The sequence below is a fragment of the Pseudomonas sp. H1_F01 genome (genome assembly GCF_054681425.1).
The window spans coordinates 3,613,112-3,667,586 of sequence record NZ_CP162823.1 but is presented as its reverse complement, the minus strand read 5'-3'; the positions used below and the strand labels follow the sequence as shown (position 1 = coordinate 3,667,586).

55 protein-coding genes and 2 pseudogenes (2 of these 57 cut by a window edge) are annotated in these 54,475 nt (G+C 62.2%); 25 read left to right on the top strand and 32 right to left on the bottom strand.

Annotation, left to right across the window (positions count from 1 at the left end; all coding sequences use genetic code 11):
* Positions 1 to 78 carry the start of a TIM barrel protein gene (locus AB4O09_RS16790; protein ID WP_003201521.1) on the bottom strand. Its footprint begins 846 nt before the window's first position, so only the first 78 of its 924 coding nucleotides appear in the window; the start codon lies at positions 76 to 78; the stop codon falls past the left edge of the window.
* Between the two features lie 128 nt (positions 79 to 206).
* Between AB4O09_RS16790 and AB4O09_RS16785 the strand changes: the two genes are divergently transcribed.
* The 4 genes from AB4O09_RS16785 (at position 207) to AB4O09_RS16770 (ending at position 2,802) form a co-directional block, all read left to right on the top strand.
* Complete coding sequence (locus AB4O09_RS16785; RefSeq protein ID WP_027911721.1) at positions 207 to 1,262, top strand: LacI family DNA-binding transcriptional regulator; 1,056 nt, start codon at positions 207 to 209, stop codon at positions 1,260 to 1,262.
* A gap of 135 nt (positions 1,263 to 1,397) precedes the next feature.
* A complete protein-coding gene (locus tag AB4O09_RS16780) occupies positions 1,398 to 1,964 on the top strand; it encodes a chalcone isomerase family protein (RefSeq protein WP_028237013.1) in 567 nt (188 codons plus the stop codon).
* An 11-nt stretch (positions 1,965 to 1,975) separates the two neighbouring features.
* Positions 1,976 to 2,500, top strand: coding sequence for a DUF3833 domain-containing protein (locus AB4O09_RS16775; RefSeq protein ID WP_013693274.1), 525 nt, complete (start codon positions 1,976 to 1,978; stop codon positions 2,498 to 2,500).
* Positions 2,497 to 2,802 carry a DUF6482 family protein gene (locus tag AB4O09_RS16770; protein WP_003201529.1) on the top strand — a complete coding sequence of 102 codons (306 nt, stop codon included), beginning with the start codon at positions 2,497 to 2,499 and terminating at the stop codon, positions 2,800 to 2,802. Before AB4O09_RS16775 ends, AB4O09_RS16770 begins: the two co-directional genes overlap by 4 nt.
* A 21-nt stretch (positions 2,803 to 2,823) precedes the next feature.
* On the opposite strand, the gene AB4O09_RS16765 is transcribed toward AB4O09_RS16770, so the two are convergent.
* The 8 genes from AB4O09_RS16765 to AB4O09_RS16730 all read right to left on the bottom strand — a co-directional run bounded on the left by AB4O09_RS16765 (position 2,824) and on the right by AB4O09_RS16730 (position 9,904).
* The gene (locus AB4O09_RS16765) at positions 2,824 to 3,312 is read right to left on the bottom strand and encodes a DUF2878 domain-containing protein (protein WP_013693275.1); all 489 of its coding nucleotides are present in this window, start codon (positions 3,310 to 3,312) and stop codon (positions 2,824 to 2,826) included.
* Complete coding sequence (locus AB4O09_RS16760; RefSeq protein ID WP_013693276.1) at positions 3,312 to 4,580, bottom strand: SAM-dependent methyltransferase; 1,269 nt, start codon at positions 4,578 to 4,580, stop codon at positions 3,312 to 3,314. The genes AB4O09_RS16765 and AB4O09_RS16760 overlap by 1 nt, the downstream gene beginning before the upstream one ends.
* On the bottom strand, positions 4,543 to 5,367 hold the full coding sequence (locus AB4O09_RS16755; RefSeq protein WP_027911763.1) for a DUF1365 domain-containing protein: 825 nt from the start codon (positions 5,365 to 5,367) through the stop codon (positions 4,543 to 4,545). The genes AB4O09_RS16760 and AB4O09_RS16755 overlap by 38 nt, the downstream gene beginning before the upstream one ends.
* Positions 5,364 to 6,611, bottom strand: a complete 1,248-nt coding sequence (locus AB4O09_RS16750; RefSeq protein WP_460107227.1) for an NAD(P)/FAD-dependent oxidoreductase — start codon at positions 6,609 to 6,611, stop codon at positions 5,364 to 5,366. Before AB4O09_RS16750 ends, AB4O09_RS16755 begins: the two co-directional genes overlap by 4 nt.
* A gap of 3 nt (positions 6,612 to 6,614) precedes the next feature.
* Positions 6,615 to 7,370 carry an SDR family NAD(P)-dependent oxidoreductase gene (locus AB4O09_RS16745; protein WP_003201538.1) on the bottom strand — a complete coding sequence of 252 codons (756 nt, stop codon included), beginning with the start codon at positions 7,368 to 7,370 and terminating at the stop codon, positions 6,615 to 6,617.
* On the bottom strand, positions 7,367 to 7,789 hold the full coding sequence (locus tag AB4O09_RS16740; protein WP_003201541.1) for a nuclear transport factor 2 family protein: 423 nt from the start codon (positions 7,787 to 7,789) through the stop codon (positions 7,367 to 7,369). Before AB4O09_RS16740 ends, AB4O09_RS16745 begins: the two co-directional genes overlap by 4 nt.
* A gap of 147 nt (positions 7,790 to 7,936) precedes the next feature.
* Complete coding sequence (locus AB4O09_RS16735) at positions 7,937 to 9,013, bottom strand: alkene reductase (protein ID WP_460107225.1); 1,077 nt, start codon at positions 9,011 to 9,013, stop codon at positions 7,937 to 7,939.
* A 51-nt stretch (positions 9,014 to 9,064) separates the two neighbouring features.
* The gene (locus AB4O09_RS16730; protein ID WP_039011885.1) at positions 9,065 to 9,904 is read right to left on the bottom strand and encodes a pirin family protein; all 840 of its coding nucleotides are present in this window, start codon (positions 9,902 to 9,904) and stop codon (positions 9,065 to 9,067) included.
* Positions 9,905 to 10,025: 121 nt separating this feature from the next.
* Here AB4O09_RS16730 and AB4O09_RS16725 point away from each other — a divergent pair, with 121 nt between their 5' ends.
* The 6 genes from AB4O09_RS16725 (at position 10,026) to AB4O09_RS16700 (ending at position 15,985) form a co-directional block, all read left to right on the top strand.
* A complete protein-coding gene (locus AB4O09_RS16725; RefSeq protein WP_003201547.1) occupies positions 10,026 to 10,940 on the top strand; it encodes a LysR family transcriptional regulator in 915 nt (304 codons plus the stop codon).
* A gap of 237 nt (positions 10,941 to 11,177) precedes the next feature.
* Entirely contained in the window at positions 11,178 to 12,503 is a 1,326-nt protein-coding gene (locus AB4O09_RS16720; protein ID WP_003201549.1) for a flavin-containing monooxygenase, read from the top strand.
* A complete protein-coding gene (locus AB4O09_RS16715) occupies positions 12,503 to 12,913 on the top strand; it encodes a RidA family protein (protein ID WP_003201555.1) in 411 nt (136 codons plus the stop codon). Before AB4O09_RS16720 ends, AB4O09_RS16715 begins: the two co-directional genes overlap by 1 nt.
* A gap of 10 nt (positions 12,914 to 12,923) precedes the next feature.
* Positions 12,924 to 13,598 (top strand): DUF1028 domain-containing protein, encoded by a 675-nt coding sequence (locus AB4O09_RS16710; protein ID WP_003201557.1) that lies wholly within the window; start codon positions 12,924 to 12,926, stop codon positions 13,596 to 13,598.
* Entirely contained in the window at positions 13,591 to 14,760 is a 1,170-nt protein-coding gene (argE, locus tag AB4O09_RS16705; RefSeq protein WP_223523528.1) for an acetylornithine deacetylase, read from the top strand. The genes AB4O09_RS16710 and argE overlap by 8 nt, the downstream gene beginning before the upstream one ends.
* A 244-nt stretch (positions 14,761 to 15,004) precedes the next feature.
* Positions 15,005 to 15,985, top strand: coding sequence for an ABC transporter substrate-binding protein (locus tag AB4O09_RS16700; protein ID WP_013693282.1), 981 nt, complete (start codon positions 15,005 to 15,007; stop codon positions 15,983 to 15,985).
* A 163-nt stretch (positions 15,986 to 16,148) separates the two neighbouring features.
* Here the strand turns inward: AB4O09_RS16700 and AB4O09_RS16695 are convergent, their stop codons facing one another.
* From AB4O09_RS16695 to AB4O09_RS16685, 3 genes are all read right to left on the bottom strand, one after another.
* Positions 16,149 to 17,060 (bottom strand): LysR substrate-binding domain-containing protein, encoded by a 912-nt coding sequence (locus tag AB4O09_RS16695; RefSeq protein WP_003201562.1) that lies wholly within the window; start codon positions 17,058 to 17,060, stop codon positions 16,149 to 16,151.
* A gap of 212 nt (positions 17,061 to 17,272) precedes the next feature.
* Positions 17,273 to 18,475 (bottom strand): NAD(P)/FAD-dependent oxidoreductase, encoded by a 1,203-nt coding sequence (locus AB4O09_RS16690; protein ID WP_013693284.1) that lies wholly within the window; start codon positions 18,473 to 18,475, stop codon positions 17,273 to 17,275.
* Positions 18,476 to 18,721: 246 nt separating this feature from the next.
* Positions 18,722 to 19,096 (bottom strand): response regulator transcription factor, encoded by a 375-nt coding sequence (locus AB4O09_RS16685; RefSeq protein ID WP_003201566.1) that lies wholly within the window; start codon positions 19,094 to 19,096, stop codon positions 18,722 to 18,724.
* Positions 19,097 to 19,414: 318 nt separating this feature from the next.
* Between AB4O09_RS16685 and AB4O09_RS16680 the strand changes: the two genes are divergently transcribed.
* The 5 genes from AB4O09_RS16680 to AB4O09_RS16660 all read left to right on the top strand — a co-directional run bounded on the left by AB4O09_RS16680 (position 19,415) and on the right by AB4O09_RS16660 (position 25,357).
* Entirely contained in the window at positions 19,415 to 20,437 is a 1,023-nt protein-coding gene (locus tag AB4O09_RS16680; protein WP_013693285.1) for a LysR family transcriptional regulator, read from the top strand.
* A 178-nt stretch (positions 20,438 to 20,615) separates the two neighbouring features.
* Positions 20,616 to 21,608, top strand: coding sequence for a helix-turn-helix domain-containing protein (locus AB4O09_RS16675; protein WP_460107222.1), 993 nt, complete (start codon positions 20,616 to 20,618; stop codon positions 21,606 to 21,608).
* A gap of 69 nt (positions 21,609 to 21,677) precedes the next feature.
* Positions 21,678 to 22,613 carry a SphA family protein gene (locus AB4O09_RS16670; protein WP_027911712.1) on the top strand — a complete coding sequence of 312 codons (936 nt, stop codon included), beginning with the start codon at positions 21,678 to 21,680 and terminating at the stop codon, positions 22,611 to 22,613.
* 12 nt (positions 22,614 to 22,625) lie between these two features.
* Positions 22,626 to 23,882, top strand: a complete 1,257-nt coding sequence (locus tag AB4O09_RS16665) for an MFS transporter (protein WP_028237008.1) — start codon at positions 22,626 to 22,628, stop codon at positions 23,880 to 23,882.
* Positions 23,883 to 23,899: 17 nt separating this feature from the next.
* A complete protein-coding gene (locus tag AB4O09_RS16660) occupies positions 23,900 to 25,357 on the top strand; it encodes an amidase (RefSeq protein WP_013693289.1) in 1,458 nt (485 codons plus the stop codon).
* Between the two features lie 145 nt (positions 25,358 to 25,502).
* On the opposite strand, the gene AB4O09_RS16655 is transcribed toward AB4O09_RS16660, so the two are convergent.
* Positions 25,503 to 26,990 (bottom strand): aldehyde dehydrogenase family protein, encoded by a 1,488-nt coding sequence (locus AB4O09_RS16655; RefSeq protein WP_305444540.1) that lies wholly within the window; start codon positions 26,988 to 26,990, stop codon positions 25,503 to 25,505.
* Between the two features lie 208 nt (positions 26,991 to 27,198).
* On the opposite strand from AB4O09_RS16655, the pseudogene AB4O09_RS16650 reads away from it, so the two are divergent.
* Positions 27,199 to 27,909: pseudogene (locus AB4O09_RS16650) on the top strand (PAS domain-containing protein); the annotation flags it as partial.
* Positions 27,889 to 28,158 (top strand): annotated as a pseudogene (locus AB4O09_RS16645) (methyl-accepting chemotaxis protein); the annotation flags it as partial. The pseudogenes AB4O09_RS16650 and AB4O09_RS16645, both read left to right, overlap by 21 nt.
* Positions 28,159 to 28,308: 150 nt before the next feature.
* Here the strand turns inward: AB4O09_RS16645 and AB4O09_RS16640 are convergent.
* Positions 28,309 to 29,637, bottom strand: coding sequence for an alginate export family protein (locus AB4O09_RS16640; protein ID WP_013693292.1), 1,329 nt, complete (start codon positions 29,635 to 29,637; stop codon positions 28,309 to 28,311).
* A gap of 292 nt (positions 29,638 to 29,929) precedes the next feature.
* On the opposite strand from AB4O09_RS16640, the gene AB4O09_RS16635 reads away from it, so the two are divergent.
* From AB4O09_RS16635 to feaR, 3 genes are all read left to right on the top strand, one after another.
* On the top strand, positions 29,930 to 31,429 hold the full coding sequence (locus AB4O09_RS16635; RefSeq protein WP_003201584.1) for an APC family permease: 1,500 nt from the start codon (positions 29,930 to 29,932) through the stop codon (positions 31,427 to 31,429).
* Positions 31,374 to 31,994, top strand: coding sequence for a DUF3156 family protein (locus AB4O09_RS16630; RefSeq protein WP_049798026.1), 621 nt, complete (start codon positions 31,374 to 31,376; stop codon positions 31,992 to 31,994). Before AB4O09_RS16635 ends, AB4O09_RS16630 begins: the two co-directional genes overlap by 56 nt.
* A gap of 123 nt (positions 31,995 to 32,117) precedes the next feature.
* Entirely contained in the window at positions 32,118 to 33,080 is a 963-nt protein-coding gene (gene feaR, locus AB4O09_RS16625; protein WP_003201588.1) for a transcriptional regulator FeaR, read from the top strand.
* Positions 33,081 to 33,252: 172 nt separating this feature from the next.
* Here feaR and AB4O09_RS16620 read toward each other — a convergent pair whose 3' ends face one another.
* From AB4O09_RS16620 to AB4O09_RS16595, 6 genes are all read right to left on the bottom strand, one after another.
* On the bottom strand, positions 33,253 to 34,020 hold the full coding sequence (locus tag AB4O09_RS16620) for an SDR family oxidoreductase (RefSeq protein ID WP_038859353.1): 768 nt from the start codon (positions 34,018 to 34,020) through the stop codon (positions 33,253 to 33,255).
* Complete coding sequence (locus tag AB4O09_RS16615; RefSeq protein ID WP_060613850.1) at positions 34,013 to 34,813, bottom strand: SDR family NAD(P)-dependent oxidoreductase; 801 nt, start codon at positions 34,811 to 34,813, stop codon at positions 34,013 to 34,015. The genes AB4O09_RS16620 and AB4O09_RS16615 overlap by 8 nt, the downstream gene beginning before the upstream one ends.
* Positions 34,806 to 35,627, bottom strand: a complete 822-nt coding sequence (locus tag AB4O09_RS16610; protein ID WP_003201593.1) for a molybdenum cofactor biosynthesis F family protein — start codon at positions 35,625 to 35,627, stop codon at positions 34,806 to 34,808. The genes AB4O09_RS16615 and AB4O09_RS16610 overlap by 8 nt, the downstream gene beginning before the upstream one ends.
* 78 nt (positions 35,628 to 35,705) lie before the next feature.
* A complete protein-coding gene (locus AB4O09_RS16605) occupies positions 35,706 to 36,365 on the bottom strand; it encodes a helix-turn-helix transcriptional regulator (RefSeq protein ID WP_003201594.1) in 660 nt (219 codons plus the stop codon).
* Between the two features lie 51 nt (positions 36,366 to 36,416).
* Positions 36,417 to 36,782, bottom strand: a complete 366-nt coding sequence (locus tag AB4O09_RS16600) for a cupin domain-containing protein (RefSeq protein WP_003201596.1) — start codon at positions 36,780 to 36,782, stop codon at positions 36,417 to 36,419.
* A gap of 108 nt (positions 36,783 to 36,890) precedes the next feature.
* Complete coding sequence (locus AB4O09_RS16595) at positions 36,891 to 38,189, bottom strand: NAD(P)/FAD-dependent oxidoreductase (RefSeq protein WP_003201598.1); 1,299 nt, start codon at positions 38,187 to 38,189, stop codon at positions 36,891 to 36,893.
* A gap of 311 nt (positions 38,190 to 38,500) precedes the next feature.
* On the opposite strand from AB4O09_RS16595, the gene AB4O09_RS16590 reads away from it, so the two are divergent.
* From AB4O09_RS16590 to hpaR (AB4O09_RS16580), 3 genes are all read left to right on the top strand, one after another.
* Positions 38,501 to 39,670, top strand: coding sequence for a p-hydroxyphenylacetate 3-hydroxylase oxygenase component (locus AB4O09_RS16590; protein WP_100264331.1), 1,170 nt, complete (start codon positions 38,501 to 38,503; stop codon positions 39,668 to 39,670).
* 65 nt (positions 39,671 to 39,735) lie between these two features.
* Positions 39,736 to 40,677, top strand: coding sequence for a p-hydroxyphenylacetate 3-hydroxylase reductase component (locus tag AB4O09_RS16585; RefSeq protein ID WP_003201603.1), 942 nt, complete (start codon positions 39,736 to 39,738; stop codon positions 40,675 to 40,677).
* 208 nt (positions 40,678 to 40,885) lie between these two features.
* A complete protein-coding gene (gene hpaR / locus AB4O09_RS16580; protein WP_003201605.1) occupies positions 40,886 to 41,308 on the top strand; it encodes a homoprotocatechuate degradation operon regulator HpaR in 423 nt (140 codons plus the stop codon).
* 139 nt (positions 41,309 to 41,447) lie between these two features.
* Here hpaR (AB4O09_RS16580) and hpaI read toward each other — a convergent pair whose 3' ends face one another.
* The 8 genes from hpaI to AB4O09_RS16540 form a co-directional block, all read right to left on the bottom strand.
* Positions 41,448 to 42,245 (bottom strand): 4-hydroxy-2-oxoheptanedioate aldolase, encoded by a 798-nt coding sequence (hpaI, locus tag AB4O09_RS16575; RefSeq protein ID WP_460107218.1) that lies wholly within the window; start codon positions 42,243 to 42,245, stop codon positions 41,448 to 41,450.
* 14 nt (positions 42,246 to 42,259) lie between these two features.
* Positions 42,260 to 43,063: a 2-oxo-hept-4-ene-1,7-dioate hydratase gene (hpaH, locus tag AB4O09_RS16570; protein ID WP_003201609.1), complete on the bottom strand. Its 804-nt coding sequence runs from the start codon at positions 43,061 to 43,063 to the stop codon at positions 42,260 to 42,262.
* Positions 43,064 to 43,075: 12 nt separating this feature from the next.
* On the bottom strand, positions 43,076 to 44,380 hold the full coding sequence (locus tag AB4O09_RS16565; RefSeq protein WP_305444548.1) for an MFS transporter: 1,305 nt from the start codon (positions 44,378 to 44,380) through the stop codon (positions 43,076 to 43,078).
* Between the two features lie 52 nt (positions 44,381 to 44,432).
* The gene (locus AB4O09_RS16560; protein ID WP_003201613.1) at positions 44,433 to 44,825 is read right to left on the bottom strand and encodes a tautomerase family protein; all 393 of its coding nucleotides are present in this window, start codon (positions 44,823 to 44,825) and stop codon (positions 44,433 to 44,435) included.
* A 44-nt stretch (positions 44,826 to 44,869) separates the two neighbouring features.
* Entirely contained in the window at positions 44,870 to 45,727 is an 858-nt protein-coding gene (hpaD, locus tag AB4O09_RS16555) for a 3,4-dihydroxyphenylacetate 2,3-dioxygenase (protein ID WP_027911702.1), read from the bottom strand.
* Between the two features lie 112 nt (positions 45,728 to 45,839).
* On the bottom strand, positions 45,840 to 47,300 hold the full coding sequence (gene hpaE, locus AB4O09_RS16550; protein WP_003201617.1) for a 5-carboxymethyl-2-hydroxymuconate semialdehyde dehydrogenase: 1,461 nt from the start codon (positions 47,298 to 47,300) through the stop codon (positions 45,840 to 45,842).
* Between the two features lie 5 nt (positions 47,301 to 47,305).
* Complete coding sequence (locus AB4O09_RS16545) at positions 47,306 to 48,076, bottom strand: fumarylacetoacetate hydrolase family protein (RefSeq protein WP_003201619.1); 771 nt, start codon at positions 48,074 to 48,076, stop codon at positions 47,306 to 47,308.
* The gene (locus tag AB4O09_RS16540) at positions 48,073 to 48,750 is read right to left on the bottom strand and encodes a fumarylacetoacetate hydrolase family protein (protein ID WP_003201621.1); all 678 of its coding nucleotides are present in this window, start codon (positions 48,748 to 48,750) and stop codon (positions 48,073 to 48,075) included. Before AB4O09_RS16540 ends, AB4O09_RS16545 begins: the two co-directional genes overlap by 4 nt.
* 187 nt (positions 48,751 to 48,937) lie before the next feature.
* On the opposite strand from AB4O09_RS16540, the gene hpaA reads away from it, so the two are divergent.
* Together hpaA and hpaR (AB4O09_RS16530) are read left to right on the top strand one after the other, a co-directional pair.
* Positions 48,938 to 49,843, top strand: coding sequence for a 4-hydroxyphenylacetate catabolism regulatory protein HpaA (gene hpaA, locus AB4O09_RS16535; protein WP_003201623.1), 906 nt, complete (start codon positions 48,938 to 48,940; stop codon positions 49,841 to 49,843).
* Between the two features lie 204 nt (positions 49,844 to 50,047).
* Positions 50,048 to 50,470 carry a homoprotocatechuate degradation operon regulator HpaR gene (gene hpaR / locus AB4O09_RS16530; protein ID WP_003201625.1) on the top strand — a complete coding sequence of 141 codons (423 nt, stop codon included), beginning with the start codon at positions 50,048 to 50,050 and terminating at the stop codon, positions 50,468 to 50,470.
* 171 nt (positions 50,471 to 50,641) lie between these two features.
* Here the strand turns inward: hpaR (AB4O09_RS16530) and AB4O09_RS16525 are convergent, their stop codons facing one another.
* The 4 genes from AB4O09_RS16525 to AB4O09_RS16510 all read right to left on the bottom strand — a co-directional run.
* Positions 50,642 to 50,899, bottom strand: a complete 258-nt coding sequence (locus AB4O09_RS16525; RefSeq protein WP_003201626.1) for a hypothetical protein — start codon at positions 50,897 to 50,899, stop codon at positions 50,642 to 50,644.
* A 200-nt stretch (positions 50,900 to 51,099) separates the two neighbouring features.
* A complete protein-coding gene (locus tag AB4O09_RS16520; protein ID WP_003201628.1) occupies positions 51,100 to 51,879 on the bottom strand; it encodes an alpha-amylase family protein in 780 nt (259 codons plus the stop codon).
* Between the two features lie 180 nt (positions 51,880 to 52,059).
* Positions 52,060 to 54,063: a bacteriophage N4 adsorption protein A gene (locus AB4O09_RS16515; protein ID WP_039011906.1), complete on the bottom strand. Its 2,004-nt coding sequence runs from the start codon at positions 54,061 to 54,063 to the stop codon at positions 52,060 to 52,062.
* On the bottom strand, positions 54,060 to 54,475 hold the final stretch of the coding sequence (locus AB4O09_RS16510; RefSeq protein WP_003201631.1) for a glycosyl transferase family protein. 1,699 nt of this gene lie beyond the right edge of the window; 416 of the gene's 2,115 nt are visible here — the last part of the coding sequence; its start codon lies beyond the right edge, outside the window; the stop codon is at positions 54,060 to 54,062. Before AB4O09_RS16510 ends, AB4O09_RS16515 begins: the two co-directional genes overlap by 4 nt.

The following is a 54,475-nucleotide window of genomic DNA, read 5'->3' as shown; positions in this document are numbered from 1 at the left end:
AGGCCAGGGTGGCAGAAAAGGATTCTTGACGTCGTCGACGCCCCAACAGCAGGGCGCTGTACAGATGTGAATGGCCATGGAAGCACTCCGGCTGTGTTTATTGTTATGGGCTGGACCTGATGCTATTGCGTTGCCGGGGAGGGGGCCATGGGGGGTTGGCTTAATCTGTCAAAACCCCTCATGATGCCTGGCGGAGGTGTCAAAACATGTCAGAAAAGCCACGCCGAATGCTTCGCCCCACCATGGCTGATGTCGCCCGGGAAGCCGGGGTCAGCCTGTCGACCGTCGACCGGGTGCTGAACCTGCGCGCCGACGTGCGCGCCGACACGGCCCAACGCATTGCCGCGGCGGCCGCGCGGTTGGGGTTCCATGCCAAGGGCGTTATCGAACAGCGGGTGCTCAACGACCGCCCGACCTTGCGGCTTGGCTTCCTGTTGCAGAAAAGTGGTGTGCCTTTTTACCAAGGGCTTGCCCACGCGTTGTCGAACGCTGCCGCGACCTGCACGCGAGCACGGATCCGCGTGGTCATCGGCTATTTGGACGACCTCGACCCGGTCATCGTGGCGCAACGCATCCTGGCCCTGCGCGATCAAGTGGACGGGCTGGGCGTGGTGGCGGTGGATCATCCCCGGGTCCGGGAGGCGGTTGCGCAATTGCGCGAGACAGGTGTTTCGGTGGTGGCGCTGCTGTCGGAGCTGTCCAGCGCCAGCGGCACGGGGTATGTCGGGTTGGACAATCGACTCACGGGCCGCACGGCAGGCTGGTTCATCAGCCGTCTGGCGAGGCAGCCCGGGGCGGCGGCCGTCATGCTCAGCAGCCAGCGTTTCCAGTGCCAGGAATTGTGTGAGCTGAGCTTTCGCAGTTATCTGGCCGAGCACTCCAGCGAATGGGAGCTGCTCGCGTCGCGCTTGACGCTGGAGGACGATGAGTTCGCGTATGGCAACACGCTGGACTTGCTCACCGCAGAGCCTGACCTGGTAGGGCTTTATGTGGCCGGTGGTGGCATCGCCGGCGTGTTGCGGGCCTTGCGCAGCCTCCAGGAACAGCAGATTCGCTTACCCGTAGTGGTGTGCCACGACCTGACGCCGTTGACACGCGAAGCGTTGAAGACGGGGCTGGTCCAGGCGGTACTTTCTCATCCCGTCGTGACCATGGCCGAACAGGCAGTCGAAGCCCTGGTGGAAGCGGCGACTGCCACGTCGCCAGGCCCGGCGCCGAGGCGGGTGGTGTCGCTTCAGATTGATGTATCGGAAAGCGTATAGCGGAACATTCGATCCGGTTTATTCATTCTGCGAAATGAGCATCGTGACCACTAAGCGATGTCTTCTCGAAAAGCTGTACAAATCTATATTCCTGTACAACTATAAAGGCTCCCTTGATAAACGGGTAACGCCTTCATGGCCCGGTCGTTCGCGCTCAGGAAAAGCCTGGTCGCCATAGCGCTTTGCATGTTTACGCTTTATTGCCCCCAAGCCTTGTCGGACTGGCGCGGCGTATTGCCAGGCGCGCGCCTGGTCGGGCAAGCCGATTTCGACTGGTATGGGTTCGACCTCTATCAGGCCAGGCTCTGGAGTGCGGCCGCTGCGCCAAGCCTGGAAACGGCGTTTGCCCTGGAACTCAATTACCGACGCGCCATCGACAAAGAGTCTTTGGTCGAAACGAGCCTGAAGGAAATGCAGCGCCTCAACGGTGCGCCCCTGGACGCCAAGCGCCGGGACGAATGGGCCGCTCAAATGCGCCGTGCCTTTATTGATGTGAAGCCTGGAAGTCGTATCACCGGTCTGTACCTGCCGGGGCAGGGCTGTCGTTTCTATGTGGGTGAAAAACTGTCTCTGGCGGTCACGGACCCACTATTCGCCCGGGCATTTTTTGCCATCTGGCTCGATCCTCGAACTCAGGAGCCTATCCTTAGAAATCAATTACTTGGAATCAAAACCTCACGTGATGGGAGAGATAATCAGTGAGACATTTTCTGATGGCATTGCTGCTGATACTGGGCCTGACCAGTTGCGGGAATGTGAATGTCGAACGTTATGCCGACCAGCAACCCCGACTGGATCTGGAGCGCTTCTTCAGCCAACCCGTCAAGGCCTGGGGGATCTATCAAAAGCGCTCGGGCGAAGTGATCAAGCGCTTTGAGGTGGACATTTCCAGCCGTCACGAGGGAGAGCACCTGATCCTCGATGAGCGCTTTCTCTATAGCGACGGCAGCCGTCAGCGACGGGTCTGGACGCTGACTCCCGAGGGACCCGGCCTGTGGCGTGGTCGCGCTGACGATGTGATCGGCCTGGCGCGAGGAGAAGTGGCCGGCAATGCGCTGCGCTGGCGTTATCGGTTGAACCTGCCGGTCGATGGCTCGACCTACGAGGTGGAGTTTGATGACTGGATGTACCTGATGGATGAGGACACGCTGATCAATCGCTCCAGCATGAGCAAGCTGGGTGTCGAATTGGGGCAGGTGACCCTGTTTTTCCGTCGTCAGGCCGTGAGCTCGCCATGAACTTGCAGGCGCTTACCGAGTTGGCTGTCGACGGGCGGATCCATGAACTGGAGTTGTTGTCGCTGGAGGGTGGCATCTACGTGTTGCGCGCCCGACTGGACGGTGGCCTGCGTACGTTGCTCGATGAGTCGGGAAAGACGTTGCATATACGTTCCACCACTCATTTGCGTGAGCTGCTGCGTTTCGTCCCGCGGCTGCCTTGCACGCTGGTGCAACAGGTTGTCCATGATGAGATGTGCGGCCAGCGCGAGGGGCCGATCGAGCCCTTGCGCATGCCGCTTTTCCTCGACGAGCCCTGGTAGCGACGGCGTTCCGGGGCCCGCTCAGTTCGGCTCGGCCAGGCGCAGCGCCAGGGGAAGCCATAACGCCCAGAGCGGTGCCAGGAACAGGGCGGTGCCAACGACTCCCAGTGGCAAGGCGACGCCCGCCAGTGGCGCCCCCACGCAATAAGCCAGCGGGCCACCGACCAAGCCCAGCAATACACCACGCCATACCGGCCGCATGGCCCAGGCCAGGCTATGACGCAGGCCTGTGGCAAACACCAGCCAGAGCAGTGCCAGCCAGAGCGGCAGCGGGGTTTGCTTGAATATGAACAAGCCCTGCGTACCCAGGCTCCAGTCCAGCAGCATGCCACTGAGCCCGACACGCATCACCGCAAACATCTCTGCCCGGGGAGCAGGACACAGCCACAGGTGGGCCAGCAATCCGATGACCACCAGCAACAGCCACCACGGATCCTGTGCCCCGAGCACACAGCCCCACCAACCCAGTTGCAACCAGAGGGCATTGACGATCAGGCCGCTGCGGCTCATCACGTATCCTGGTACTCCAGCAGGGCGGGTCGACGGGCGCCGGGCCCGGCGAAGAGCAGTTGGGCCACGCCGATGGCACGCTCGATGAATCCACCTTCGCAGTAACACAGGTAGAACTCCCACAGGCGCTGGAAGGTTTCGTCGTAGCCCAGCTGCGCCAATGCCTGGTGCGATTGGCGAAAGTTGTCGTGCCAGTGCCGTAGTGTGCGGGCGTAGTGCGCCCCGAAATCCTCGAGATGCAGGAGGTTGAGCGGCGTCTGGGTGCTGGCAGTCTTCAGCAGGATCGACAGTGACGGTAACGCGCCACCGGGAAAAACATGGCGCTGGATAAAGTCCACCGAGCGTCGGGCCTGCTCATAACGCTGGTCGCGGATCGTGATCGATTGCAGCAGCATCAGCCCGTCGTCCTTGAGCAGCGCGGCGCAGCGCCGGAAGTACTCGGGCAGATAGCGATGCCCGACGGCTTCGATCATTTCAATGGACACCAGCTTGTCGTAGCGCCCTTGCAAGTCTCGGTAGTCCTTGCGCAACACTTGAACCTGCTGTTGCAAGCCCAATTCTTCGACACGTCGACAAGTGTGGGTGTATTGCTCCAGGGACAGTGTGGTGGTGGTCACCTTGCAGCCATAATGGCTGGCTGCGTAGATGGCGAGGCTGCCCCAGCCCGTGCCGATTTCCAGCAAATGGTCGCCGGGGCGCAGGTCGAGTTTTCGGCAGATACGGGCGAGCTTGTTGAGCTGGGCCTCTTCCAGGCTCTGTTCCGGGCTTTCGAACAGGGCGGCTGAATACATCATGGTGGGATCGAGCAGGCGCTCGAACAGAGCATTGCCCAAGTCGTAATGGGCAATGATATTGCGCCGCGAGCCCCGTCGACTGTTGCGGTTGAGCCAGTGCAGCCAGCGCAACAACGGGCGACCGACGCGCGCCAGGCCGCTGTCCATGGCGTCGAGCACATCCAGGTTGGCAACGAACAGGCGCGTCACAGCCGTCAGGTCGCCGCTGCGCCAATAGCCGTGGACATAAGCCTCGCCAGCGCCGATGGAGCCGTTGCAGGCAACCATGCCCCAGACCGCGTCGTCGAGGATCTCGAGCTCGGCCATCAAGGGGCTGGCCAGGTCACCGAAGCTCAATGGCTCGCCATTGAGTAGCAGCCGCAGGTGGCCATGACGCAGGCGGCGCAACTGACCCAGCACGGCTTGCTTGAATAAGCCTCCGTTAAAGAGGTCGCAACTACCTGCCTTGGTAGCGCTCAGGGTCGGTTCGGGCATGATTGGGATCCTTGTGAGCGGTTTGACCCAGACTCAGGCCGTCTTCGCTGGCCTGATGGGCGTAGAGGGGCGTGCGTTTGAAAAGCAGGCGCAGGGCCTGCCAGTAAATGGCGCTTACGGTGCGCAGGCTCATCCAGGGGAAGGCCAGGACATGTCGGCGCAGCGAGGAGGCGTCGAGGGGGTGGCGCTTGAGCGCCAGGTCGGCCTCGAACACCTTGTGGCCTTCGCGCCAGTTCTCCATGCGTATGCGGATGTGCGTGTCCTGGACCAGGAACCCCATGTGATAGTCCATATCCCGAGGCAGGAATGGCGATACGTGAAACGCCTTGGCCACCCTGAAGGCACAGGGTTCGCCAGCAGGCACCGGCAATACATAGTGATAGCGCTCGCGCCATGGGGTGTTGCGCACTTCACATAGGATCGCCGCCAGGCGCCCGTTGGCTTCATGGCAGAAATAGAAACTAACCGGGTTGAACGACAGGCCCCAACTGCGCGGTTGAGTCAGCAGGTGAATCGCCCCTTGGGGAGCGGCACCCAGGGCTTCATCGAGGATCTGGCGCACGGCATCGACCAGAGAAACCCCAAGGCGGGTGTGCGATGGCAGGTAGTCGCGCTCGCGCCAGCACAGGGGGGCCCAGGACCAGGGCCGCAGCAGGCGCGACAACCCCAGCATGTGTTCCTGTTCGGCGAGGTCCACGTAAAGCATGCCGATCCGATAGCGGAAGGCATGGATTCGCGGCGTATGGCGCCGATGATCAATCCAGCCGCGACACACACTGCTGTTCAAAGCTGTTCTCCGAAATGCTTCGCCACGTCGAGCGCACTGACCACGCCATCCTCATGGAAGCCGTTGGCCCAGTAGGCGCCGCAGAAATAGCTGTGCTGATGCCCTTGCAGATCACCTTGTCGGCCCTGGGCGGTAATGGCGGCGAGGCTGTACTGAGGGTGCGCATAATCGAAGCGCGCAAGCACCTTGACCGGGTCGACCGCGTCGCCCTGGTTGAGGCTTACGCAGAAGGTCACCGGGGCGTCCAGGCCCTGGAGCAGGTTCATGTTGTAGGTCACCGCGGCAGGTGCCTGCGCAGGGCCACCGAGGCGATAGTTCCAGCTCGCCCAGGCCTGGGGGCGTTGGGGAAGCAGGCGGGTGTCGGTGTGCAGCAGCACTTCATTGCTGGCGTAGGTCAGGGCGCCGAGTACTTCACGCTCTGCCATGCTTGGCGCCTCGAGCAGGGCGAGGGCCTGGTCGCTGTGGCAGGCGAACACCACCTTATCGAAATGCTCGGTGCCGGCGCTGCTGGTCACGCTTACCCCGGCAACGTTGCGACTGACACACTGCACTGGGCAATTGAGCCGGATATGTTCGCGAAAGGCTGCACACAAAGGCTCGATGTAGCCACGTGAGCCGCCCGCGATCACGCGCCATTGAGGGCGCTGATTGACCGACATGAGGCCGTGGTTGTGGCAAAAGCGCACAAAGAACTCGAGCGGGAACTCCAGCATCCCGGCGGGCGACATCGACCAGATTGCTGCGCCCATGGGGACGATGTAGTGATCGATGAAACGTTGGCTATACCCTTGGCTGTGCAGGTAGTCGCCGAGCCGGGCGCTGCTATCGATGCGCTGCGCCTGCAGGTCGGCGGTGGCCTGCCGATTGAACCTGAGTATGTCCCACAGCATGCCCCAGAACCCGGGTGAAAACAGATTGCCACGGCGGGCGAACAGGCTGCGCAGGGTGTGGCCCTTATACTCCTGGCCGGTGGCCGGATCATGCACGGAGAAGCTCATTTCAGTAGGGCGAGACGCGACGCCCAACTGGTCCAGCAGACGGATGAAATTCGGGTAGGTCCAGTCGTTGTACACAATGAAGCCTGTGTCTACGCCATAGCGCTGCCCCTGCCAATCGACATCCACGGTGTGGGTGTGGCCACCTATCCTGTCGTCGGCCTCGAACAGGGTAATCTGGTGCCTGCGGGCCAACAGGTAAGCACATGTCAGCCCGGAAATGCCGCTGCCGATGATCGCGATGCGCATGCTTCATGACTCCTTGGAAGGGCGTGCCAGGCGTTGGCCAAGGGCCAGACGCCAGCGGGCAGGCAAATGCCCGAGCAGGCGCAGGACCAGCGTGAAGGACCACGGAAACGCAATGTCTAGCGGGCGCGCCGGCAGGCGTCGCGCGATATGGCGGGCCGCTCGTTGCGCCGACCAGCGCATGGGCATGGGGAAGTCGTTGCGTCGGGTCAGTGGCGTGTCGACGAAGCCGGGACTGACCAGGGTGACATCGATACCCTCGGCGGCCAGGTCGATGCGCAAGGATTCGATCAGATAACGCAACGCGGCTTTGGACGCACCGTAGGCGCCGGCGCGAGGCAGGGCCAGCCAGGTGACCGCACTGCTCACCGCCACCAGATGTGGACGCTGGCCCCGGCGCAGCAAGGGCAGGGCGGCCTCCAGGCAATGGCAAGTACCCAGCAGGTTGGTGTTGATGAGTCGTTCGACCAGGCGGGTGTCGAAGTGGTCCGGCTCCAGGTATTCGCAGGTGCCGGCATTGAGGATTACCAGGTCGAGCGCCCCCCAATGAAGGTCAATCTGCTGGCAGATCGTGGCGACCTGGTGCGGGTCGGTCAGGTCGCCCGGTAGCACCAATATCTGGTCTTGATAGCGTGTGGCCAACGTCTCCAGGGGGTGGGTCCGGCGCGCACTCACAGCCAGGTGATGCCCCTGTTCCAGAAGGACTGCCGCCAATGCCGCGCCAATGCCGCTGCTGGCGCCGGTCAGCCAGACACGGCTCATGCCAACCTCCGCTTGAGCCAGCGAATCACCGATCCAAACAGCGGCAGATGTTCGTAGAGCAGGGCGCCTGCGTCGAAAAAGTCTTGGTGCAGGTAGACTCGATCATTCCAACGCAGATAGCTGCAGCCTTGCAGCGCGATGGGTGCTCCTTGCGCCAGGCGAGGATGACTGAAATGCAGGGTCCAGCGCAGATAGCCCTCTCCGGCACCGACTTCATCGAAGGCGTGGAAGTCATAGCGCAGGTTGCTGACGTTGGCGTACAACTGGGCAAAGTAAGTGCGCAGGGCCGACAGGCCTTCGATCCGGTGCAGAGGGTCTTGGAACTGTATGTCGGCGCTGTAGAGCTCATCGAGCTCAGCCAGGCGACTGGCGTCCAGCTCGGCGAAAGCGTGGGCGAAACGCTGGAGGTAGACGGACATGCATAGGCTCCGATTGTTGTACAGGAAATAATTCCTGTACAAGTTTTCAGAAGCCTACTGCACGCCTTGTACAAATTAAAGTGTTTTGTACAAGTAATTTCGCTGTTTTGTATAATGCATAGCGAGACGCGCGCTGGACGCTGGGCCTCAGGCCTCGGTCAGGGTCGGATAGTCGGTATAACCGCGCTCGTCGCCCTGGTAGAACGTCGATGCATCAGGGGTGTTCAGCGCCTGGCCTCGTTTGAAACGTTCCACCAGGTCCGGGTTTGCCAAAAACGGCGTGCCGAATGCCACCAGGTCAGCTTCTCTACGGCTGATAGCAGTGGCGGCGCGTTCGGCGCTGTAGCCGCCATTGGCAATGTACGTCCCACCGAAGCGACGCTTGAGTTCCAGGAAGTCGAACGGGCCTTCGCCCAATTCCACGATGTGCAGGTAAGCCAGGCCGTAGCGGCTGAGCATTCTGGCCGTGTAGTCGAAAGTCGCCTGCGGGTTGCTGTCGCTCATCGAGAAGTAGCTGAAGATCGGCGACAGGCGAACGCCGACACGGCTGGCGCCGAAGACTTCGATCACCGACTCGACCACTTCCTTGAGGAAGCGCGCGCGGTTCTCGATCGAGCCGCCGTAGGCATCGGTACGTTGGTTGGTGCCGTCACGCAGGAACTGGTCGATCAAGTAGCCGTTGGCGCCATGAATCTCCACACCGTCAAAGCCGGCCAGCTTCGCGTTGGCCGCGGCCTGGCGGAAGTCGGCGACCACGCCGGGGATTTCATCGAGCGCCAGGGCCCGTGGCAGTTCATAGGGCTTGAGCCCTTCGGGGGTGTAGATCTCGCCATCGGCCTTGATTGCCGAGGGGGCTACGGGTTGGGCGCCGTTGACCTGCACCAATGGATGGGAAAGACGGCCCACGTGCCAGAGCTGCAAGAAGATCTGCCCGCCCTCGGCATGGACCGCGTCGGTCACCTGTTTCCAGCCGGTGATCTGCTCAGGAGTAAAGATCCCTGGCGTTCTCAGGTAACCCTTGCCCTGGGCCGACACCTGGGAGCCTTCGCTGATGATCAGGCCGGCGCTGGCCCGTTGGCTGTAGTACTCGGCCATCAGGGGCGTGGCTGCATCGCCAGCGCCCGCGCGGCTGCGGGTCATCGGTGCCATTATCATGCGGTTGTTCAGGGACAGCTTGCCGACTTGAGTGCGGGACAACAGAAGATCGAGACCGATGTCAGTCATGATTCACCTCTAAGGGATCGGGTAGGAATTAGGGGTTGAGTCGAGGGTCGGTCAGGCCAACCGACCCTCTTGTTGCAAAAGGGCGCCGATGCGCTGGATTTCTTTCTCGCCTTTTTCCAGGGCGGCCTCGCTGGTGTGCACCGAGTAGTAGCCCATCACCAGGTCGTGGGGATGCTTGACCGCCGAACCGAGTACGAAGGAGGTCGCGCCTCGGGCAACGATGTCGATGGCCTCTCCGGACGCTTCGAATACCACCATTTCTCCAGCATTGACGTGGCCGCCAGCATCGAGACTGCCGTCGTTGACCGCCAGCCAGGCGACGGTGTGCCCGGCCGGTGGCGTGTAGCGCCAGTGCTCGTTGTCCTGCAACTGCACGGCGAGGTAATTCATGCCCGCTGGCGCCGCGACGCTGCTGCGGGCCGCGCCGTATTGGCCGAGCAATACCAGCGCCGGACCTTCACGGGGGATCTCGGAGGGGGCCAGGTAGACGCTGCTGGCCGGGGCATTTTCTTCCGCCGCCGGCAGCGCAACCCAGAGCTGGAAGCCTTGGATCGGCGAACCTGCGACCGGCCAGGCGGTGTGCCACACGCCGTTACCGGCTTGCATCCACTCCATGCCGCCGCTGGGCAGCGTGCCTGACTGGCCCGTGGTGTCTTCGTAGATCACTTGTCCCTCGATCATGTAGGTCAGCGTGGCGATCCCGGAATGAGGGTGCATGCCGAAACCTCTTTGCATGGCATCGGCGTTGAAGGCGAAGTGATCGAGAAACACGAATGGCTTGCAGAGCTGGCCCAGGTCGCCGGGGCTCATGAGCCGGGTGATCGGCCCATGGCTGCTGCCGGAGGTGCGGTGGACGATGGCGCGCGGCGGTGCTGCGACGGTGCTGTTCATGGGTTGCCTCCAAGTCTTGGGCGTTGGGCCTCGATGCGAGAAGGATAAGTGCCTGCCAATGGATTGATTAGCCGATACAATCGGATTGAACTCATCCATGAAACGAAGGAATGTGCGCGCCATGCTCGATCTCAACGATGTTGCGCTGTTCGTCCAGGTGGTCCGCAGCGGCAGCTTCGCCGAAGCTGCCAGGCGCCTGGGGATGCCTTCCAATACCGTCAGCCGACGGGTCCAGCAGTTGGAGGCGCAACTGGAATCGCGTCTTTTGCAGCGCTCGACCCGCAAACTCACGCTGACCCATGCGGGCCAGGGATTTTATGAACGCTGCGTGGATGCGGTGGACGGCCTGATGGATGCCGGACAGGAACTGATGATGGGCAGCGAGGAGCCCAGCGGCCTGGTGCGCATCGCGGCGATGGCGGATTTTTTCGATTTCTTCCCGATGGAATGGGTGGCCGACTTTTTAGCCGCACATCCGCGAGTGCAACTTGATTTCGTGCTCAGCGATGCCCGGGTCGATCTGATTGCCGACCGCATCGACGTTGCCTTTCGCGGCGGTCCCTTGCAGGACTCGGGGTATGTCGGTCGTCAATTGCTCAAGAACGACGGCGACGGCATGGTTGCCAGTCCCGCGTACATTGCCGCGCGCGGCACGCCGCTTTCGTTGCAGGACCTGGCTCACCACGACGGCGTGAGTTTCGGCCAACCCGGCGGCATGGCCCATTGGCGATTCGTTGGCCCGGACGGCATCGAGGAACAGGTGCAGATCGCCAGCCGATTCCACGCCAACACCGCCCAGGCGTTGCGCAGGGCGACCGTCGCGGGCCTGGGCATCGCCGTGTTGCCGGGGGCGCTGAGCAGCCTCGATCTGGAAGCCGGAAGGCTGGTGCGTGTGCTGCCGCAATACCGGCGCATCGGCTTCGGCCTGAATGTGCTCTATCCGAGCCGGCGGCAGTTGCCGCTGGCGGTTTCGGCGTTCATCGGGTTGGTGATGGAGAAACTGGAACTCAAAGCGTTTCCGGCGCGGATGCAGTGAACTAGTTAACGCGATCGATCGTTCTCACGCAGAACCAATGTGGGAACGATCATCACGCAATAGCCCATTTTTTTCCTTCCCAGCAACGATAAAAACCCTCGTTTCGCAAATCTCCCCCCGCCAACACAATCGCCTCGACATCTGACCTCGATAGCTGCAAGCGCAGAACAAAAAAATCAGAACCCGAGGCGGCGCTATGCCGGCCTGAACCAAACCTACTGCCGGAAGTGCACAGACATGCCCGTTGAAACCCTACGCATCGATACGCTTGTTATAGGCGCCGGCCAGGCCGGCATAGCCATGAGTGAGCACTTGAGCCGGCAAGGCGTGCCGCATCTGGTGGTGGAGCGAAGCCGCATTGCCGAAGCCTGGCGCACATCACGCTGGGATTCGCTGGTGGCCAACGGGCCGGCCTGGCATGACCGCTTTCCGGGGTTGGAATTCGACGGGCTCGGTCCAGATGACTTCGCGACAAAGGACCAGGTGGCCGATTATTTCGAAGCCTATGCCAGCAAGTTCAACGCGCCGATCCGTACCGGCGTGGACGTCAGGAAAGTCGAGCGCAATGTCGGTCGCCCAGGCTTCACCATTGAAACCTCCGAAGGCTTGATCGAGGCGATCCATGTCGTCGTCGCCACTGGGCCCTTTCAGCAGCCGGTGATTCCACCAATTGCGCCGGATATGGCGACGGTTACCCAGCTGCACTCGGCCCAGTACCGCAATCCCCGGCAATTGCCCGAGGGGGCGGTGTTGGTGGTGGGCGCCGGGTCGTCGGGGGTGCAGATCGCCGATGAGCTGCAGCGCGCCGGCAAGCAGGTCTATCTCTCGGTGGGTGCCCACGATCGTCCGCCGAGGGCCTATCGCAACCGCGATTTCTGCTGGTGGCTAGGTGTGTTGGGCGAGTGGGATGCGGAAGCGGTCAAGCCCGGCAAGGAGCACGTCACCATTGCGGTGAGCGGTGCCCGTGGCGGTCATACCGTGGATTTTCGCCGGCTGGCCCACGAGGGCATCACCCTGGTGGGGCTGACGAAATCGTTCAACGGCAGCGTGGTGTGCTTTGAGCCGAATCTTGCCGAAAACATCGCCCGTGGCGACGAGAACTATCTGGCGCTGCTGGATGCCGCTGACGCCTACATTGCCCGCAATGGCTTGGACCTGCCGCTCGAACCTCAAGCCCGCGACCAGTTGCCCGACCCGCAATGCCTGACCCAGCCGATCCTGGAGCTGGACCTGGTCGCCGCCGGGGTGGCCAGCGTCATCTGGGCCACCGGCTATTCGGTGGACTACAGCTGGCTGAAGGTCGACGCCCTCGGGGCCAACGGCAAGCCTCGGCATCAGCGCGGCGTTTCCAGCGAACCGGGCCTGTATTTCGTCGGCTTGCCCTGGTTGTCGCGACGAGGCTCGGCGTTCATCTGGGGCGTCTGGCATGACGCCCGGCACATTGCCGATCACATCGTGAAGCAACGCATTTACCTCGCCTATCAAGATGCTGCCCAGCGCCAGGCCCCTGCGCGCGACAGCGATTCGTATCGTTCGAAAACCAGTCTCACGGGAGTCCGTTGATGCCTACTCATACACGTATTCGCATGTTCAACACCAAGGACACCTACCCGAACCAGACGCTGGACAACGACCTGTGCCAGGCCGTGCGCGCCGGCAACACCGTCTATGTGCGCGGCCAGGTTGGCACTGATTTCAACGGTCAACTGGTGGGCCTGGGCGATCCTCGCGCCCAGGCCGAGCAGGCCATGCGCAACGTCAAGCAACTGTTGGAAGAGGCCGGCAGCGACCTGAGCCACATCGTCAAGACCACCACTTACCTGATCGACCCGCGTTACCGCGAGCCGGTGTACCAAGAGGTCGGCAAGTGGCTCAAGGGCGTGTTTCCGATCTCCACCGGGTTGGTGGTCAGTGCCCTGGGCCAGCCGCAGTGGCTGATGGAAATCGACGTGATCGCGGTGATCCCTGAATAAGGAGCGGAGCATGACTTTTTCCATCGCTGGACGCTGTGCCGAAACCGGCCAGTTGGGCATCGCCATCAGTTCCTCAAGCATTGCCGTCGGCGCCCGTTGCCCCTGGTTGCGCGCGGGCGTCGGCGCGGTGTCGAGCCAGAACATTACCCTGCCGGCCCTGGGGCCGCAGATTCTTGACGAACTGGCCGGCGGCCTGGTGGCCCAAGCGGCGCTGGAGCGGACCCTGGCACGCAATGGCTACAGCCAGTATCGCCAGGTGGCGGTGATCGATGCCGAGGGGCGCACGGCGATTTTCAGTGGCGAGCATACCTTGGGCACCCACAACGCCGTGGCCGGTGAGCAATGCGTGGCGGCTGGGAATCTGTTGGCCAACGGTGCGGTGATCGAGGCCATGGTCGCGGCCTTCGAGCATAGCGCCGGCTGTCTTGCAGCACGTTTGGTGAGCGCGTTGCAGGCTGGACAGGCGGCAGGCGGGGAGGCCGGGGCGGTGCATTCGGCGGCGCTGTCGGTGGTCGATGACCTGACCTGGCCCATCGTCGATCTGCGGGTGGACTGGGCTGAGGAAAACCCCATCGGCGAACTGGAAAAGCTTTGGCTCGCCTATCAGCCGCAATTGCAGGATTACCTGACCCGCGCGCTCAACCCGACGCTGGCGCCCAGTTATGGAGTGCCGGGCGATGAGTGAGCTGCGCAGTCGCGCCCTGCTTGCCGAACTGGTGGGCTTTGCCACGGTCAGTCGCGAGTCGAACCTGGCCATGATCGAGTTCGTGCGCGATTACTTGCAAGGGCTGGGCGTGGATAGCGAGCTGATCTACAACGCCGAGCGAACCAAGGCCAACTTGCTGGCGAGCATTGGCCCAGCGGTGCCCGGTGGCGTGGTGTTGTCCGGGCATACCGACGTGGTGCCGGTGGATGGGCAGGCCTGGACGGTCGATCCGTTCTGCCTGACCGAGCGGGACGGCAAATGGTTCGGGCGTGGTACGGCGGACATGAAGGGGTATCTGGCATCGGTGCTGGCAGCGGTGCCGATGTTCCTCGCCAGCGCGCTTCGTCGACCGCTGCACCTGGCGTTTTCCTATGACGAAGAGGTGGGTTGCCTGGGCGTTCACAGCCTGTTGGACGTGTTGGTTCGGCGAATTCCCCAACCAGCGCTGTGCCTGATTGGCGAACCCACCCGACTGCAACCGGTGCTGGGGCACAAAGGCAAGCTGGCGATGCGTTGTCATGTCCGAGGGGCGGCCTGTCATTCGGCCTATGCACCTTACGGGGTCAACGCCATCGAGCAGGCGGCGCGCCTGATGGGGCGCTTGGGCGAGATCGGTGCACAGCTGGCCGAACCATCACGGCATGACCCGCGCTTCGATCCACCGTTTTCCACGGTGCAGGTCGGGGTGATCCACGGCGGCACGGCGCTGAACATTGTCCCGGCCGATTGCCGTTTCGATTTCGAAGTGCGCGCCTTGCCGGATTTCAATCCCCAGGTGGTGGCCGAGCAATTGCAGGACTTTGCCGAACAGGAACTGCTGCCAGCGATGCAGGCGGTGGCGGGCGATACGGCGATTGGTTTTGAACCACTGTCCGCCTATCCGGGCCTGGCGACCTCGCCTGACAGCGCTGCTGCACAACTGGTTGCGCGACTGTGCGGCAGCGACGCTTTCAGCACCGTTGCTTTCGGCACCGAAGGCGGCCTGTTTCACCAGGCTGGCGTGCCAACGGTGGTCTGTGGCCCCGGCAGCATGGACCAGGGGCACAAGCCCGACGAATACGTGAGCGTTGAACAAATGGCCGCCTGCGATCGCTTGATGGATCGGTTGGCGAGCTATCTCGCTGAACCCGATGGTCCGTGACCACGAGGCGGCCAAAGTGAACGATTTCAACATCAGGAAAATCCTGGCGGCCAGTTGTGCCGACCTCAACGAATGGGCCGACAAGAGCCTTATTGCTGTAGACCACTCCGCCCGCGCTTACGGCCACCCTTGAGTCCCGTCGCCGGCTCGTGCGGGCGAGCCGGCATTTTCGAGGAACCGCTTCATGTCCAGATCCTTGCGTTGCAATATTGCGTGTGCGTTGGCGTTGTTGAGTTCCAGCGTCATGGCCGCGCCCCAGAGCTTGACCGTGATTTCCTTTGGCGGCGCCACCAAGCAGGCCCAGGACAAGGCCTACTTCCAACCCTTCAACGCCAGCGGTGCAGGAAGCATCGTGGCCGGCGAATACAACGGTGAGCTGTCGAAGATCAAAGCCATGGTCGCGGCCGGTCACACCAGTTGGGACGTGGTCGAAGTGGAAAGCCCCGAGTTGCTGCGAGGCTGTGAGGAAGGCTTGTTCGAGAAGCTTGACCTGGCCGGCCTGGGCGACCCGGCCAACTATGTGCCCGGCGCACTCAATGAGTGTGGCGTCGCCACCTACGTCTGGTCGATGGTCCTGGCCTATGATCAGAGCAAGCTCGCCAAGGCGCCCAGCTCCTGGGCGGACTTCTGGAACGTTGCCCAGTACCCGGGCAAGCGCGGGCTGCGCAAAGGGGCCAAGTACACCTTGGAGATCGCCTTGCTGGCCGATGGGGTCAAGTCGCAGGACTTGTACAAGGTGTTGAACACGCCGGAGGGCGTGTCCCGGGCCTTCGCCAAGCTGGATCAGATCAAGCCGAATATCCAATGGTGGGAAGCCGGTGCCCAACCGGCGCAATGGTTGGTGGCGGGAGACGTGGCGATGAGCGCCGCCTATAACGGGCGCATCGCGTCGGCGCAAAAGGAAGGCATGAAACTGAGCATTGTCTGGCCGCAGAGCCTGTACGACCCGGAGTATTGGGCGGTGGTCAAGGGCACGCCGAACAAGGCCCTGGCCGAGCAGTTCATTGCCTTTGCCAGCCAGCCGCAGACCCAGAAGGTGTTTTCGGAAAACATCCCTTATGGGCCGGTGCACCGCAAGACGCTGGCGCTGTTGCCGACGGCGGTACAGGAGCAGTTGCCAACCGCCGAGGCCAACCTGGCTGAAGCGCAAGCCGTGGATGCGGAGTTCTGGGTCGACCACGGCGAGGAGCTGGAACAACGCTTCAACGCCTGGGCGGCTCGCTAGGCACCGAACCGCCTCCTCACCATGGACCGATCGTTCCCACGCTCCTGCGTGGGAACGTCGCCAGGGACGCTCCGCGTTCCGCTTCTGGAGGGTGACGCAGAGCGTCACGGGATGCATTCCCACGCAGAGCATGGGGACGATCAACGCTTCCTCGCCACAGGGTTCAGGCCAGCCATTGCCTGAACTGTTCCTTGCAGTAATCCACGAACAACTGGGCCGGTTTGGTCAGGTGGGTGCGTTTGAGCCAACCCGCCACCAAGGCCGAACCGGTCACGTCCTCGGCGATGTCGACGCACACCAGGTGTTGCCCATCGTAGGTGCAGGTGGAGTGCGGGCGGGTCACCAGCACGGCAAAACCGAAAGACTGGCCGACCATGCCACGGACCATCTCGATGGACGGCGAGCTGAAGACAATGTTGGGCGTCAGGCCCAGCTCCTCGAAGATGCTCACGAAATAGGTCCGGCTGGGCTGTACGTCCAGCAGGATCATCGGTTCCAGCGCCAGGTCCCGCAGCGAGACCTGGGCCTGATCGGCGAAGCGATGCCCAGCCGGCAATAACGCATAGGGCCGTTGCGGTGCCGTCAACGCCTCGGTCTCGATGGTGCTGTCGAGGTCGTGCTCATAGAAAATCGCCAGGTCGAAACGTCCACCCGTCAAGCCTTGCACCAGCTCCTGTTGTTCGCCGTCCTGCACGCGAATCTCCACCCCCGGGAAGCGCTGGCGAAAGCCCGCGATCAGGCGCGGCAAGTAGAGCGGGGCGACGGTTTCGAAGCAGCCGATGTCGATTTGCCCGCTGACCACATCGTTATCGGCCAGGGCGTTCTGCTCGAACTCCCGTGCCATGCGCAACAGCTCCTGGGCCTTGCGATAGAAGCGCGCGCCGCCGGGCGTCAACGATACGCCTTGGGCGTGATGACGGATGAGCAATTGCACGCCGAAGCTGTCCTCCAGCCCCTTGATGGCGGTGGCAATCGATGGTTGGGCGATGTACAGCTTGCGGGATGCCTCAGCGACGCTGCCACATTCAACGGTGGTGACAAAATACTTCAGCTGACGCAAGGAATAGGACGCCACGGCACACCTCGATCCGGATGGTTTCTGCCTACCTTACCTTGTGCTCAGAGGACCGGGAGTGGGCATTGATACGGATTTTGCTGGGCAGTGACGATATTCAGACTGGCTTGGGGAGAAGCCAGCCCAAAAAAACGCCCGCCGAAGAATCATTGGCAGGCGTCTGGGAAAGACCGGCGCAGAAAGGAGAGACTGGCCGGGGTAGGGCGCAAGGGTCAGGCCACCGGAATCAACGGGTCAGCCGCCGCCAGGGCCGCCGCGCGGTCGGCGGCGGGCGGGTAGATCCACACACTGTTGATCTGGGCCTTGAGATCCTTGGCTTCCTGCCCGACCAGCTTGAGTTGGCGATCCCAACCTTCGGTATACACCGCACCCCAGGCGCCCAGGTCCAGGCAGGTCACGTACTTGGGTTGGCTGTAGGGCATCGGCGCCACACCCAGCAGGTCGGCCGCGACGTTGTTGCCGGCGTAGCGCCCCAGGGATATGGCGTGCTGGCAAGACATCGCCGCGTAATTGCCCAGTGTGTCGGTGGCGGCATAGGCCACGTCACCGGTGGCGAATATGTCGTTTTGTCCCAACACTTTCAGATGGCCGTCGACGTGCAGGCGGCCTTGGTGATCGCGGGTGCCTGGCACTTGCTGGGTCAGCGGGTGGGCGCGGAAACCCACGGTCCAGATCACGGTATTGGACTCGATACGCTGGCCGTTCGACAGGGTGACACCGCCGGCATCCACCGAATCGACCGAAGCATTGAGGATCCACTCGATGCCCAGGTGATCGGACGCTTCGATCACGGAGGGGCGAATGCCGTCGCCCAACGACGCGCCGATCTGCGGCGCGCGATCCACCACGATGACCCGGATGTTCGCGTCCTCACCCAGGACGGCCCGCAGGCGGGTCGGCATTTCGGTGGCGGTTTCGATGCCGGTGAAGCCGCCGCCGGCCACCACCACGGTGTTGCGGGCTGGACTGTCCGGCAGGTTTTTGAGGGACTTGATGTGGGCTTCGAGGCGCGTTGCCTGTTCGATCTCATCGACGTCGAAGGCATGTTCGAGCATGCCTTTGAGATCGGGGCGAAACAGCTTGCTGCCCGCCGCCAGGACCAATCGGTCGTAACCCAGGCTGCCCTGGGTACCGAACACGTCCACGTAGCCGACCCGTTTGCCCTCGACATCGATACTGCTCGCCGAGCCCTGTACGAACTTCACGCCCACTGCATCGAACAGTCCGTCCAGCGGAGCCATCATGGTGTGGACGTCCGGCTCATAGAAACGAGGCCGGATGCGCAATTCCGCCTGGGGCGCCAGGACAGTAATCTGCACGTCATTTCGATCATGCTGGTCCAGCAGGCGGGCCGCGCTCAGTGCGCTCCATACTCCGCCGAAACCAGCACCAATAACCAGAATTTGCTGTTTCATGATTTGCTCCCGAAGACAAAATCGATACGTTGAATGAATTAAACTGTTCAGCGTGACCGTGGCGCGAAGTACCCAAAAGTGTGTGGCTCAATGATTGAACATCAAGCACGTTCAACTTTGGTTCGCTGTAGAAGATCGTATGCGTCAGCGCAATATTCGACACTTCTACGTAAGGTCAGTGGTGATATGTCTGGGTATGACGGATCTATACGAAGGTATTAAGGCCAGGAGATCGGCATTGAGGCATCACGTCGGCCGATTGAGGACCGATTCAAGACAAGCGATCAGTTCGGCACAGTTGAACGGCTTTGGAAAAAACGCCACCGGCTCCACCGCGTACGCCCTTGTTTTTGGCGGCGCGCTGGGGTGGCCGGTAATAAAAATGACCGGGATATGAATGCCCCGGGCAGACAGTTCATCGTACATCTGAATGCCGGTCATTCCCGGCATCTGGATATCCGATATCAGGCAGGCTGTGTTTTCAGATCCGGGTGACGCCAGAAAGTCGATGGCACTGGCATAAGTTTTAACGTGATGGCCGTGGGAACGTAACAAACCATCCAATGCAACTCGAACCGATTCATCATCATCAATAATTGAAATAATCGCAGTGTGGGACATTTCGATACCTGGTGGTGATAGCAGGTTGCCGTAAAGGCGCCGCTATCACTGTAAGATACGCCGTCCAATAACCCCGCCAAGTATACCTGGGTATGAACTTTTACCGAGGGCCGCAGACGATTCTGCAGGATCGTCCGGCATACCGAAGTATCAGTGAGCCTGCCTAAGGCATGAGTCGGGTGTCCCTACGTACGACAGACATCGGCCTGTCACGGGAATAGTCTTTCAACCATCCCATCGCTGCTGCGCCTTGATGAGGGCTCAAGCGATGATCCTGTCCTCTCCTGATTCAATGGCCTGGCGCCTGGGACGGCTATCATGATGAACAGAAATGACCTGCGTCGTGCTGACATCAATCTGCTGGTTGTCTTCGAAACCATGATGCACGAGCGAAATGTCACTCGCGTGAGCGAAAAACTTTTTCTCGGTCAGCCAACGATCAGCAGTGCCCTGGCGCGCTTGCGGCTGATGTTCGATGACCCGTTGTTCATTCGTGCAGGCCGGTTGATGGAACCGACCTCCCGGGCGCAGGAGATATTTTCCAATCTGTCTCCAGCGCTGGACGGCATTGCCGCGGCCTTGAGTCGCTGTCAGGCATTCGACCCGGGCACCAGCGAGGCGACCTTTCATATCGGGCTCTCTGACGACGTCGAGTACGCATTGTTGCCGGATCTGTTGCGGCGCCTGCGAGTCGAGGCACCGGGCACGACCTTGGTGGTGCGTCGGGTCGATCAATGGCAGATGTCCCAGTTGCTGGCCTGTGGGGACATTTCACTGGGGATCAGCCACACCTTGGAGTTGCCGGCCAATGCCCGACGCAAGGCCCTGCGTTCGATTCGACCGATGCTGTTGCGGGCCGATGCGCAGCCCGGCGAATTGACCTTGGACGAATTCTGCCGCCGACCCCATGCGGTGGTCTCATCCATGGGTAATGTCATCGATGACTCGGACCGCGCCTTATGCCTGATGAACCGGCAACGCCGGGTGGTGCTGACAGTGCCTCAGTTCAGCGCCTTGCCCGTGTTGCTGGCCCAGAGCGACATGATCGCCATCGTGCCGGATTACGTGGCGCGGGCGATGGCGGTAGGGACAGGTTTGCGGGCCGAGCCGGCGCCGATATGCTTGCCCGAGCAGGAACTGTCCATGGTATGGCGTGGCGCCTCGCACAATGACCCGGGAGAACGCTGGTTGCGCGACCGTTGCAGCACGTTCGTGGCCGAGCAGGCCGACTCGCAGATAGAGCCCAGGAAGGCTCCGCTGCACACCAATGCGGTGCGCCAGGCCTTGACGGCGGCCTCACGCAACCCTTCCAACAGATCGACACGATCGATCAGCGCCTGACGGATGTTCGGCGCGCCACTGGAAGGACTATTTCTTTGAAGAGACCCATGCCGGCGCAGGCAGCTGAACCCTGGTCGATTATCCGTTTTCGGCACAATTGCCCGACCGGCCCACGTGGCGGAATGGAACTTGCCTGACCTTTGACCTGTAAGCCCTGGAATCCTCAAAGGTCGGGTCAATGAACAACTCCAACATGGCGCAGCCAGCGATCTCGTCGGACCTGTTGCCGACGCTGCCGATCAATCGGTTCCGTACCGCAGACATCGATGAGCACGCCCGTAACATGGGCGGCTGGCAGGTTTGCTATGACCAGTTGACCCCCGGACGCTTCGAAGGCGAGTTGGTCGAGTTCCGCTCGGACTGGATGCAACTGGTGCGCGACCGCTCTAATCAGGCACTGGCCAAGCAAGGCATAGCCTGGGAGGGGGCCATCACCTTCAGCGTGCCACTGAGTGCCGATGGACCGGTCTTTTGCTCCGGGCACCCGATCATCGAGCCCAGCCTGATGGTCGCCCGTGGCCAGAACCTGCCCGAGCTGCGCACGCCCCAGCATCTCGATCTGCTCAGTGTCGCCATCGAAGAGCAGGCGTTGGAGCATGTGCTGGAACGACAGGGCAGTCGCTTTCGAATTACTGATCTTCCCAAGTGTTACCGTCTCGGCAACTCGACGCTGCCCGCCGAGCTTGCGGCGTTGTTCGATGAACTTGAAGGCGGCGGGCAGGGGCGTGATTCATTGCTGGGTTACGAATCGATTCGCCGTGGCCTGCGTGACACGGTGATGCTGCACATACTGGAACTGGTGGCACCGGATGAGGCACCGCCGCTCACCCCCACGGCACGCAAGCGCATGGTCGACCGCGCCCGGGAGTACGCCTTGACCCATGTCGATGAGCCGCTGTCGATCCTCGACCTGTGCAACCACATTGGTGCCAGCCGACGAAAACTGCAGTATTGCTTCCAGGAGACGCTGGGTATCAACCCCGTGGCCTATTTGCGGGCGTTGCGCCTCAATGCCGTGCGTCGTGAATTGCGCAGCGGCGGCCATGCCCGGGGTGTACAGGAGGTGGCGGCACGCTGGGGCTTCTGGCATTTGAGCCGGTTTTCCAGCGACTATCGGGTGCTGTTCGGCGAGACCCCTTCACAAACCCTGCGTCGCACGCATCTGTGCTGAAAACGGATAACGGCTGACCGGCCGGCTCCCTAGGATGACCCCAACACCACTTGGTTGGAGGGGCATTCGATGTATCAGAAAAATTATAAAACCAACGTCTTGCGCGGTACCTGGTTAAGCCTGGGGCTGATTGCTGTTTGTGGCGCTGCCCATGGCACCGAAAACGGCGCGCCGACCACGGCGGTAGGGGTCTACGATTTCGGTGCGGGCATGATGCCGCCGGCCACGCCCTTTGGCACCGTCGGCCTGCGCACCGCGTTCTATTCGGCCAACGTGCAGAAAGATCGCCACGGCAAGTCCGTGGACAACAATTTATCCCTGGATGTGTTGTCCATCGCCGTCGCCTACATGCGCATGACCGATTACACCGTGCTGGGCGCCAAGTATGGCTTCGGCGCCGTCGTGCCGTTTTTCCAGATGGATGCCTCGGTACAGGTGCAGACGCCTGTCGGCCCGCTGGACCTTGCGGCCGATCCGTTTCGCCTGGCTGATATCCAGGTGTTGCCGGTGATCCTGCAATGGACCCTGTCGCCGAACCTGTTCGTCAACGCCCAGCTCCAGATCCAGACCCCCACAGGCGACTACGACAAGAATCGCTTGATCTCGCCGGGCGTCAACCACTGGACCTTCTCGCCGATCCTCAACGCTACCTACATCTCCGACAGCGGTTTCGAGGTGTCTTCCAGTTTCGAAGCCGACATCAACACCCGCAACCACGCCACCGACTACAAGAATGGCGTCGAGTACCGCCACGAATTCGCCGTGGGCCAACACGTTGGCCCGTGGACCGTGGGTGTGGGCGGCTATTACTACCGGCAATTCACCGATGACGATGCGCCGGGCCTGGAAGCGGGCAATCGCGCCCGGGTGTTGGCGGTCGGACCGGCAGTGAGCTACTTCAAGCCCGGCATACCTCCGGTGTGGCTGCACGTCTACAAGGAGCTCGATGCGCGGAACCGCGCCGAGGGCTACACCGCGGCGCTGCGTATTTCTCAAAGTTTCTAAAAGGGGCTCGCCATGAACCAATCAAGTTCCGTTTCAACGGCGGCCAGCCCGTCCCGCCAGGCCAGTTGGCGTGAAGGGCTGGTGCTGATGCTGGGCAGCAGCCTGACGATCATGGGGGCGGTGATGGTCACGCCCATCCTGCCCAGGTTGGGCGCCGAATTTGGGCCCATGGAACCGCGCGCCGATCTATTGGTGCCGTTGGCGATTACCGGCCCGGCCTTGGCGATTGCCGTGTGCGCACCGTTGGCTGGCTGGTTGGCCGACCGCGTCGGGCGCAAGGCCTTGCTGGTGATTGCCACGGTGCTCTACGCCTTGCTCGGCGCGCTGCCGGCGCTGCTCGATAGCCTGCCGTCGATTGTCGGTGCGCGGCTGTTGTTCGGTTGCACGGAGGCGGCGGTGATGACCTGCTGCGCAACCTTGATCGCGGACTATTGGCAGGGCGAGGAGCGGTTGCGCTACGTCAACCGGCAGGTGGTGACCATCGGCCTGGTGGGGGCACTGTTTTTCGTGGTGGGAGGGGTGCTCGGCGAGCATTCGTGGCGCACGCCGTTCCTCCTGTATTTGCTGCCATTGCTGCTGGTGCCAGCGATGATGAAAGTGCTCTGGGAACCGCCGGTGGCGACGCTACAGAGGGTCGAGCAGCGCATCGATGAGCCGGGACCGGCCAAGGTCGCCGTGCTGCAGCTGTTGGTTGGCTACCTGATGATCCTGGGCGGCATGGTCCTGACGTTCATCATGCCGATCCAGGCGCCGATGCTATTGGTCAGCCTGGGTATCACCTCCAGCACGATGATCGGCCTGGCTGCGGGATTGAGCCTGTTGGCGACCTTGGGCGGTTCGCTGATGTGGCCGTTGCTGCGTCGTCGCTTCGGCATCGCTGGTTGCAACGCGCTGTTGCTCGGCCTGATGGGCCTGGGACTGTGGCTGCTGATGCGCGGGCAGAGCTACAACGCCGTGCTGGTGGCGGTGTTCATCCAGGGCCTGGGGGCCGGGCTACTGGTACCCAATGTGATGGCGCCAGTGATGAATGCCTTGACCGCAAGCACCCGTGGCCGCGGTTTGGGCGGGTTTACCTCGTGCCTGTATATCGGCCAGTTCGTCAGTCCGCTGGTGGTGGCCTCGGTGGTTGTCTTCGCCGGTGACCTGCGTCACGCCATCCAGTGGCTGGCCCTGGCCAGTCTCGCCTTGGCGCTGCTCTGGGTCGTTGCCGGCCTGCGAGCACGGGGCCAGGGGCAGGCAAGCACTCTCCGATCACATCAATCGTCATGACATAAGGAACCTGAGACATGGGTATGCAAGACATCCACCACTTGATGGACACTGAAGACGCCACGGCGCTGGCCGAGTGGGTCAGGCGTGGCGAGGTTCAGCCCGGCGAACTGCTGGAGACGGCCATCGAGCGCCTGGAGCGGGTCGAGCCGCAGCTCAATGCGGTGGCCGAGCGCTTGTACGATTCGGCCCGGGAGGCGGCGCGCAAGCCTCAAGCCGGACAAGGCCTGCTGGCCGGCGTGCCGACCTTGATCAAAGACCTGTTTTCACCGGTCGATGGCGCGGCGATGACTAACGGTTCGCGGGCGCTGGGCGACTGTCGTGCGGATTTTGAATCGGAAGTCGTGGCGCGGTTGCGGCGTGCCGGGTGCCAGGTGATGGGCGCCAGTACTTCTCCGGAGTTCGGCACCTCGTACACCACCGAATCCGTGCGCTTCGGCGCCACCCGCAACCCCTGGAGCACCGACCACAGCGCCGGTGGCTCCAGCGGTGGTGCGGCGGCACTGGTGGCGGCCCGCGTCGTGCCGTTTGCCCACGGCAACGACGGTGGCGGTTCATTGCGCGTGCCGGCGTCTTGCTGTGGCGTGTTCGGGTTCAAGCCCAGCCGTGGCCTGATGCCGTCGGGGCCGATAATGGGCGAGGGCTGGGCCGGGATGGGTACGCCTCATGCGATCACCTTGTCGGTGCGCGACAGTGCGGCGCTGCTGGATGCCACCGCCGGAATGGACCTGGGCGCGCCGTACGCCGCGCCGATCCAGGCGTTGCCGTATGTGATGGCGGTGCAGGCTGATCCCAAGCCGCTGCGCATTGCCCTGGTCGAGCAACTCGAGCCCTGGCCTACGTCACCCCAGAGCCTTCAGGCGGTGGGCGAGGCCGCGCGGCTGTGCGAGTCCTTGGGGCACCGTGTCGAACCGGTGAGCCTGCCGGTGGGGTTGCTGGAGTTTCTCGACCACGTGTTCAGTATTATTGGTGCAAGCACCCGTCGCTATGTCGATTTGCTGGGCCAGATGCGTGGGTCCGCCGTGCAGGCCGAAGAACTGGAGGTGCGTACCCGGATCATCTTGCGGGACAAGGGCAACGTCAGCGGCGCCCAATATGTCGCGGCGGTGGAATGGATTCATGCCCTCGGCCGGCAGTTGGCGGTGTTCATGCAGGATTACGACGTGATCCTGACCCCGGTCCTGACCCGTGAACCGGTGCCGATTGGCGAACTGGATCTGCAGGATGTGTGCATGAGCCTGGATCAACTGCTTGAGCGCTACCACAGCTATGCGCCGTTCACTGCGTTGTTCAATGCCAGCGGTCAGCCGGCGATGTCGGTGCCGTTGTCCTGGAGCGCCAATGGCCTGCCGATGGGGGCGCATTTTGCCGGTCGCTTTGGCGAGGAAAGCACCTTGCTGGCCTTGGCCGCTCAACTTGAACGCGCCCAACCCTGGCGCGGCCGAGTCCCACCGGTCAACGCCTGCCGGCGGTGAAACCGTGGGAGCGAGCTTGCTCGCGATGGCGGTGCCAGCTCCAGCATCATGGTTGGCTGATAGTCCGTTATCGCGAGCAAGCTCGCTCCCACAAGGGGATTTTTTGCTGGATAGGGCTCTGGGGTTGTCCCTGAGCCCTTGAAGGTCAGTAGCGGATCATCACCGATTTCAGCTCGGTGTAGTCATCAATGAATGCACTGCCGAATTCACGGCCTATCCCTGAAGATTTGCTGCCGCCAAAAGGCACCGCCGGGTCGAGCAGGGTGTGCATGTTCACCCAGACCGTACCTGCTTCGATGGCGGGGACCATGCGCAGGGCTTTGCCCAGGTCGTTGGTCCAGAGGCTGGCGCTCAGGCCGTAGGGGGTGTCGTTCATCAGCTCCAGCAGTTCCTCTTCACTGTCGTAAGGAAAGAACGTGGCGATCGGGCCGAAGGTTTCTTCGTTGAGCAGGCTGTCGTCGCGGCGATTGGCGAGGATGATGGTCGGCTCCACATAGCAACCCGGTCCATCGATCAGCTTGCCGCCGTGGACGATGGTGTTGTTCTGTGCGCGGGCCTTGGCGAAGAATTCTGCGAGTTTGTGCTGGTGCTGGCGGTTGGTCACGGGGCCGAACTCGGTGCGTTCGTCCAGAGGCGAGCCGATGCTGAGTTTGCTCAGGCGCTGGGCCAGTTTGTCCATGATCGACTCGATCTGCGAGCGATGGACAAAGAACCGTTCCGCTGCAGCGCAGATCTGTCCCGAATGCAGAAAGCCCGCCTCGATGATGCCGTTGACCGCTACCTCGGGATCGATATCACGCAGGAACCCCGCCGCATTCTTCCCGCCCAGTTCCAAGGTTGCACGGGTCAACCCGGCGCCCATGGCCGCTTGGCCCACCGCCAGGCCGGTGGGCACGGAACCTGTGAACGAGACCTTGTTAGTGCCCGGATGTTCGATCAGCCCTTTGCCCACCTGTCCGCCGCCGGTCAACACATTCAGGGCACCGGCTGGAAGGCCGGCCTCGATGGCCAGTTCAGCGATGCGCAGGATGGTCAGCGGGGTGAACTCGCTGGGCTTGATGATGATGCTGCAACCGGTCACCAGGGCTGAGGCCAGTTTCCAGATGGCGATCATGGTGGAAAAATTCCACGGCACGATACCGACCACTACTCCGACCGGTTCGCGCAAGGTGAATGCGGTGTAGCGTTCGCCAGCGAAGGAGGGCAGTGATGGGGTGATCGTCTCGCCGTTGATCTTGGTCGCCCAGCCAGCGTAGTAACGCAGGAAATGGGCGGCCTGGTCGACTTCGAAGGCCCGGGAGATGTGGATGATCTTCCCCGACTGGCAGGTCTCGATCTGCGCCAGCTCTTCGCGGTTGCGTTCCAGCAGGTCTGCCAACTTGAGCAGCACATGGCCGCGGACTGCGGGTGCCGTTTGGGACCACTGCTTGAAGCCGCGGCGGGACGACTCCACCGCCGCATCAATGTCGCCGGGAGTGGCGTCGCTGACCTGGGCGATGACTTGGCCGGTGGCGGGGTTGACGACGTCCAGTGTCTGGTTGCTCTGGCTTTCGACGTAGCCACCGTCGATGAACAGGGCGTGATGTCTACCGAGGAAGGCTTGGACCTGAGGCAGCAGGGCAATATCGCTCATGAGGGTTTCCTGATCACGAATAGGGAAAGCCCCGAGGGTAATCCCGGCAGGACCGTCCAGCTTGACTGTGCCTGCCGCGCCGTATGTCTGTGGCTGCCAGCCTGGGTGGTTGGCAGCCAGGAGCAAGGCCCCGTGCAGGCAGGGACAAGCCAGCCTGGCCGGTTTGCGATCAGATCCGGGTTTCGACTTGATGGCATAGGGGCGGGCGATGTTTCTCCAGACCAACAAACAGAAACTGGCGTTGACTGCACAAGTGCAACGCGTGCTGACCGGCGAAACGGAGGACACGCCGCAGCTCGACGCGTATCCGCAACTGCGCACCGTCCTTGATCAGCATGCACGACAGATGGCGAGCGCGACTGCACATCTGCATCAGGTCGATGCACAAGTACAGGCGCAAACCCTGCAATGGCAGCACAGCGAGCGTGAGTTGCACAGGGTTCGCCAGCAATTGGAGCAAACCCTTGAGCGCGAGCAGGTGCTTGAAATTCGCTTGGATGAACTGAGCCAGCAGCTGCAGCAACAACGCCAGGATGCACAGATCTGGGAGTTGCTGCAGTCGACCCTGACAGAGGGCTGCTGGGATATCACGGTCGTCAACGGTGACCTCCAGCACCCGGCCAGTGGCATGCGCTTTTCCAGTCAGTTCCGTTCGCTGCTGGGGTATGGGCCGGATGATTTGCCCGACGGCTGGGATGCCCAGGTCGGCATCACCCACCCGGACGACTTACCCAAGATCATGGCCATTTTCGACCGGGAAATCCTTGGCTCCCAGGGCAGCGGTGAATACGTCTTCGAATACCGGATGCGCCACAAGACCCGGGATTACATCTGGTGCCGCGAACGCGGTCGGGCGGTACGTGACTCGCATGGGCAACTGGTGCGGGTCATTGGTGCGGTGCGGGATATCAGCGATGAGCGCTCGGCCCAGTCCACCCATCAGCGCATGCTCGAACAGAACCAGATGACCTACGCCCAGATTGCCACGGTGGTGGGGGTGATCAAGGGCATTGCCGACCAGACCAATCTGCTCGCCTTGAACGCCGCGATTGAGGCGGCCAGGGCCGGAGATGTCGGGCGCGGTTTCTCGGTGGTGGCCGATGAAGTGCGCAAGCTGGCACAGAGCACCCGGCAGGCGACTCATCAGATCCAGACCATGTTGCATCAGCACAAATAAGCAAGGCAATCGCAATCCCGTAGAGCTGCGTAGGAGCTGTCGAGTGCAACGAGGCTGCGATCTTTCCCCGGACACTTGAGTCCCAAGCGAAAGATCGTCCGAACGCGGCCCGAGCCTTCGGCAGCTCCTATGGTCGGTCGTCTAGAACGGAACCGCCACCACCAACTGGCTGTAGACGTTGGTGCCGTTGCCGCCGACCTGATTGCCGCCGCTGTCCGCATCCTTCTCGGGCTTGTACAGGCCCACCAGCGGCGTGACGATCAGGTGTTCATTCACCGCCCATTCCACGTACAGGTCCAGCTCCTGCGCATCGAGGTTCAGCGCTTCACGGGTATGCAGGGTCTGGTAGTCGAAGAACAGTGCACCAATGGTCACGGTCTCTGCCGGCTTGAGCTTGAGGCCTACGTGCTGGATGGCGGTATTGCTGTTGAACGGGCCGGCATAGTTGCCCGCCACTTCACCCTGGAACCAGGTGCCATAGCCGCGGTTCTGCCCGTTGAACATCGAGTCCCAGTCTTTGGAATAGCGGCTGTAGCGATAGGTCAGGTCCGGCGTCCAGGGCAGGTCGGTGAAGGTGTAGCCGGCTTCGGTGTACCAGGCTTTCTCCGGGCCTGCGTCCTTGTCCTGCCAGGCATACTCGAAGGAGAAGTGGGCATTCTCGATGCCAGCATTCCCGGCGCCGCGCAGGCTGTAGATATCCATGCCTTCGCGCTGTTTCTGGAAGTCGCTGGCGTAGCGGTCATCGACATTGATGCCGTGGATGTAGGTCAGCCCCAGGGTGCCAGGCGCGGCGGTGTATTCCAGGGTGCTGGCGGCCATCTCGGTGTTGGCCTGGGCGCGGTTGTCGGACTTGATCCACATCAGGCTGCCATGCACGCCTTCCTTGCCGCCCAGGCGAACTACAGCGGTTTTGTCGAAGGCATGCCGGGCCGCCAGGTAATAGGCGCCGCCACGGTTGAGCTCGCCATCGGCCACGCCTTTGCCCAGGTTCAGGCCATCGTCGTTGATGATGAAACCGTCGCCCAGGGTGATCACCTGGCGGCCGTAGGACAGGTCGACACCGTCCTTGCCCAATGCCGGGAACAGATCCCCCGAACGCCAGCCGGCAAAGGCTTCATCGAACTTGGTGGTGCGTTCGGAGCCGTCGCTCAAGCCGGCTGCGTCGCCATCGCCCCAAGTGCCGGAGCTGACCAGGTTGGCCGTCCCGTAGACACTGCCCAGGCCGCCGAGTGTCTGGTCGATACTCAGGCCATACTTGATGAAACCTTCGCGCCAGCTCGAACCGCCGGCGGTGCCGTCGTAGTTCTTGCGGCTGTTGAACAGCCCGTAGACCGCCAGGAAGTTGCCGGTGACGGTGGTGTCTTCGTCGGTGTAAAGCTCATAGGCCTGGGCCGATGAATCGGCAACCAGCAGGGCAATGCCCAGGCCGATGGCGTTGCGCAGCAAAGGTGTACGGCGTGTGTGCTCCATGGTGGATTCCCCAGTGTTATAGGACAGTAGAGCGCGCATTAAGGGGAGTGGTACCCGGGGAAGTCTTTCACCTGCCTGCCATGGAGTTGACTCAGGCCGCCAGCGCGGCGGTGTTGGCAGGCAGCAACAAAACCGGCGGCAGACATGGGCAAGACGCCTGGGGCGGGGCGGCGCAGAGTAATGCTGCACGCAACGCCGTTTCGATCAGGGATTGGTTGGGGAAGGCATGATCGCCGGTTCCTGGACGGCTGTGGCATCCATACTAAAAATACGCTTTCGAGGACCTTGCACCATGTCGATCAATGACAGGCTCACCGAGCACTTGAACCGGGGTTCGGTGGGCTTTCCCACCGCGTTGGCCAGCACCATTGGCCTGATCATGGCAAGCCCGGTGATTCTCACCGCGACCATGGGCTTTGGCATTGGCGGCAGCGCCTTTGCCGTGGCGATGCTGATCGCCGTGGTAATGATGCTGGCCCAGGCGACGACGTTTGCCGAGGCGGCGTCAATTCTCCCGACCACCGGCTCGGTCTATGACTACATCAACTGTGGCATGGGCCGTTTCTTCGCCATTACCGGGACGTTGTCGGCCTATCTGATTGTCCATGTGTTCGCCGGCACCGCCGAGACAATCCTGGCCGGGGTCATGGCCCTGGTGAACTTCGAACACCTCAACACCCTGGCCGAATCGGCAGGCGGCTCCTGGTTGCTGGGCGTGGGGTTCGTAGTGGTGTTTGGTGTACTCAATGCGTTCGGTGTCAGTGCCTTTGGCCGGGCCGAAATCATCCTGACGTTTGGCATGTGGACCACCCTGATGGTGTTCGGCGTGCTGGGCCTGATCGCCGCACCGGCGGTGGAGCTGGAGGGCTGGTTTGGCGCGTCCGTGGTGGGCACCGATATGGTCACGGTGCTGTCGCTGGTGGGCATGGCCATGTTCATGTTTGTCGGCTGCGAATTCGTCACGCCGCTGGCACCGGACCTGCGCCAGTCCGCCCGGACCATGCCCCGGGCCATGATGCTGGGCTTGTTCAGCGTCGCCACCTGCATGTTCATCTACGGTGCCGCGATGAAGCGCCAGGTGGAAAACGTGCTGCTCGATGCCGCCAGCGGGGTGCATCTGCTGGACACCCCCATGGCGATTCCACGCTTCGCCGAACAGGTCATGGGTGATATCGGCCCGATGTGGCTGGGCATCGGCTTTCTGTTTGCCGGTGCGGCGACCATCAACACCCTGATGGCCGGCGTGCCGCGGATTCTCTACGGCATGGCGGTGGACGGTGCGTTGCCGAAAGTCTTCACCTATCTGCATCCGCGCTTCAAGACGCCGTTGCTGTGCATCCTGGTGGCGATGCTGATTCCGTGCCTGCATGCGTTGTGGCTGGGCGGCAATACCGACAACATCATGCACCTGGTGCTGGCGGCGGTGTGCGCCTGGAGTTTTGCCTACCTGCTGGTGACCGTGTCGGTGGTCAGCCTGCGGATTCGTCGCCCCGATCTGCCGCGGGCCTATCGCTCGCCGTGGTTCCCGTTGCCCCAGATCCTGTCCAGTGTCGGCATTGTGCTGGGCATGTGGTTCATCACACCGCCCGGCATGAATCCGGCAGACATCTACGTGCCCTTCGCGGTGATGCTCGGTTGCACCGCGGCGTATGCCTTGTTCTGGACCCTGGTGGTACAGAAGGTCAATCCATTCAAGCCAGCGTCGGTAGAAGACGTGTTGGCCAAGGAGTTCTCCCATGAGCCAGGGCAACCTGCGGGCGAGTTTATCGACCCTGCTGCAAAAACTGTCTGAATTGTTCAGCGCCCAGCGCGCCCCGGCCGGTTATCGGCCTGGGGTGACCCTGGAACACCTGCGGCGCAACCTGGCGTTGGCGCGATTCGAGATGGCGGGCCCGGCTACGGCGACGGCAGCCACCGAAGACGGCAGCTTGCAGTTGGAGATTGTCGAACGCACCGAGTCGCAGCTGTTGATGCACATGGTGATGACCGAGTTCGTCCTGCGCGTGCCTGCCTCCCGAGAGGGCACGGCGCGCCTGGAACTGCACCACGGAGGGGCCGTTCGGCGTAGCGGCATTCGTTGCCGGCAGCGGGACGGGCACAGTGACCTGGCGGCCCGGTTGCAGGCGGCCGTTGAGCAGGATCCTGTGCTGTACCAGGCGCTCATGCCGCTGGATTTCAAACGGCTGCGCATCGATCTGCAGGGACGCCAGTGGTGCGTGCGCCTGGAGCACATGGGCGGTAGCGAAGTGGTGAATCGCATGCCGGCCTTTCGTCGCTATATCCCGTTGATCCGGGAGCAGCGCACCGTCTTGCTGGCGACCTTGAGCGGCCTGCAGCGGGTGTTGGCAACGCTCTGATTCCTTTGTTCCACCCTGGCATCATTCCTGCTACTGCTCTGGCGATAAGGTACTTGTTGCGCGCATATAGATAACATGTTAACTATTGCCGTACAAAAACAATAAGCCACTGCGGAGAATGCCATGAGCATGCAACAGGTTGGGCAGGACGGTCTGGACACCTGGAACCGGGATCTGCGGGCGACTTGCGGTCATTTCGATACCGAGCTGGCCTTCAATCGTTCGCTGTTTATCGGTGAAGTGTCGAACTTCCATCGTGGTGGCCTTGCCCTCGCGAACCTGCGCACCAACGCCGGTAACATCAAACGTCACTCGCCCAACGCCGATCACGATGATGACCAGGATTGCCTTCTGGTCAGCCAGCGCAGTGGCTACTGCCGCATTACCCAGAACGGTCGGAGCATCCAGTTGGCGCCCGGTGAATTGTTGTTGATGGATTCCGTTGGGGCGCTTGAAATCACCCCGTTCGGCCTGATCGAGCACGCGGTGCTGTCCTTGTCTCGTCAGGATGTGTCGCGGCAACTGGGCGGGGAAACCAAGACCTTCGGCAAGGTGTCGTCCAGCAAGGCGTGTGGGCGGATGCTGCATGTGTTGATGGACCAGCTATGCAGGGACACACCGGACGGCGAGGGCGCGACGGGAGAGGGTGAAGCCTTGCAGAGTGCCTTCGTTTCGCTGTTGGGCTCGGCACTGGAACAGGGTAGCGATGGCCGTGACGAAGGGGTGGCGTTGCAGGGTAGTCACTTGCGCAGCTACGTGCAGAAAGTCATCGACGAATCACTGACCCAGCCTGGCCTTAGCCCGGTGGGCCTGGCCAATCGGCTGAATATTTCGGTGCGGCATCTGTATCGGTTGTTCGAAGAGCAGGATGACAGCGTTTGCCGCTACATCCAGCGGGCCCGGCTCAAGCGCAGCGCTGATGACCTGACCAATCCGTTCCTGCGGGACGAGTCCATCACCTCGATTGCCTACAAATGGGGCTTTACCGATTCGGCGCATTTCAGCCGTTCGTTCAAGAAGCAGTTCGAGCTGTCGCCCAAGGAGTTTCGTTCCAGCCGTTTGCAGGTGGGGCAGGGGGTGGCTTGAACAAGGTCGTCTCTGGCGGGACGACCGCTATCGCGAGCAAGCTCGCTCCCACAGGGGATCTGTGGTGGTCGCGGATGCCTTGAACGACTCGGAAAAACTGTGGGAGCGAGCTTGCTCGCGATGACGGTGGTACATCCACCCTCACCGCAAGCTGACTCACCCCCACACAGGTTCAAACCTCCGGCAAAGTCGAACCCCCATCGACCACCAAGGTCTGCCCGGTCACATAACTGGCCAGGCTCGACGCCAGGAACAGCATGGCGCCAGCGATGTCGCTCGGTTGGCCCAATCGACCCAGCGGTACCCGGCGGGCGATGTCCTGGTTGACCTCCTCGTCGCCAAGATTCGCCATGGCCGGTGTTGCAATCATGCCCGGCTCGACGCCATTGACGCGGATATTTTCGGCCGCCAGTTCCAGCGCGGCGTTGCGAATGAAACCATTGACCCCGGCCTTGGAGGCCGCGTAGTGGCTGAGCCCCGGATACGCCACCCGCGGGCCGGTGACCGAGGAGGTCACCAGCACGCAGCCATGGCCCTGGCGCCGGAACATCGGCAACGCCGCCTGGGTCAGCCAGAACAGCGCCGACAGGTTCACCGCCAGCGTTCGTTCAAGTATCGCCGGGGTGATCTCGGCGAACGGTGTCAGCGGAAAATAGCCGGCGTTGTGCACCAGGATATCCAGCCTTCCCAAGCGCTGTTCCAGCTCGACCATGATCCCGAAGACCGCCGTTGCGTCGGCCAGGTCAACCCCCACCGCTTGCACCTGACAGCCTCCGGCGGTCAATTCTTTGGCCACCGCCTCGGCGCGCGCCAGGCCCAGGTCGGCGATGACCACGTGGGCCCCGCGCAGGGCAAACGCTTCAACGATGGCCCGGCCAATGCCCTGGGCGCCGCCCGTGACCAGCACGGTCTGGCCGCTGAAATCCAGATCCTCAGGCATCGCTGGCCTCCATCCGGCTGAAGGCCAGTGTCGGTACGTCGACAATGCTGGAGCCGCCATCGGCCACCAGCGTCGCTCCGGTGATGATCGACGCCTCGGGCGAGGCCAGGAAACGGCAGACGTTAGCGATTTCCTCGGCGCTGGCAGCCCTGCGCAACGGCACGTCGGCGCAGACCCGGTCATACGCCTGCTGCAACGTTTCGCCGTGGAACTGCATCAATGCCTGCATTTCTTCATCGGCCATGGGCGTGCGGACCCAGCCAGGGCAGATCGCGTTGACCCGTACGCCGTGAGGCCCGTAATCCCTTGCCAGGGAGCGGTTGAGGCCCAGCAGCGCATGTTTGGCGGTGGTGTAGCCGCACACGTGCGGGCCTGCCGCCAAGGAAGCAATGGAGGCGATCAGCACAATGTTGCCGGCACTTTCCTGCAGCATGGGCAGGCACGCCCGGGCGCTGTAGAAGGCGCTGTCGAGATTGCTGCGCAGGGCCGCTTCCCAGGCCGATGGCGGGGTCTCGGTGGCGCTGCCCATGCCCAAGCCGCCGGCACAGGCCAGCAGCACGTCGAGTCGGCCATAGCGCGTGCGAATCTGCTCGACGAAGCCGTCCCAGGTGTTCGGACAGGCCGCGTCGCCCACCAGCACCAGGCCGCCGATGTCCTCGGCGAGTGCTTCCAGGGGCTCGCGGCGTCGACCGATCAGCACCAGGTTGGCGCCTTCGGCGGCATACAGGCGGGCGCAGGCTGCGCCAATACCGGTGCCGGCACCTGTGATCACGACGGTGCGTAATTCAGGCATCGGGATACTCCGTCTGGTTGAGCACCTGGCAGTACGAACTGACCGGGAAATTGGAGAACTCATCGAACGAAGCCCCGGCGTAGCCGAAGATCTTGCCGTCGCTGCGATGCTGCTGCAGGTCGATCAGCACCAGCCCGAGGGTCGGGATGATCTTTTCTCGCCAGACGAACAGGTACAGCTGATCGGCGATCTTGTAGGTGTCGCAGCGGTCGGTGTCGCACAGGCCTTGTTCAACGCCCTTGAGGCACTGCCACGAGTAGAACTGGTCGTTGAGGTAAATGTGTTCGTAGACTTCGCTCGGGCTGTAGCGATACAGGTTGCGCAGCCCCACCAGTTCGGTGGTCGGTGCATGCGGGCACAGGCCAGGCTGCCAGGGACGATCGAGGCTGCCGTGCATGAACTGGGCTTGTACCGAGGTCAGTGGCTTGCCGGCCAGCGCCCGGCTGTAGAGGCCTTCGCCGGTTTCTTGCTGGCTTGGCATGCGGCCGATCACGGCGGTGAAGGACGCGCTGGCGGTATCGAGCACCAGGCTTATCGACGACGTCAGTTCGCCTTCGCGCTTGATGAAGTCCACCAGGTACAGGCCCGGGCGTACGGATGTGGCCCGGTAGGTCGCCGTGCCGCTGGAGTGACCATCGGCGGCGTTCCAGGTCAGGGTGTCCTGCTCGAAGCGATGCTCGATCTGCCAGCCATTGGCGAAATTCAGGGTGAAGGTCTTGCCGTCCAGGTCGGCCAGGTTTGGCAGGATGAAGGCTTCGGGGGCAAAGCCATCGGCCAGGGCGCCGACGGTGATCCAGTCTGAAGATGTGCTCATTGCAAGGCTCCGGTGGTTGAATTAGCCACTCGGATCATGCGGTGCCAGTCAACGGCGGCCTATCAACCAAATGGTTGATCAGAGGAACAGTGCGCTGACCAACTCGGTACGGCTGCTCACGCCAACCTTGCGAAACAGGTGGATCAGGTGAGTCTTGATGGTCGGCAAGCCCACTTCCAGCTCCCGGGCCAATTGCTTGTTGCTGACGCCTTGGCGCAGTAGCCAGGCAATCTGGCGCTCCTTGGGCGTCAAGTCGCCCAGTGGGTCCCCATGGGCTGGTAAATGGGCCACGGCCAGTTGCAGCAAGGCCTGCAACGCGCTGAGTTGACTCAACTGCTGGCTGGTGAAGACACCTTGCTCGGCAGTGCGCAGCAACGAAATCGCGGCTTGGGGCTGACCGTCCCGATGGGCGAAGACTTCCACCACGTCGACCACGCCGTAGCGCTGCAGGAAGTCGTGATAACGATGGTTGTCACGTCGCGGTTGGCGGGCCATCGCCAAGCCCAACGGCACCACGGCCAACTCGCTGGACATGCAGTGTCGCGGGTGCAGCGGGTCGAACTGACGATAGTTGTCCAGGTAGTCGCGGTGCATCTCGCCGCTCATCTTATGCAGGCTGAAGTCATGGACCTGCAGTTGCCGATCAACGCAGTAGAACGCCGCCCGACTGACGGGAACCAGCTGGGTAAAGGCGTGCAGGCACTGGCCGGCGATGTCCTGGGTGGGGATGACGTTCATGGTCGCACCTTCGCCGAGAGGGCTGCCGGTGGGGCCGGCAGCCAAGTCCGATCAGGCTACCGCGAAGTAGTGTTTGACGAAACTCTCGCTGACCACTTCCCACAGCACTGGCGTGCCCTTGGTCACGAACCAGCCGTCGCCGGCCTTGTAGCGGGTGCTCTGGCCGGTGGCCTCGTCGGTGAGCACTACTTCACCGGTGACCACGGTGGCTTGTTCGGCGAAGGGGTAGACCATCCGGAACTTGCCTTGGGTGGTACCGAAGTAGGCGCTGCTGATGGGGTCGGTGGGGGCGCCGAAGGTCATCTTGCCGAAGGCTTTGACTTCGCCTTCGAGAATCTGCGAACCAAGATCGGCGACGGTCCCCCAGGCGTCCAGGTCGGACAGCTGGATGTCTTTTTCGAGGGTGATAAGGGGCATGGCAGTGACTCCTGATGAGTGAAAAAAACAAAGGTGGGGTGTGTCCAGTGCCAGTCAGTTAAACCTCGCTCCCACAGGGTTTTGCTTAACTGATTGGCATCGTGATCGTCAGCGACGGCCATTCCAGTAGCCCGACAGCTGATGCCAGGACTTGCCGGCGGTCAGCAGCAATGGGCGAATGGCGTCTTTGCCGATGATGGTCGGGCGATGGATCGAGCTGACCAGGTCGTAGCGCGCCGAGCCTTCGCTCATGCCTTCGGCTAGCACCTTGCAGATGATGTGGCTCGGCGTGACGCCAAAGCCTGAGTAACCCTGGACGAAAAACGCATTGCTGCGGCCGGGCAGGGTGCCGATCTGCGGGAACAGGTTCGGACTGCACGCCATCGGGCCACCCCAGGCCAGGTCGATCTTCACGTCCTTGAGGTACGGGAAGATCTTCAGCATCAGGCGCCGGTTCCAGGCCTTCAGATCCTGGGGGATGTGCTCCACCAACGGCGTCGCGGCGCCGAACAGCAGGCGGTTTTCGTTGGTGACGCGGTAGTAGTCGATCACCGGGCGAATGTCACTGTAGGCACCGCGAATCGGGCTGATGCGCTGGATCAGTTCGTCCGACAACGGCTCGGTCATCATCTGGAAGGCGTAGGTGTTGATGGTCGAGCGGTGCAGTTCCGGCTCCAGCTTGTTGAGGAAACTGTCACAGGCCCAGAGCAGCTTGCTGGCTCTGACCGAACCGCGTCCGGTACGCACGGTGATGCGTTCGCCATAGCTGACTTCCAGGGCCGGGCTGTTCTCGAAAATCCGCACGCCGTGGCTGACCAGGGCCTTGGCCTCACCCAGTAACAGGTTCAGTGAGTGCACATGCCCGCCGCCCATGTGCAGCAAGGCGCTGCCGTAGGCCTTGGAACCGATGATCTGCTGCACGTCGGAGCCGCCGAGAAAGCGGATCTCATGTTTGCTGTTGACTGACTTGAAGTCTTTTTCCCAGGCCCGCAGGGTTTTCTCCTGGCGCGCGTTGAAGCCCATGTAGCCGTAGCCGTGGCAGAAGTCGGCATCGATTGCGTACTTGGCGATACGGTCCTTGATGATGTCGGCGCCCAGGTCGCTGATCTCGAAGATCTGGCGCAGGCCGTCTTCACCCACGTCCTTCTTGATCTTCTCCAGGTCATGACCGATGCCGGCCATGATCTGCCCGCCATTGCGCCCAGTGCCGCCGAACCCCAGGTAACGCGCCTCGAGCACCACGATGTTGGTGATGCCTTTTTCGGCGAGCTCCAGCGCGGTATTGATGCCGGAGAAACCGCCGCCAATGACCACAACATCGGCTTCCACGTCCTGTTCCAGCGTGGGGAAGCTGAGGTTGTATTTCTTGGTGGCCGTGTAATAGGTGGGCGTTTCGATATTGATCATGACGCAGCCTGACAAAGTGAAAGGAAACTCCGTTGCAACGCCTACGCAAGGCATTGCAGGGGATGGCCCTATTAAGAGCCCGGATGGGGGCGCCTGTCTTGATCATCCGTGCCGGGGTATTTGACCGAGCGCGCCATGGAGCCGAAACCTGCCCATGAAAAGTACAATCTTGGATCTGGAAGGTGCATTTTTCACCTGCCTGTGATTGCCCATACTGGACCGGCCTTAATCACTGATCCCGCTGTCTGTGCAACCTCAGGTTGCCGGGCAAAGGCGGGATTGGCAGATGCCAATAATAAAAGAGCCTGTCCATGAAAAAGCCAAACCCGCTGCTCGAAGACCTCAAGCCGATCCTGCCGGTCATTGCCGCCAATGCCTTCCAGGCGGAGAAAGACCGTAGCGTGCCTGCCGAGAATATAGCCTTGCTCAAAAGCATCGGCATGCACCGGGCCTTCCAACCGAAACCGTACGGTGGCATGGAGATTTCCCTGCCGCAGTTCGCCGATTGCATCGCGCTGCTGGCCGGTGCCTGTGCCAGCACGGCCTGGGCCATGAGCCTGTTGTGCACCCACAGCCATCAGTTGGCAATGTTCCCGGCCAAGGCCCAGCAGGAAATCTGGGGCGATGATCCCGATGCCACCGCCAGCAGCAGCATCGCGCCGTTTGGCCGCACCGAGGAAGTCGAGGGCGGTGTGATGTTCAGCGGTGAAATGGGCTGGAGCAGCGGCTGCGATCATGCCGAATGGGCGATCGTGGGGTTTCGCCGTAAAAACGCCGAAGGCGCCCAGGACTATTGCTTTGCGGTGCTGCCACGCAGCGACTATGAGATTCGCGATGACTGGTTCGCGGTGGGCATGCGCGGCAGTGGCAGCAAGACGTTGATCATTGGCAACGCTTTCGTGCCGGAACACCGGATCCAGAAAGCCAAGGACATGATGGAGGGCAGCTCCGGCGGATTCGGCCTGTACCCCGACAGCAAGATTTTCTACTCGCCATACCGACCCTACTTCGCCAGTGGTTTCTCCACGGTCAGCCTGGGCGTGGCTGAACGCATGCTGGAGGTCTTTCGCGAGAAAACCCGCAACCGCGTGCGGGCCTACACCGGTGCGGCAGTCGGTGCCGCTACCCCGGCGTTGATGCGCCTGGCCGAGTCGACCCATCAGGTGGCCGCGGCCCGTGCCTTTCTGGAGAAAACCTGGCAGGAACACGCCGAATACGGCGAGCGCCACGAATACCCCAGCCGGGAAACCCTGGCGTTCTGGCGGACCAACCAGGGCTACGCCACCAAGATGTGCATCCAGGCCGTCGATCGCTTGATGGAGGCGGCCGGCGGTGGCGCCTGGTTCGAAAGCAATGAGTTGCAACGGCTGTTCCGCGACGCCCACCTGACCGGCGCCCATGCCTATACCGACTATGACGTCTGCGCGCAGATTCTCGGTCGTGAGCTGATGGGCCTTGAGCCTGATCCTTCCATGGTTTGACCGCCTGTTCGCTGAAACCTAGAACAATAATCGAGGCCGCCGCTCGAGGCGGCCGGGAGTCTTGCATGTCCAGTCTTTGTGATACCGCTTTCGATACCCGTGCGTTCCGCCGGGCCCTGGGTAACTTCGCCACCGGCGTGACCGTGGTCACCGCTGCCACTGAAGATGGCCGCAAGGTCGGTGTGACGGCCAACAGTTTCAACTCGGTGTCCCTGGACCCGCCATTGATCCTGTGGAGCATCGACAAGCGTTCGAGCAGCCATGGCGTGTTCGAAGCCGCCAGCCACTTTGCGGTGAATGTGCTGGCCGCCGACCAGATCGACCTGTCGAACAACTTCGCACGACCCAAGGAGGACCGCTTCGCTGAAATCGAATTCGAGGCCGGCGAAGGCGGCGCCCCGGTGTTTGTCGATTGCTCGGCGCGTTTTCACTGTGAAAAATTCCAGCAGGTCGATGGCGGCGATCACTGGATCATGATCGGCAAGGTCGTGGCGTTTGATGATTTCGGCCGCTCTCCATTGCTCTATCACCAGGGCGCCTACTCGATGGTGCTGCCCCACACTCGCATGACCAAACGGGAAGAGGGTCAGTCCCCGAGCAGTCACTTCCAGGGGCGCTTGAGCCACAACCTGTATTACCTGATGACCCAGGCACTGCGGGCCTATCAGGCCAGCTATCAGCCGCGTCAGTTGTCCACCGGCTTGCGCACCAGTGAGGCGCGGATGTTGATGGTGCTGGAGAACGACGCCGGGCTGAACCTGTGCGACCTGCAGCGGGAAGTGGCGATGCCGGCGCGCGAGATCGAAGAAGCCGTGGCCAACCTCAAGCGCAAGGGCCTGGTGAGCGATGAAGGCGAGCGGGTACGCCTGACTGCCAAGGGTATCGATGAGACCGAAGGGCTCTGGACGATTGCCAAGGAGCAGCAGGACAAGGTGTTCGACCAGTTCAGCGAGGAACAGGTCGAGCACTTCAAGCAGGTGCTCAAGGGAGTGATCAAGGGCGCTTGAGTGCCCTGTGGGAGCGAGCTTGCTCGCGATGGCGGTGGACCCGCCGATATTGATGTCGACTGGATGGGCCCTATCGCGAGCAAGCTCGCTCCCACAGGGTTATGTGTGTGGCCCAGCTACAGATTCTGTGAACGGATAGTCCGGCATGGGTTGGAAGCTGTTAAGATTTAGTTAACTCATTAACTAAATATTTCTCGCGAACATACTCATGCCCAAGTTGCGCCAATCCTTGACCCTGACCCTGCTCCAGGCCCGTGAATCGGCCATGGGGTTTTTCCGGCCTTCCCTCAATCAACATGGCTTGACCGAGCAGCAATGGCGAGTCATCCGTATTCTCAGCCAGCACGATGAGCTGGAGATCAATCGCCTGGCCGAACTGGCCTGCATCCTCAAGCCCAGCATGACCGGCGTGTTGGTGCGCATGGAAGCGGCGGGCATGGTGGTGCGGCGCAAGGCCGAACAGGATCAGCGACGAGTGCTGGTGCGCCTGGCGCCGCAAGGGCAGGCGAGTTTCGATTCGATGAGCCAGAGCATGGAAGAGAATTACCAGCGTCTGCAGGACAAGTTGGGGGAGGAAAAATTGCAGACGTTGCTGGGCTTGCTCAATGACCTGAAGGCGATCAGGCGCTGAGACCCCGGGCTGGTTGTTTTCTGTGGGAGCAAGGCTTGCCCGCGATGAAGACGCTGCGGTCTTTCAGAGACCGAGGTGCCTGTTTCGCGAGCAAGCTTTGCTCCCACAGATCCCCTTGCCACAAGGTATTTGATACCGATCAGTACACGCCGCCAGCCGCAGGTTTTGGCGTGTCTTTGAACGTCGCCGCCAGCGTCTGCAAGCCCCGCATCAACACCGTCGTATCCACGCCCACCGCGACAAACGCCGCGCCGAGTTCGATATAGCGCCGGGCCAGTTTTTCATCGGCGCTGAGAATCCCGGCTGCCTTGCCGGCCTGGCGGATGCGGGCGATGGCGTCTTCGATGGCCGCTTGCACCTCCGGGTGACCGGGGTTGCCGCGAAAACCCATGGACGCGCTCAGGTCCGCCGGGCCGATAAAGACCCCATCCACACCTTCCACTGCCGCAATGGCATCCAGGTTGGCCAGGCCTTCGCGGCTCTCGATCTGGACCAACAGGCACATCTGTTCATCGGCCTTGTCGAGGTAACCGGGGATGCTGTTCCAGCGTGACGCCCGGGCCAGTGCGCTGCCGACGCCGCGTACGCCATGGGGCGGGTAGTGGATGGCGCGCACCAGTTCGCGCGCCTGGTCGGCGCTTTCCACCATCGGCACCAGCAGGGTCTGCACGCCAATATCGAGCACTTGCTTGATCAGCGCCGTGTCACCGATCACCGGGCGTATCACCGGCTGGCTGGGGTAGGGGGCCACGGCCTGGAGCTGGCCGAGCAAGGTGCGCAAGTCGTTGGGCGCGTGTTCACCGTCGATCAGCAGCCAGTCGAAGCCGGCGTTGGCCGCCAGTTCCGCACAGTAGGCATCGGCAAACCCCAGCCACAGGCCGATCTGCGCCTCGCCGCTGCGCAGGCGTTGCTTGAAGGTATTGATGGGCATGTCCATGAAACGGTCTCCGATCAGACGAAACGGCAGGCGATGGAACCGAGCATGTCGTAGTCGACATGGAAGGTGTCGCCGGGGTTGGCTGCCACGGGGCGGGTGAAGGAACCACCGAGGATGATCTGTCCCGGTTGCAGTGTGACGTCATAGGCCGCCAGTTTGTTCGCCAGCCAGGCCACGCCTTTGGCCGGGTGATTGAGCACCGCCGCCGAGACGCCGGACTCTTCGATCACGCCGTTGCGGTAGAGCACCGCCGGCACCTTGCGCAGGTCGATCTCGGTCGGGCGTACGGCGCGACCGCCCATGACCACGCCGGCATTGGCGGCGTTGTCGGAGATGGTGTCGAACACTTTGCGGGTCGCCTTGGTCTGCGGGTCGATCTGCTGGATGCGCGCATCGATGATTTCCAGCGCCGGGATCACCCATTCGGTGGCGTCGAGCACGTCGAACACCGTCACGTTCGGGCCCTTCAACGGCTTGCCGAGAATGAACGCCAGCTCCACTTCCACCCGTGGCACGATGAAACGCTCGAACGGGATGTCGGTGCCTTCGTCAAAGAACATGTCGTCCAGCAGCGCGCCGTAGTCCGGCTCAGTGATGTTCGACGACACCTGCATGGCCCGGGAGGTCAGGCCGATCTTGTGGCCGACCAGCTTGCGGCCGTCCTTGATTTTCTGCGCGACCCAGGCTCGCTGGATGGCGTAGGCATCCTCGATCGTGATGTCCGGGTGATCGAGGGAAAACTGCCGCACCTGCTCGCGGGAGCGTTCGGCATGGTCGAGGCGGGCGGCGGCTTGTTGGATGAGGTTCTGGTCAAGCATGGCAAGGGTCTCTTATTGAGGGTTGACGATGGCGGCCCGGGTGCGCAGCACCAGCAAGCCGCCAAGGGCGATGAGCAGGGCCAGCACATACAAGGCGAGGCTGGCGCTCTGGGTGGTGTCGCGCATCCAGCCGATCAGGTAGGGCGCGAAGAATGAGGCGATGCTGCCGAAGGAGCTGATCAGCGCGATGCCGGCGGCCTGGGTGCCGTTGGACAGGAAGGCTGACGGTAGCTGCCAGAACATCGGCAACGCCGCACTGGCGCCCATGCCGGCGACAATCAGGCCGCTGAGCACCAGGATCGGATTGCCGGGTGAGAGCCCGGTGACCGCAATGCCCAGCGCGGCCATCAACAGCGGCACGCACAGGTGCCAGCGGCGTTCGCGATGGCGGTCGGAGGAGCGCCCGCAGCCGATCATGAAGAAACAGCCGGCCAGGTAGGGCACCGCGCTGAGCAGCCCGACCTTGCCGTCGCTGCCGATGCCGGCGCCATGGATCAGGGTGGGCATCCAGAAGGCCAGGGTGTTCACCGCCAGCATCACGGCGAAGTACACCGCCACCAACAACCAGACCTGCGGATTGTTGAGGATCGCCGAAAACGAGGTGATGGATTTGCGCTGTTCTTCAAGGCTCAGTTGTTCGCGCAACTGCTGCTTGGCGTGCGGCGTGAGCCAACTGACCGTCTCGAAATTGTCCGGCAGGCACTTGAGCACAACAAGGCCGAGCAGGATCACCGGCAGCCCTTCGATGACGAACATCCACTGCCAGCCGCGCAAACCGCCAACATCATGAAAGTGCTCGAGAATACCGCCGGACAAAGGCCCGCCAATCACCCCGGCCATCGGTACGGCGATGGCAAACAACGCGGTTATCTGGGCCCGACGCCGGGCTGGATACCAGCGGTTGAGAAAGACCAGGATGCCAGGAAAGAAACCGGCCTCGGCCACGCCCAGCAGAAAGCGCAACACGTAGAAACCGGCGGCGCTGTCGATAAGGAACATGCCGGTGGACAAGGCGCCCCAAACCACCATCAGCGTGGCGATCCAGCGCCGCGGACCGACCCGGTCCAGGGCCATGTTGCTGGGCACCCCAAACAGCGCGTAGGCGATGAAGAACAGCCCTGCGCCGAAGCCGTAGACCGTGTCGCTGAACTGCAGGTCGGCGCTCATCTGCATCTTCGCGAAGCCGATGTTGATGCGATCCAGGTGGGCAAAGAGGTAACAGACCAGCAGCAGCGGCATCAGCCGCCAGGTGATGGTGGCATGGGTGCGGTCGTGCGCGACGGTGCCGGCAGTGTCGGCGGTATTGGCTGTGCTCATGATCTTGTACTTTTTGTCAGAGGGGCCGATGGGGAACGCCAGGCAGATGGATTCAGGTGGCCTGGCCCTTGAGGAAGGCGTGGACGTTGTTGGCCTTGAAGTTGAGCTGTTCGTGCAGCTCGATCATCTCGAATGACAGGGCCAGCAGGCGTTGGGCCTGGAGCTCGGCGAAGTGCGCGGTGATCACCTCGAAGAGTTTTTCCGCGACTTTCTGGCGGGTGGCCAGGTCACGGCCGTGGCCGACTTTCAAGGTCATGTGCACGAAGGCGTAGTCGTGCTTGCCGTCGGCCATGCGCCAGGTGTCCAGGCGCAGGCCGCGGCTGCGGATGCCGCCCAGGGGGAACACGCCGCTGTCGCCCAGCAAGGCGTGGACCTTTTCAAACAGGCCGGGCAGGTCGGCTTGTTGTTCGATGTTGTCGGTGTATTCAGCGATGAAATGCGGCATGACGGCTCCTTCAGGCCGCACGGGGATGCCGTACGGCCGCAGTGTCAAACAGGGAAGACAGCGTTGATCTGGCCGGTGCCGGAGCTGCCGAAAGGCTCGGTGATGATTTCGGCAGGCTTGTCGTAGTCCGGCCCGCCGAGCAACCCCAGCAGCATCGCCGTGTCATGCATCTTGCCTTCGCCGAAGCAGTGTTCGGCGTAGTCCGGGAGCATGGCGCAGAACTCTTTCCAGCGGCCTTGGCGCCACATTTCGACGACGTGCAGGTCGACCTGCTTGTCGAACTCCCGCGTCCAGTTGTGGATGTTGGCTTCAGCGTTGCGATCGTCGGAGAAACGGTGCGACAGCGAGCCGGACGCGAGCACCAGCACCTTGCGGTCGCTTTTTTCGATGGCCCGGCGCACGGCGGCGCCGAAGGTGAAGCTGTCTTGCAGGCGGTGCCAGGCGCACCAGGCGGCAATCGACACGACGTTGAATTTCTGTTCCTGAGGGACGTCCATGTGCATGTAGCGCATGGGCACCAGGGTGCCGTATTCCAGCTCAAGACTCGGGATGTTGTGGGCCAGGGTGCGCACGTCGGCGGCATTGGCCTCGGCGGCAATCAGCTCGCCCAGTTCCGGGGCGCCTGAGTATTCGTACTCCATGTTCTTGATGAAGTGCGGCAGCTCGTTGCTGGTGTAGATGCCCTTGAAGTGCGCGCCGCTGTTGACGTGATAGGCGCTGTTGACCAGCCAGTGCACATCGAACACCACGGCGGTATCGGCCCCCAGTTCCCGGGCGCGGCGACCGATTTCCTTGTGGCCGGCAATCGCGGCGGCGCGGCAACCATGGTGCTTGCCGGGCAGCTCCGACAGGTACATCGAGGGAACGTGGCAGATTTTCGCAGCCAGGACGACTTCGCCCATGATGATTCTCCTGAAAAATTGTTCTTGTTGAATCTTGGTTGTGGGAGCAAATCTTGCTCCCACAGGAACAGGGATAAATCCCCTCGCCACAGGGTTCATCACTTACCTGGGGTCATACACCCCAGCGCGGTATGTGATGACTGCCCATGGAGATGCAAACGTTCTTGATCTCGGCAAACACTTCAAAACTGTACTGTCCGCCTTCGCGGCCGGTTCCGGAACCCTTCACGCCGCCGAAAGGCTGGCGCAGGTCGCGCACGTTCTGGCTGTTGATGAACACCATGCCGGCCTCGATGCCATGGGCCAGGCGATGGGCCTTGCCGATGTCCTGGGTCCAGATATACGAGGCCAGGCCGTATTCGGTGTCGTTGGCCAATTGCAGGGCTTGGGCCTCGTCCTTGAACGGGATCAGGCACACCACCGGGCCGAAGATTTCTTCCTGGGCGATGCGCATGTTGTTGTTCACATCGGCGAACACCGTCGGCTGGATGAACTGGCCGCGGCTCAAGTGGGCAGGCAAATTGGTCGGGCGCTCCAGGCCGCCGGCCAGGAGGGTGGCGCCTTCTTCGAGGCCGATCTTGATGTAGCCGGTGACCTTGTCGTAGTGGGCCTGGGTGATCATCGAGCCGACCTGGGTCTTCGGGTCCTGCGGATCACCGACGATCAGGCGCTTGGCGCGGGCGGCGAACTCGGCCACGAACTGCGGATAGACACTTTCCTGGATGAAGATCCGGCTGCCGGCGGTGCAGCGTTCGCCATTAAGGGAAAAAATCGTGAACAGCGCGGCGTCGAGGGCCCGTTCCAGGTCGGCGTCTTCGAAAATCAGCACCGGCGACTTGCCGCCCAGTTCCATCGAATACTTCTTCAACCCGGCGGTCTGCATGATTTTCTTGCCGGTGGCGGTGCCGCCGGTGAAGGAGATCGCCCGCACATCCGGATGGCGCACCAGCGCATCGCCGGCGGTTGCGCCGTAACCCTGGATCACGTTCAGCACGCCATTGGGCAGGCCAGCCTCGACCGCCAGGCGACCCAGCTCGTTGGCGGTCAGCGGCGACAGCTCGGACATCTTCAGCACGGCCGTGTTGCCCAGCGCCAGGCACGGCGCGGTCTTCCAGGTCGCGGTCATGAACGGTACGTTCCAGGGCGATACCAGCGCGCAGACACCCACCGGTTGGTACAGGGTGTAGTTGAGCATCTGGTCGTCGACCGGATACGTATGACCGTCCATGCGCGTGCAGACTTCGGCAAAGAAATCGAAGTTGTGGGATGCACGCGGAATCAGCACATTCTTGGTCTGGTGGATCGGCAAGCCCGTGTCGAGGGTTTCCAGTTCGGCCAGTTTCGGCACGTTCTGCTCGATCAGTTCACCGAGCTTGCGCATCAGCCGGGCGCGTTCCTTGGCGGGGGTATTGGCCCACTTCGGGAAGGCCTCCTTGGCGGCGGCCACAGCCTGGGCGACTTCCTCGGCACCGCCGCTGGCGACTTCACCGATGGCCTCGCCGGTGGCCGGGTTGTAGTTGACGAACACGTCTTTGCTTTCGACCTCACGGCCGTTGATCCAGTGTTTGATCATGCTGCTCAAGCCTCTTTACGGGATGCGAAGAACTCGGCTTCGCTGACAATTCGATTGACCAGACGGCCGACGCCTTCCACTTCCACCACCACTTCATCACCGGGCACAACGTCCGCCAGGCCTTCCGGCGTGCCGGTGGCAATCATGTCGCCGGGTTGCAAGGTCATGAAGCTGGACAGGTATTCGATCAGGTACGGGATATCGAAAATCATGTCCTTGGTGCTGCCTTCCTGGCGCAGTTCGCCATTGATCCAGGTGCGCAGCGTCAGGTTGCTCGGGTCCGGTACATCAGCCACATCGACGATCCATGGGCCGACGGGGGTGGTGGCATCGCGGTTCTTCACTCGCAGGTTGGGGCGGTAGTAGTTTTCCAGGTAATCGCGGATCGCGTAGTCGTTGCACACGGTGTAGCCGGCCAGGTATTGCAACGCATCCTGGCGCTTGACGTTGCGCGCCGCTTTGCCGATGACCGCCACGAGCTCGCACTCGTAGTGCATGTAGGCGACGTTGTCGGGACGCCAGCTCACCTGGTTGTGGCCGGTGTAGGTGCCGGGGGACTTGATGAATGCCAGGGGTTCGGTCGGCGGCTTGAACGCCAACTCGGCGGCGTGATCGGCATAGTTCAGGCCCAGGGCGAACATGCTGCCGGTGGCCGGTGGCAGCCACTGGACCTGGTCCTCGGCCACCAGGCGACCGTCGGCCAGGCGTACAGCGTTGTGAGCTTCAACGGTGACGGCTTGATCCTGGCCTTCAAAACGAATGCGTGCGTGTTTCATGAACCTGCTCCTGTTTCCTCGGCCACGATGGTATTGACCAGACGGCCCAGGCCGGCGATGTCCACTTCGACACGGTCACCGGGCAGTACGTCGACCCGGCCTTCAGGCGTACCCGTGATCAGCACGTCGCCGGCATGCAGGGTCATGAATTCGCTGATCTCGGCAATCAGTTGGGGAATGTTGCGAACGAGGTTGGCCGTGCTGTTCTGCTGGCGAACCTCGCCGTTGACGTACAGCGTGATCGCCAGGCTGTGAGGGTCGGCCACCTGAGTGGTAGGCACCAGTTCTGGGCCGATGGCGCAGAAGCCGTCCCGGCACTTGGCCTTGACGGCGGGGCGGTAATAGCTGTCTTCCGGGAGGCTGAATTCATTGACGATGGTGTAGCCGGCCACGTAGTCCAGGGCTTCGGCGGCGCTGACGCGACTGGCCGACTTGCCCATGACCACGCCCAGCGCCGGCCCTGGTTGCAGTGTTTCGCCGCGACCGGGGTGAAACACCTCGGCACCGTGCCAGTTGCGGGTGTTAGGGGTCTTGATGAACAGCACGGGCTTGAGCGGCGGTTTCTGGTAGGGCGGTTGCTCGAACTCGGCGAGGCGCTGTTTCAGCAGCCCCTGGTAGTTCAGCGCGACCCCGAACAGGGTGCCGGTCGCGACGTCATGCAGGGCACGGCTCATGCTTGTCTCCTGGCGATGCAGAGTGGTGAGGGCTCTGCGGTTATTGTTAATGTGTTAACAGTTATAATTAAGATGTTAACTATCGTCAAGCGTGACAGAATGAACGGGCACTGGTTGCCTTGCCGGATTCGGTGCAGGATGGCTGCGGCAGGTGCCTGGACCAGAATAAGAAAACGAGTACTGCGTGATGACTGACCGTCAGCCGATCCCCAACATCAACATTGGTCAGGTGTACGACCAGCGCTATAGCGACGCGGAAGTGCATTACGACCGACTCGCCAACCTGGCGGATTTTTTCGGTCGCAACATGCCGGTTCATCGCCACGACCGGTTCTTCCAGGTGCATTACGTCAAGAGCGGCACCGTGCGCGTGTATCTCGATGACCAGCAGTACGTCGAATCCGGCCCGATGTTCTTCCTCACACCGCCGACCATTCCCCATTCCTTCGTGACCGAGGCCGACAGTGACGGGCATGTGCTGACGGTGCGCCAGCAATTGGTGTGGCAGTTGATCGACGCCGACCCGAGCCTGGCGCCGGCGGGCGTGCAGATGCCGGCAGCCTGCGTAGCGCTGGCGCAACTGGGGCCCGGGCAGGCGGGGGAGGTGCGGCGCCTGGAGTACCTGTTCGAGGAGTTGAGCGAGGAGGTGACGGCCGGGCGCCCGGGGCGCAGCGCAGCACTGGACGCTTTGACGCGGCTGATCATGATCAGCCTGCTACGGTTGTGTTCCAACTCCCTGGAGGCCAGGCCGGCCCGGCATGAAGACCTGAAGATCTTTCACCGCTTCAACGAGTTGATCGAGGCCCACTACCTGCAGCATTGGCCGTTGTCGCGCTACGCCGAAGGCATCGGCGTGACCGAGGCGCGCCTCAATGATGTGTGCCGACGCATCGCCGACCTGCCTTCCAAACGCCTGATCATGGAGCGGCTGATGCAGGAGGCCAAGCGCCTGTTGTTGTTCACCGGCAGCTCGGCCAATGAAATCTGCTACCAGCTCGGGTTCAAGGACCCGGCGTATTTCAGTCGGTTTTTCCAGCGTTACGCCCAGCTCACGCCGGGGGAGTATCGCCAGCGGCAATCGGGGTTGCGCTGAATAGTGGCGAGAGGGATTTCTGTGGGAGCAAAGCTTGCTCGCGATGGAGGCGCCTCAATTTCTGAAAGACCGCATCGCCAGTATTCGCGAGCAAGCTTTGCTCCCACACAATCCCCTTCCACAGTGACATAGCGCGGTCATGCTTCTTGCAGCAGCCTGGCGGCCCAACTAAGCTGCCGACTCGCCCATCCACACAGTTCGAACATGGCCAACCCCAGACCCTCATTGACCCTGACGCTGTTGCAAGCCCGCGAAGCGGCGATGGCTTTTTTTCGACCGGCGCTGAACCAGCATGACCTCACGGAACAGCAATGGCGGGTGATCCGTATCCTGCATCAGCAAGGGGAGCTGGAAAGCCATCAGCTCGCTCACCAGGCGTGCATCCTCAAGCCGAGCATGACCGGTGTGCTCAGTCGCCTGGAGCGTGACGGCTTGGTGCGGCGGCAGAAGTCCAGCCAGGATCAGCGACGGGTCTTTGTCGGGCTGACCGAGCGCGGCCAGCAGTGCTTCGTGTCCATGAGCGAGGGCATGGAAAGCAACTATCGACGGATCGAAGAACAGTTCGGCGAGGAAAAGATGCAGCAACTGCTCGCGTTGCTCAATGAGCTGAAGAACATCAAGCCCTGAGCCGCCCTGTCAGGCACTCGCAGCGAGGATGCACTGTCGGAGCTGACGAGCGAAGCGAGGCTGCGATCTTTCCATTGCTCATTGAGTCGAAAGCTCAAGATCAAAAGATCGCAGGCTTCGCCAGCTCCTACAGAATCGAGCGAGAGTAAGCGCCATTGCCACAAAAGCGCTTCACACCGCGCTGCGTTCACGCAACTCCTGCAGCCGATCAGCGCCACCTTCAGCCACACGGTTCTCGAGCAAGCGATCGGAGCCGCCTTCGGCCACGCGATTTTCCAGCAAGCGATCAGACCCGCCTTCAGCCAGCTGTTGCGCCTGGTTGTGAATCGATGCACTGGCTGCGGTGGCCGAGGCGACATTGGCCAGGCCGACACCGCCAACCAATGTCAGGGCGATAGCCAGGGACGATACTTTCGAGAAATTGAACATGGTGATTCTCCTTGCGCTTGATTGAGTGGGTCCGTGGCAGCGAATGTGTTGCTGTCCGGTGATCACAGTTAAACGCGCGGATGTATCGACGATGTGTGCCAGGAGAGGGCGAGATGCATTGTTTTGTATCGGTCCGCATTTCAGATACAGACCGATACAAACTCAGTTAGCGGGGGCAAGCGGATGGCTTTAAGTCCTGATCAAGGCAGGGCCAGGGCTTGTTTCAACTGGTCCACCAAGGTTGGTGTCATGTAGTGCGGCCCGTCGAACAGGTAGAGCGGATAGCCTGCATAGGCCGCCAATTGTGGCTTGAGCTCGTCAACCGTGGCGGAGCGGAAACCACCGCCGTATTTGGGGCGAAAGGCTTCGACGATGATCCGCACGCGATCCTTGCCAAGCCGGTCACGCAGGGCATCGGCGTAGCTTCGGGCAACCGGGGCGGTGCGGGCATAGACGCCAACGCCGTCCTGGAAGAACACACCGATGTCGTTCGGCAACCATTGCTTGAGCCAGTCTGCGGTAGCGGCGGGGCCGATGTTGGCGCCGTCGTAGACGCTGATCCACAGCGGGCGCGGCAGCTTGGCCAGCAACGCCGGCAGCTCCGTGGCGCCCGACCAGCTGGGGTCGACCTCAGCCGGAAAGTACCAACCGGTGACATGCAATGGCGTTGGCAACCCGGCAATGCGCTCCGACAGCGCGGCCAGTTGCTCGATGTTTTCTCGTGAGCGGTTCTCGCTGAAATAGCCGGCCAGCCCGAGGATGACATCCTGGGCCCAGGGCGTCCTGGCGATGCGCGCCCAGTCCGGCAGTACCGGTACGCTGGGCAGGCCGGTGCCGGGCACGAAGGCCTGGTCGTCCACCACCGTCCATTGCACGAGCAACTCGTGCACCCCCAGTTTTTCCCAATTGCCGCTGATGCCGACGGTCTGGTTGTCCGGCTGCCAGACGATGCCGACGATGTTCGGTGTCGTGGTGGTCATTATGTAGTACGTCCCTGTACCTGCGCCGAGGAGCGCGGCCAGTAACAGCGCCGCGACGGTCTTGCGATTGACGAACTTTGCGAAGCTATTCAAACAAGTCCCTTCTGGATGCAGTGTAGTCGCGGCTCGGCAAGGCGAGCCGCTTTTCGTACCGACGAACCGAATATCCCACCAGCGTCCTCAATAGGAGTAGGTCAGGCGCGCGAACACGCCTTTGGCGCGATCCTCGCCAAACACCCTGGCCCGGTATTGCAGGGACAGGTCCACATAGGAGCGTGGCGCGTTGTAGGCGTCTTCCCGGAACCAGTAACGTACGTTGTTTCCTATCCCGATCCCCCCGGCGTCGCCGGAAGAAAAGCCGCCGCCGGCTTCGCTCTTCATCTTGGAATCGTAGTCGATCGCCGCGACGACATGGGGGAAGGTCACCCAGCGCGAGCCGGTTCCGCCGATGGCATAGCTGCGGCCCACTTGCCATTCGCTGTTGAAGTAGTCTCGCGAGTCGTTGATGTAGTGGCCGACCTCGGCGTACAGCTGTGAGGTCCACCAGCTCGGCACATCGACCCGCAGATCGGTGCCGATGCTCGAACCGTAGCCCAGTCGCACCAGCCAGTCGCCGTCGACATTGGAAGAACCCAGAGGGAAGGTCCGTTCAAGGGCCGCCATGATGTTGACCGAACTGAAGGGCTTGACCCGCACGCCGAGAGCGCCTTGCAAGGCATCCGCGCCCGTGTCCGATTCGCTGTTCTTGCTCCACAGGGTGTCAGTGATGCGCCCGTAGAGTTCGACAAAGCGGCCATTGCGATAGCCCAGCGGACGCCACGACAGTTCGGTGCTGTTTTGCAGCAGGTCATTGCTTTCGCTGCCGCTGCTGCTGGTGCCCGGGGCGGCGCTCAGGCCACTGGAACTGCTGCCGCGATAGCTGGTGGTGCTGGTCAGGCCGAGTCTGCGTGATACATCGCCCACGGTGCGACGGGTATCGAAAAGCTGTTGCGGGGACAAGGGCGTCTCAGCGGTTTTTTGCCCATCGATGACGCGCTTGAAGTACGCCACGGCTTCGTCGTCTTCATGGACTCGCATGGCGTTGTAGGCAGCGTCCTGGGCGGGTGCCGGTGCCAATCGCGCGGTGGCGTCCGCCTTGCGGAACGCGGCATGGGCTGATTCGTCGTCGCCGGCTCGAACCCAGTTATAAGCTAGCTGCAGATCGCTCACCGGAGCCTGCCCGCCGGTGTTGCCCGGCGAGATGGAGCAGGTCAGACCGTAGGTGCTCTCCTGGCATAGCAGCACTGGTGGTGAGGATTGGGCCTGGGCGAAGCGGATGTCACGAGCTTCCCCGGCCGACAGGCCCGCAAGGCTCTGCGCTTGGTGAAGATCGTCCTGGGCCGCCTGCGTCTTGCCCTGGCGGTTACGGGCAAAGCTGCGCAGGATCCACGGCGCGGCTTGGTGATCGTCCAGCGCCAGTGCGGCAGAAGCGGCCTGTTCGGCACTCACGTCAGCCTTCGCCGCGAGCAGGGCACTGATGAGCAGTTGCTGGTTGGCGGCGATCTCTGGTGCCCAGGCCACGGCTTTGCGCGCCTGGTCCACGGCCAGGACTGTGTTGCCTTGCTCCAGGGCGCGATAGCCCTGGGTCGCCAGCGGTACCGCGAGTTGGCGGCGAATGGCTTTGCGGCGCATCAACAACGTGTTGTCGTTGGCAAAGACACCAAGGGCATCGGTGGTGGCTAGGTCGGCTTCTTCCAAGTGTTGCTGGCGCTGCAAGGCGTCGATCAGCAACAGGCGATATTCACGGCGCCGGGGTGCCTGGGTGACGGCCTTGCGGGCCGATTGCGCGGCCAGGCCGAATTGTTCGCGGTCATAGGCCTTGAACCCCTGGGACGCGGCGACGAAACCCGGTGCTGCGCTGGCGGGGCGAGACGCTGCCAGGGGCTGGGGTTGGTCGCGCAGTTTCTTGTCCCGCTCGGCCAACTCGATCAGGGTGTTCAGGCGCGTCACGTCGGCACGCTGGCGCAGGGCTTCGCGTGCCTTGGTAATGGCCAGGTCGTAGTCCTTGCGTTCGTAGGCGCTGTAGGCTTCGTTGGCGGCGGTATAGGCCGGCCCGGACAGTGGCAGCGGCAACGTTTCGGCAAGCGCAAACGCTGGTATCAGGCTCAGCCCCGTGGCCAAAAGGGTCAGGAAGGGGCGGTTCATGCCGGGAGCTCCGTTGGGTAGAGATTGTGCTGACGGGCCACGACCTGTTCGATCGTCGAACGTGGCAGCACGCCGCTGTCGACCAGGTAATCGCCGATGCGGCCGTGGTGTTGCGGGCGGTACTGGAGCATGACGCGACTGAATTCGTCGCGATCGAGCAGGCCCATTTCGATCAGCAGGTCGCCCAACAGCGGCGCCCGGGCATTGGGTACGGCATGACCGTTGCGCGCAGGCAGCTTGCGCAACAGCGCGAGAATTTCGCTTTCCCGGGCAATCAGTTGCACCGGCTCGCTACCCAGCGCGGCGCTGACCTGTTGCAGGCCTTCATCGGGCAAGGGGTTGGCGACGGCGATCTGTTCGCGGCCTTCGCTGTTGGGGCCCAGAGGCACGACCCGCCAGCGCAAGGCAAACT

Excerpts from the sequence above, each read along its gene's own strand:
- AB4O09_RS16780 (WP_028237013.1), top strand. The coding sequence starts at position 1,398 with ATGGCCCGGTCGTTCGCGCTCAGGAAAAGCCTGGTCGCCATAGCGCTT.
- AB4O09_RS16655 (WP_305444540.1), bottom strand. The coding sequence starts at position 26,990 with ATGAGCGATATTGCCCTGCTGCCTCAGGTCCAAGCCTTCCTCGGTAGA.
- AB4O09_RS16520 (WP_003201628.1), bottom strand. The coding sequence starts at position 51,879 with ATGACCACCACGACACCGAACATCGTCGGCATCGTCTGGCAGCCGGAC.
- AB4O09_RS16785 (WP_027911721.1), top strand. The coding sequence starts at position 207 with ATGTCAGAAAAGCCACGCCGAATGCTTCGCCCCACCATGGCTGATGTC.
- AB4O09_RS16730 (WP_039011885.1), bottom strand. The coding sequence starts at position 9,904 with ATGAACAGCACCGTCGCAGCACCGCCGCGCGCCATCGTCCACCGCACC.
- AB4O09_RS16760 (WP_013693276.1), bottom strand. The coding sequence starts at position 4,580 with ATGCCCGAACCGACCCTGAGCGCTACCAAGGCAGGTAGTTGCGACCTC.
- AB4O09_RS16690 (WP_013693284.1), bottom strand. The coding sequence starts at position 18,475 with ATGAAACAGCAAATTCTGGTTATTGGTGCTGGTTTCGGCGGAGTATGG.
- hpaR (WP_003201605.1), top strand. The coding sequence starts at position 40,886 with ATGCCCAAGTTGCGCCAATCCTTGACCCTGACCCTGCTCCAGGCCCGT.
- AB4O09_RS16605 (WP_003201594.1), bottom strand. The coding sequence starts at position 36,365 with ATGAACGTCATCCCCACCCAGGACATCGCCGGCCAGTGCCTGCACGCC.
- AB4O09_RS16710 (WP_003201557.1), top strand. The coding sequence starts at position 12,924 with ATGACTTTTTCCATCGCTGGACGCTGTGCCGAAACCGGCCAGTTGGGC.
- AB4O09_RS16590 (WP_100264331.1), top strand. The coding sequence starts at position 38,501 with ATGAAAAAGCCAAACCCGCTGCTCGAAGACCTCAAGCCGATCCTGCCG.
- AB4O09_RS16540 (WP_003201621.1), bottom strand. The coding sequence starts at position 48,750 with ATGAGCCGTGCCCTGCATGACGTCGCGACCGGCACCCTGTTCGGGGTC.
- hpaH (WP_003201609.1), bottom strand. The coding sequence starts at position 43,063 with ATGCTTGACCAGAACCTCATCCAACAAGCCGCCGCCCGCCTCGACCAT.
- AB4O09_RS16670 (WP_027911712.1), top strand. The coding sequence starts at position 21,678 with ATGTATCAGAAAAATTATAAAACCAACGTCTTGCGCGGTACCTGGTTA.
- AB4O09_RS16545 (WP_003201619.1), bottom strand. The coding sequence starts at position 48,076 with ATGAAACACGCACGCATTCGTTTTGAAGGCCAGGATCAAGCCGTCACC.
- AB4O09_RS16750 (WP_460107227.1), bottom strand. The coding sequence starts at position 6,611 with ATGCGCATCGCGATCATCGGCAGCGGCATTTCCGGGCTGACATGTGCT.
- AB4O09_RS16600 (WP_003201596.1), bottom strand. The coding sequence starts at position 36,782 with ATGCCCCTTATCACCCTCGAAAAAGACATCCAGCTGTCCGACCTGGAC.
- AB4O09_RS16720 (WP_003201549.1), top strand. The coding sequence starts at position 11,178 with ATGCCCGTTGAAACCCTACGCATCGATACGCTTGTTATAGGCGCCGGC.
- AB4O09_RS16680 (WP_013693285.1), top strand. The coding sequence starts at position 19,415 with ATGATGAACAGAAATGACCTGCGTCGTGCTGACATCAATCTGCTGGTT.
- AB4O09_RS16765 (WP_013693275.1), bottom strand. The coding sequence starts at position 3,312 with ATGAGCCGCAGCGGCCTGATCGTCAATGCCCTCTGGTTGCAACTGGGT.
- AB4O09_RS16560 (WP_003201613.1), bottom strand. The coding sequence starts at position 44,825 with ATGCCGCATTTCATCGCTGAATACACCGACAACATCGAACAACAAGCC.
- AB4O09_RS16725 (WP_003201547.1), top strand. The coding sequence starts at position 10,026 with ATGCTCGATCTCAACGATGTTGCGCTGTTCGTCCAGGTGGTCCGCAGC.
- AB4O09_RS16685 (WP_003201566.1), bottom strand. The coding sequence starts at position 19,096 with ATGTCCCACACTGCGATTATTTCAATTATTGATGATGATGAATCGGTT.
- AB4O09_RS16610 (WP_003201593.1), bottom strand. The coding sequence starts at position 35,627 with ATGAGCACATCTTCAGACTGGATCACCGTCGGCGCCCTGGCCGATGGC.
- feaR (WP_003201588.1), top strand. The coding sequence starts at position 32,118 with ATGAGCATGCAACAGGTTGGGCAGGACGGTCTGGACACCTGGAACCGG.
- AB4O09_RS16640 (WP_013693292.1), bottom strand. The coding sequence starts at position 29,637 with ATGGAGCACACACGCCGTACACCTTTGCTGCGCAACGCCATCGGCCTG.
- hpaD (WP_027911702.1), bottom strand. The coding sequence starts at position 45,727 with ATGGGCGAAGTCGTCCTGGCTGCGAAAATCTGCCACGTTCCCTCGATG.
- AB4O09_RS16585 (WP_003201603.1), top strand. The coding sequence starts at position 39,736 with ATGTCCAGTCTTTGTGATACCGCTTTCGATACCCGTGCGTTCCGCCGG.
- AB4O09_RS16620 (WP_038859353.1), bottom strand. The coding sequence starts at position 34,020 with ATGCCTGAGGATCTGGATTTCAGCGGCCAGACCGTGCTGGTCACGGGC.
- argE (WP_223523528.1), top strand. The coding sequence starts at position 13,591 with ATGAGTGAGCTGCGCAGTCGCGCCCTGCTTGCCGAACTGGTGGGCTTT.
- hpaI (WP_460107218.1), bottom strand. The coding sequence starts at position 42,245 with ATGGACATGCCCATCAATACCTTCAAGCAACGCCTGCGCAGCGGCGAG.
- hpaE (WP_003201617.1), bottom strand. The coding sequence starts at position 47,300 with ATGATCAAACACTGGATCAACGGCCGTGAGGTCGAAAGCAAAGACGTG.
- AB4O09_RS16740 (WP_003201541.1), bottom strand. The coding sequence starts at position 7,789 with ATGTCCGTCTACCTCCAGCGTTTCGCCCACGCTTTCGCCGAGCTGGAC.
- AB4O09_RS16525 (WP_003201626.1), bottom strand. The coding sequence starts at position 50,899 with ATGTTCAATTTCTCGAAAGTATCGTCCCTGGCTATCGCCCTGACATTG.
- AB4O09_RS16635 (WP_003201584.1), top strand. The coding sequence starts at position 29,930 with ATGTCGATCAATGACAGGCTCACCGAGCACTTGAACCGGGGTTCGGTG.
- AB4O09_RS16660 (WP_013693289.1), top strand. The coding sequence starts at position 23,900 with ATGGGTATGCAAGACATCCACCACTTGATGGACACTGAAGACGCCACG.
- AB4O09_RS16665 (WP_028237008.1), top strand. The coding sequence starts at position 22,626 with ATGAACCAATCAAGTTCCGTTTCAACGGCGGCCAGCCCGTCCCGCCAG.
- AB4O09_RS16715 (WP_003201555.1), top strand. The coding sequence starts at position 12,503 with ATGCCTACTCATACACGTATTCGCATGTTCAACACCAAGGACACCTAC.
- AB4O09_RS16565 (WP_305444548.1), bottom strand. The coding sequence starts at position 44,380 with ATGAGCACAGCCAATACCGCCGACACTGCCGGCACCGTCGCGCACGAC.
- AB4O09_RS16515 (WP_039011906.1), bottom strand. The coding sequence starts at position 54,063 with ATGAACCGCCCCTTCCTGACCCTTTTGGCCACGGGGCTGAGCCTGATA.
- AB4O09_RS16745 (WP_003201538.1), bottom strand. The coding sequence starts at position 7,370 with ATGAGCCGTGTCTGGCTGACCGGCGCCAGCAGCGGCATTGGCGCGGCA.
- AB4O09_RS16770 (WP_003201529.1), top strand. The coding sequence starts at position 2,497 with ATGAACTTGCAGGCGCTTACCGAGTTGGCTGTCGACGGGCGGATCCAT.
- AB4O09_RS16615 (WP_060613850.1), bottom strand. The coding sequence starts at position 34,813 with ATGCCTGAATTACGCACCGTCGTGATCACAGGTGCCGGCACCGGTATT.
- AB4O09_RS16595 (WP_003201598.1), bottom strand. The coding sequence starts at position 38,189 with ATGATCAATATCGAAACGCCCACCTATTACACGGCCACCAAGAAATAC.
- AB4O09_RS16775 (WP_013693274.1), top strand. The coding sequence starts at position 1,976 with ATGGCATTGCTGCTGATACTGGGCCTGACCAGTTGCGGGAATGTGAAT.
- AB4O09_RS16735 (WP_460107225.1), bottom strand. The coding sequence starts at position 9,013 with ATGACTGACATCGGTCTCGATCTTCTGTTGTCCCGCACTCAAGTCGGC.
- hpaR (WP_003201625.1), top strand. The coding sequence starts at position 50,048 with ATGGCCAACCCCAGACCCTCATTGACCCTGACGCTGTTGCAAGCCCGC.
- AB4O09_RS16630 (WP_049798026.1), top strand. The coding sequence starts at position 31,374 with ATGAGCCAGGGCAACCTGCGGGCGAGTTTATCGACCCTGCTGCAAAAA.
- AB4O09_RS16700 (WP_013693282.1), top strand. The coding sequence starts at position 15,005 with ATGGCCGCGCCCCAGAGCTTGACCGTGATTTCCTTTGGCGGCGCCACC.
- hpaA (WP_003201623.1), top strand. The coding sequence starts at position 48,938 with ATGACTGACCGTCAGCCGATCCCCAACATCAACATTGGTCAGGTGTAC.
- AB4O09_RS16675 (WP_460107222.1), top strand. The coding sequence starts at position 20,616 with ATGAACAACTCCAACATGGCGCAGCCAGCGATCTCGTCGGACCTGTTG.